Below are 57,671 nucleotides of genomic sequence, written 5' to 3'. Positions count from 1 at the left end.
TTCTTGCACAGTTAATGTTTCTGGAATATCACCAGCTAAAACTTCTGATTGCTTATTCGTGCCCGTACCATCTAAGTTGAAGCGGTTTTTCCCAACAATACCTTTTAATTCAGGATATACATTGTTTAATGCTTCCAAAATAATGGCTTTATAACGGTAAATACCTTCAGAATACCATTGAATCAAGGCATAACCTGCATACCAATCAATTGTGAAACCACCGATACCATCCCCTTCACCATTAAAAATACGGAAGGCAGTTGTCATATCATCGATTAACAAAGTTTGACGCTGATTTTTAGCTGCTTGTAATTTTTCTTGTACAAAATCAAGATCAGCTAATAATCCTGTATCCGCATTTTGATCTCTTGTTAAAATCCAACCGATACCTTTATGTTGTTTGGCTAAGTAGCCATATCCTAAGAATGCATGGTCGATACCAATGATTTCAACCAATTCACCTTCAGTAAATGGTGGTGGGTTTACGAAATCTTTTTCAGTTAAAAGGATTTGTCCTTTTTCCACTTGGGTTGTTGCCCACTTACGTAATGTCTTTTTTGGTAATTGTGCGTTCTTTTTAACCATTTATTTTTCTCCCTTTAATGTATCTGTTGCTTAATTTCAAAATATCATATATGAGATAGCCAATGATGACCCCTGCGCCATTAAAAATGACATCATCTATATGACTAACCCCTGTTTCTAAATAAAATTGCATGGTTTCAATTGATACGCTAAATAATAATCCCCAAAATAAAGTGATGAAGAAAGCCCCTTTCATCCGAAAAATATAAGGGAACATCATACCAAAGGGAAAAAACCAAACAACATTTCCAAAGAAGTTATACCAATATGAAAATGTAGACCCATTTCTTAACTTAATAGTATCCACAAGTGGTACCCAATTTAATTCACTCAGGGACCGTTCAAAATTAAAAGTCGCCTGCCACCATTGCCAATCATAACGTAATACTGTTAAATGTACCAACAATATCATGTAGGTTGCAAAGGTGAATTTAATGACTTCTCTAAGCCAGTCAATCGAATAATCTGCGTTCTTCATCCGTTTATAGAAAATGATTCCTGCCTGGATAACCAATAAAGCAATCATATACAAAAGCGTTTTATCCAAGCTAAATAGTGATAGCGCTACTAAATGAAAATTTAAGATTCTACCTGCAGAAACCTCTTCTAACCATGTGAGTAACGGCCCTAAAAAATACATCTTTCTTCAATCCTTTTATTACCAGTCGATGCTTTAAAACTATTCGACCTGATTTCTTTCTGCTAATTTTTCACGGTTGAAAAATACCAACGTAAAGATTGTCCCAACACCAGCTTCACTTTCCACATGTATAGTCGCTTGATGCAGTTCAACCAGTTGCTTGACAATGGATAAACCTAAGCCAGATTCTCCGAACTCATTATTCTTTCGAGAAATATCTGCCTTATAAAATCGCTCCCAGATATTTTCAACCTGTTCTTCCGTCATCCCCATGCCTGAATCCTTTATTTTAATATAAGTTTCGCCATCTTGAAAGGTGCAAGACATAAATATTTCGCCATAATCAGTAAATTGTACCGCATTTTGAGTGATATTAAAGATAATTTGGTGGAACCGGTCATAATCAGCGTAGATGGGCACTTCATCTGCCATATCAATCTCAAATTTAGTATGTTTTGCTTTAGCTGTTTCAGATAATTGTAGTGAAATATCCCTTAACACTTCTGCAGCATTAAAGGTTGATTTATTCAATACAATTTCATTAGCCCTAATTTTTTCAATATCCAAGTTTTCGTTCACCAAACGATTTAACCGGTTAGCTTCCTTATACATCAAGTCCACACTACGATCAATCTTATCTTCTGGTATTACTTTCTGCCGAAGTCCTTCTAGCAAACCAATCATCGTCGTTAAAGGTGTTCGAATTTCATGTGCAACATCCATCATCAATTGGCGACGAATTTTTTCTTGGCGGTCAATTTCCACTTCCGATTCACCAAGCGCAACTGCCATTTGGTTGAAGTCAGTAGCCAAGTCATCAAATTCATCAATATTACTTACAGCCAAACGCACTGAATAATCTCCTTGTGCAATTTGTTGCGTAGCCTCTTGGATACGGCGAATCCGTTTATTTTGATAACCGGCAATAATGACTGAAAAGATAACGGCAATAATGAGCGCGATCATTATCCCTTTGACCACATTTTGAATCAAATTGTCAATCACCGCATCTGATTGACTAGATGGCACCCCAATCGCTAAATAACCCGCATAAGATTGATCCTCTGAATTCGTTAGTGGCATGAAGATGGCTAGCGCATCCCCATTCTTGTCTGTAATCCCCATTTCAAAGGTTTGCAAACCAAGATTATGACCATTTTCCAAAGCTGTCATTTCTTCTTTTGATAGTTGGTCATTTGGTACAACGGCTGCTTTGTTATGTGGGTATACCAGTTCATTATCCGCATTGAAGTAAAATAACTTCATATTGGAAGACTCGAGTAAAGGTTCCATCGTCGCTAAAAATTCACTTGAAATGGTCTGACCGGAAATAAAATGCGCGATATCATTCAATTGTTGTTCTTGACGAAGGAGCACCTGGTCCTTTGAAAAAGAAAACAATGTTACCCCCATAGCAGCGATTGTCATACCAATCACTACCAGAAAGCTCAGTATCTGTTGGTAAAAAAAGTTCAATTTCATGATCAAACACCAGTTTCATCAAATTTATAGCCTACTCCCCAGACCGTTTGAATCAATTGTGGACCGTACGCTTCCATTTTTTGACGAAGCTTTTTAATATGGGCATCTACAGTACGCTCATCACCATAAAAAGGATCTTCCCATAAAGTGGTTAACAAATGCTCACGAGTAAAGACTTGTTTTGGTCGACCAGCTAATAATTGCAGAATTTCAAATTCTTTAGGCGTTAAATGTTGAATTAATTGATCCTTATAAAAGGCTTCTCGGTTTTGGCTATTGATGCGGATATATTCTGTTTGAATATCAAATTCATCACTGGCATCCTGCCCTTCACTCGTTTCAGTTGTTGATTCCGTTAGTTGGCTACGGCGATATAAAGCACGCATCCGGGCCATGAAGGTGATTGGATCAAATGGTTTGGTCACATAATCATCTGCACCTAGACCTAGGCCAAGCACCTGCTCACTCTCTGCATCACGAGCAGTCAACATAATAATCGGTACTTGCTGATTTTGTTGACGAATATCACGACAAATTTGAATACCATCTTTACTTGGTAAATTTAAATCTAAAATGACCATGTCAATTGTTTCTTCATTTGCTAAATAGTGTTGCCACCCCTCTTCACCATCTTGGATAAAGGTTGCTTCCCATCCTTGTTGTTGTTCAAAAAACATACTCATCATTTCTGCAACACTTTCGTTATCTTCAATCATCAAGATGTTCATGTTTTCTTCCTCCTTATAAAATATGTTTATGTTTACTTTAATTTAGGCTTCGCGATGTATTTTTAGTAGATTAAGACAAATTGCGCTATTCCCCTATATTGTACCCTAAAATACGAATTCACCGATGAACTTTACCGATCTTTTGACCTAATTTTACAAAATATCAAAATTTTATAAAGTTTTTAGGTGGATTTGGCGAATGAATACGTATGTAATAGATTAGAGGGCTAACCTCTAGTTGAATCAGATACCTTAGGAGGATGAAAAATGAATCAAGTGCAATTAATCGGACGTTTAGCAAGAGATGTGAATTTGACTGAAATTTCTAACAATCGCCAAGTTGTCAATAATGCCGTTGCGATTAACCGCAAAGGTAAAGATGGTAGCGACCATGTCGACTTTATTCCTATCACAGCATGGAATGGCACAGCAAAATTGATTGCTAGCTATATGAAAAAAGGAGATGAATTAGCAGTTGTTGGCCAATTACGTATGCGTCAATTTGAAAATAAACAAGGTCAACATATCTCAACTATAGAAGTTCAAGTTTCTGAAGTCACATTCCTCCGCAAAAAGATTGGTGTTGACCAACCACAGAACCCTGACGAGCAATTAATGGCCAATATCGAGACCCTAATTTTAGACTAAAAACCTATTCTTCCCCTAAACCCCGCTTTCTAGCATAAGCATGCCTGTATTAGGCAAATAAGCTAGAAACGTTGGTCAAAAAATAGTCTAAGATATCCATAAGCGTGTTGAAAATGACCAATTCTTAGGGCATATTTTTTGCACCGATATTCCTCTTCATCGCTTTGATAAACTGACTCGTCCTAATCTTTCTTATCATCAGCTGATCACCTGCAAATTGATTCAGCTATATAAAAAGTCTTGCCACTGGAGTTTAATCGACTCCAGTAGCAAGACCTTTTATTTTTTTATTTTGTGATCGCCGTGCTTCTTAGTTGCTCAGCATATTGATTAATCTTACGGAGTCTATGATTGACACCTGATTTAGAAATAGGTTCACCTTCAACCAATTCCCCTAATTCTTTAATAGATGCTTCGGGGTTTTCCAACCTTAATAAAGCAATCTCTTGCAATTTTTCTGGTAATTCTCCAATACCCACTGTTGCTTGAATCAATTCAATATTTTCAACCTGTTTGGAAGCTGCTGTCACAGTCTTATTTAAGTTAGCATTCTCACAGTTAACAATTCGGTTAACTGAATTTCGCATATCACGCACAATCCGAATATCTTCAAACTTTAACATTGAGGCTGTTGCCCCAATTAAGGCTAAGAAATCTGCAATCTGTTCTGAACCTTTTAAATAAGCAATATAACCAGATCGACGTTCAATTGATCGAGCGTTTAAATTGAATTGGTTCATCATCATTACTAAGTCTTCGCAATGCTCTTGATATACTGAATATATTTCTAAATGATATGACGATTTTTCAGGATTATTTACTGATCCACCTGCTAAGAATGCACCACGCAAGTATGAACGACTCCGCTGTTCATTCTCCATCATTTCCGCTGAAATATTTGGATTAATCACCAGGCTATCTAGAATATCTAAATCTTTTAGAATTTCTTCAACATGGTCTTTCACCCTTACAATATAGATATTATTTTTCTTTAATTTCATTTTCTTACGCACAACCAACTCACCGAGGGTATGATAAAATTCCTTTAACAGTGAGTAGATTCGTCGTGCAATTGCGGCATTTTCTGTCTGTACATTTAGAATCAAATTGCCACCCGTCAGAGAAATTGTGCCGTTCATACGTAAAATAGCTGCTAGCTCTGAACGTGCGTGCTCATAGTCCACAGTTAGCTGAGTGAGTTCTTTCTTTACATCTCCTGCAAATGAAGCCACCAGCTCACCTCTTTCTTATTCACTTTATTTTATGCGATCGTTCATGACATCCATAATGGCGTCGACTAACTTATCCTGATTGTGATATACACCACTTTTCTCAAGATTTAAAAAGTCACAGCGAACTACCTGACATTCTTGTTCAGCCAATCCCAGACGGTCTTGAATGATTTGGACTAAGTAGTCTTTTTCACTCGCCCCTTCAAGGTATTCATAAGGTACCGGTGTTTTATTCAACAATACCGTATCAATGGCTTTTGAACCCAAATGTTCATTTACTACACGTACATGGTCTGCGTCAGAGAAATGCTCAGTCTCACCGAGTTGTGTCATGATATTACAAATATAGACAACTTTAGCGGGCGTGTCAACAATTGCGCTTCTAATCTCTTCAATTGCTACATTCGGTAAAATTGACGTATACAAGGATCCTGGTCCTAAAATGACCATATCAGCTTGCATAATTTCAGAGACAACCTCTCGTCCAGCACGGAGTCCAGCGTTCGCCTTATTTTGACCAGCAGCTAATGTATCTTGTTCACTTGCTAGGCGAACAGTCACTTTTTGGATCTGATCTGGATGAGCAACAATCGCCGTCTCCCCCTCTATCATCGTGCCATCTGCAAAATGTCCTTGTAGCACTAAGGCTTCTTCACAAGCTGGCAATACCTTACCATCTATATTCATCATATAAGAAAGTAGGCGCAAAGCTGCAAAAGTATCGCCTCTCATTTCGGCAATAGCAGCAATAATCAAATTACCAATGGCATGGCCTGAAAATTCTTTATCCTCTTCACTAAATCGATATTGGAACACATCTTTATATATTTTCTTCATATCCGATAATGCGACTAGACAGTTGCGAATATCTCCAGGAGGAATCGTACTAACTGCGTTACGTAATGAACCACTTGACCCACCATCATCAGAAACTGTGACGATAGCTGTGACATTACAACCAGCATTCTTTAGTCCTTCCAATAGAATGGGTAGACCCGTTCCGCCTCCGATAACTGCAACCTTTGGCCGTCTATCCGGACGTGAATGTTTGTTTATCACGATCTATTCACCGACTCTTTTCTTTTTGTGCGATCACGATGGATGATGTTGACCTTGTAACCTAGGTCTTGAATATGGTGGGCAATACGCTCAGTCAATGCTATTGATCGATGTTGTCCACCTGTACAACCAATTGTAATCGTCAGACTGGATTTTCCTTCTTTTTCGTATAAAGGTAATTCAAAATCTAATAAATCAATAAATTTACGATAGAAAGTTTCTGTTTCTGGTTGCGACATCACATAGTCATAAACAGGTGCATCAAGTCCTGTCATGGGACGTAATTCATCAATATAATGCGGGTTTGGTAAGAAGCGTACATCCATAACGATATCTGAATCGATTGGTAAACCGTACTTGAAACCAAAAGACATCACATTGACTGTGAAATGGCCTTCCTCTTCTGTTTGAAATTCTGTTAGTAACAACTCACGGAATTTACGTGGCGTTAAGTTCGTTGTATCAATCACTGTAGATTCGATACGAATATCATGTAGTAAAGCTTTTTCTTTTTGAATCGCTTCTAAAACGGATACGCCTTCTTTTTCAAGTGGATGGACACGACGCGTTTCTTTATAACGTGCAACCAAAGTTTGATCATCTGCTTCTAAGAATAATACAGAGATTTCAATCGTGTTGGTGTTATCCATTCCATTGATTTCCGTTAACAATTCATCAAAGAATGAACGTGAACGTAGATCAATCACTAAGCAGATTTTACTAATCTTACCTGTCTCTTTGATTAGATCCCAGAATTTAGGCAATAGTGATGGTGGCATATTATCTACACAGTAGTAACCCATGTCTTCGAAGCTTTGTAGTGCGACTGTTTTACCCGCACCACTCATACCTGTAATAATGACTAATTTTAACTGATCATTCATTTTATTTTTTCCTCCTTGAAATGGAGATGAAAGATTAATCGATCGATACCAGAAAGCACCCACTTAAGCAGTTAGTTCGTTTAGGGCTGCCTCATAAGCCTGAATTTTTGCTTGCGTCGCTTCTAGTGAATCAGCTACAACACCAATATAGAATTTAATTTTTGGCTCTGTACCTGATGGTCTAACCGCAATCCATGTTTCATCTGCTAAATAATATTTTAATACGTTTGATTTTTCCATGCCTAATGACTCAGAACGGCCATCAGCAAACTGACGTGTATCTTGTAAGTAGTCTTCTGTTTCAACCACTTTTTGGCCAGCAATTTCACTTAAGCCTTCTCCACGTAAGTTTGTTAGAATAGCTTCAATTTTTGCTGCACCTTCTTGCCCAGGTAAGGTCACTGAGATGGTTTTTTCTTGGAATGTACCATATTCAGCAAATAGGTCTTGTAACCCGTCGTAAGCAGTCTTCCCTTGTTTTTTATAGAAAGCAGCAACTTCAGCTAATAATAAAGTTGCTTGTACTGCATCTTTATCACGCACAAAAGCTTTCACTAAGTAGCCATAACTTTCTTCAAAGCCGAATAAGAAATGCTTACTTCCGTCAGCTTCATAGTTTTTAATTTTTTCTGCGATAAATTTGAAACCAGTCAATACATTCACTGTTTCAACATCAAATGCCTTAGCGATTGTTGTTGGCATTTCACTGGATACGATAGATTTTAAAATCACACCATTATCTGGTAAAGTACCGGTATTTTTCTTAGCTGTTAAAATATAATGGGTCATTAATGCCGCAATTTGATTGCCGGTAATCACTTGGTAATCACCATTCGGTAATTTCACAGCAGCCCCCATCCGGTCAGCATCAGGGTCGGTTGCAATCAGGATATCTGCGTCATTGGCCTTACCATAGCGCTCAGCAACTTCAAAGGCGCCTGCTTCTTCTGGGTTTGGTGACTGAACTGTTGAGAAATCAGCATCTGGTTCTTTTTGTTCAGTTACATAAGTAACATTAGTGAAACCTGCATCCGCTAGCGTACGTTCCACCAACATTTGTCCTGTACCATGTAATGGTGTATAAACGATAGATACTTGATCAGCCATTTCATCAATTACAGCCTGATCAACAACAACTGATCTCATGTTGTCTAAGTATTTTTGATCAATTTCTTCGCCAATAATCGTAATTGTACCATCAGCTATCAAAGCTGCCTCATCCCCCACCTCAACTGTTAAGGGATTCTCTACTGCACGCACATTCGCTGTGACTGCATCAGCGTCTACTGGTGGCATTTGACCACCATCTTCACCGTATACCTTGTAGCCATTATAGTCGGCAGGGTTATGGCTAGCTGTAATCATAATCCCTGCAAAGGCATTTAATTCACGGACTGCAAAGGATAGTTCAGGGGTTGGACGAAGAGACTCGAATACATATGACTTAATACCGTGAGCACCTAAAGTCTTCGCTGACTCCATTGCAAACTCTGGTGACATATGACGTGAATCATAAGCAATTGCCACTCCTCGATCTTTAGCATCTTGACCATAATCTTCAAACAATTTAGCTAATCCTTCAGTTGCTTGACGAATGGTATAAATATTCATCCGGTTAATACCGGCACCTAAAATACCGCGCATACCGGCCGTACCAAAACTCAAAGGTTGATAAAAAGCATCTTCAAGCAATTTATCATCAGCTTCTATAGACGCTAAATCCTCCTTCAAAGTACTATCTAAGTCTTCAAAATCACGCCATTGTTTATAAGTTTCTTTCCAGTTCATAGTGTAGCCTCCATCATTTTTAAAGCGATAACATCTTATTCATATTGTATCAAATTTTATGTAAAAAGATATATCAAAGCCATGTTCACCTTACAATTTCATATGAAAGGCCAGCTTAAAGCGCCTTTTTAATCTCTTCAATGAAAAGAGGCTGGGACAAAAATGTCTCAGCCTCTCTTTACTATATAAGAACATTTATAATTGGGTTCCAAAAGTCAGCATTGTCCGATACTGCCTAAATGTCTCCAATAACCTTTCATTATTGTTTGCCTTTTAGTCCAGTACGTCAATTCTAAACGACTTTTGTCTCACCTTCACTTTTCGTATCCTCACAAATATGTGTGAGCGATGTTATGAAACTTTGAAATTAGCCATTTAGTGTTTCAATGTAATTGAAGGCTTCTTGACCAGCTATTGCACCATCACCAACAGCTGTTGAAATTTGGCGCAGTTTCTTTTGGCGAACGTCACCAATCGCAAAGATACCAGGAATTGTCGTTTGCATATCATCGTTGGTAATAACCCAACCCTCTTCATCTGTGATATTTAATTCAGCAAATGCTTCAGTATTTGGTATCAAGCCAACATAGATAAAGATACCGTCAGCCTCCACATCAGTGATTTCACCTGTTTTCACATTTTCAACTGCTAGTCCAGTGACTTTCATATCGTCACCTTTGATTTCTTTAACAACTGTATCCCATGTGAAATCTATTTTATCATTCGCCATCGCACGGTCTTGTAAGATTTTTTGCGCCCGTAATTCATCACGGCGGTGAACGATATTCACACTTTTACCAAATTGCGTCAGATAAGTTCCTTCTTCAACTGCTGAGTCACCCCCTCCAATCACACGAAGGTCTTTATCGCGGAAGAAAGCACCATCACAAACAGCACAATATGAAACACCACGGCCTGCGTACTTATCTTCTCCAGGTACACCTAATTTACGGTGAACAGAACCTGTAGCAATAACCACAGCCTTCGCTTGATAAGTTTTCCCCATATCTGTTTCTAGTAAATGCGCGCCTTCATTTGGGGTAACTTTTGTCACTGTACCAAATTCATGGACGACACCAAATTGCATAGTGCCTTCATACATTTCGTTAGCCAAATCTGGCCCTTGAATATGCTTAAACCCAGGATAGTTTTCTACATCCGCTGTGTTAACTAATTCACCCCCAGGAACGCCTCGTTCTATTAATGCTACGGACAAATTAGCCCGTGATGCGTATAAGGCAGCTGTCATACCGGCTGGCCCTGCACCAACTACAACGACATCAAATTTTTGAATTTCTTCTGCCAAATTGTACACATCCTTTCTTTTATTTTTCATTGTGTGATTAAATTGCTTTTATTAACGTCGCTTACCATTCTAACATGCTTAAAGGGAAAAAGATTGCAACTAGCTCAAGCTAATGACAATCTTTTACATCAAGACATTTATTAAAGTTCATCTTCAATTGAAAGCAAGTAATCTTTCAAGCCATCTTTGATTTCCTCTTGTTCAAGACCATATTCAATACTTGTTTGCATATAGCCTAACTTATTTCCAACATCATAACGACGGCCAGTAAATTCATAAGCGAATACCCGTTGTGTCTTGTTTAAACGGTCAATTGCATCTGTTAACTGGATCTCATTTCCAGCACCTTCGCCTTGTGTTTCTAACAAGTCAAAGATTTCCGGTGTTAATAAATAGCGTCCAATAATCGCCAAGTTTGATGGCGCATCTTCTGCTTTTGGTTTCTCAACGAATTGTTTTACATTGTAGATTTTTTCAGAGAATTGCGCTTCTGGATCAATGACCCCATATTTATCTGTATCTTCATGCGGCACCGGCATTACCGCAATATTCGATGCCTTCGTCACATCATACGCATCAATCAATTGCTTGGTTAACGGTACTTCATCTACCATTAAATCGTCTCCAAGCATTACCACAAACGGCTCATCACCCACAAAGGCTTTAGCTTGTAAAACAGCATCCCCTAAACCTTTTGGATAAGATTGACGTTTAAAGAATAAGTTTAATCCGACAGTTTCTCCAATGATTTCTAATAAATCATCACGACCTTTGTCAGCTAAATTTGATTCTAACTCAACGTTTGAATCAAAATGGTCTTCAATAGGTCGTTTACTTTTTCCTGTAACAATTAGAATGTCTTCAATTCCAGAGGCTAATGCTTCCTCTACGATAAATTGAATCGTTGGTTTATTCACAATTGGTAACATCTCTTTGGCCATTGCCTTTGTTGCAGGTAAGAACCGTGTCCCTAACCCTGCTGCCGGAATAACTGCTTTTCTTACTTTCGCCATGAATGAATCCTCCATTTATTTACTTTAGTCTCTGACAACATTATAAATCAAATACACTTTAAAAAATATCCTTCAAATTATCTTCAAATTGAATTTCACCTTTACGCTCACGAGCCATTAAGGCCTTAATCACATCTTGAATACTATTTTCACCTTGAATAACTTGATAAATAGCTTGCGTAATCGGCATTTCAACGCCAGCTTCTTTTGCAAGTTCATAGGCTGAAATAGCTGTAGCAAATCCTTCAACGACCATGCCCATCTGATCTTCAACATCTTTTATAGCCTGACCTTGACCAACTTGTTTACCAGCCCGCCAGTTTCTTGAATGGATACTGGTTGCTGTAACAATCAAATCACCTACTGCCGATAAGCCCATAAAAGTTAATGGATCAGCACCCATCGCTACTCCTAAACGTGTAATTTCAGCCAAACCACGGGTTATTAAGGCCGCTTTGGCATTATCACCATAACCAGCCCCCACTAAAGCACCAGCCCCCAATGCAATGATATTCTTTAAGGAACCTGCTAATTCAACGCCGATGATGTCTGGATTGGTATAGACCCTGAAATAATCATTCATGAATACCTCTTGAACTAAATGGCAAGCCCAATCATCTGCTGAAGCAGCGGTAATGGCTGTAATATCGTGTTTTACAACTTCTTCTGCATGGCTAGGTCCAGATAATACCACTACTTTCGCTTGACCAATTGGTTGGAAGACTTCTATTAAAATTTCAGAGATTCGTAAATGGGTCTCCTGCTCCAATCCCTTAGTAGCATGCATAATGACTGGCAACTGTTGGATACCTATCTTTTGTAAAGTAGCCACTACCTGGCTTGCAACTTGTCGTATCGCCTTAGTAGGTACTACGAAGTTGATTAAATCCGCCTTAACCAAGGCTTCGGTCATATCATTTGTTGCAACAATATTATTTGGCAATATCACATTAGGCAAATAACGGTCGTTTCGCCTAGTGGTTTGGATTTCACGTGCCTGGTCTGGGTTATGTGTCCACAGTGTCACATCATGCCCATTTTCAGCCAACACCATAGCGAGCGCTGTTCCCCATGAACCTGCGCCAAGTACAGCAATCTTTTTGGTCGTCAAGTTATCACTTCTCCAATCTATTGGTAAACCTTACTTCTGCATTGCTTTATAAGCAGGTCCGTTATGTTCCGAATAATATGGATAATATTTATCATTTATCCGTCGAGCGACGAACATCAATAAAGCCGCTATAAACAGCACTGCTGCTAATAATTGGCTGATACGGAATGGCCCTAGCCACAAGCTATCTGTCCGCAAGCCCTCGATAAAGAACCGGCCGAATGAATACCAAATCAAATATAATAAGGTTGTATCGCCAATCCTAAGGGTCTTATTGCGTGAACGAGTCAACAATAAGATTACAACGCCAACCACATTCCAAATAGATTCATATAAGAAGGTTGGGTGATAATATGCACCATTAATATTCATGCCATCAATAATAAATTGCGGTAAGTGCAAAGTATCTTTTAGAAAGGCTAAACTCACTTCTCCGCCATGCGCTTCTTGGTTAACAAAATTGCCCCAACGACCAATAGCTTGCGCTAATAGTAGATAAGGCGCTACTGTATCCGTTACAAATAGTGGGTCCATTTTCTTCATTTTGGAATAGTAGTAAAGCGTAAGGCCTCCAGCAATCACGCCACCATAAATGGCAATCCCACCATTCCAAATTTGTAAAATTTCTCCTGGATTTTGTAAGTAATAATCTAATTCGAATAAAACGTAATATGCCCGTGCACCGATAAATCCAATCAGGATGGACCATACAGCTGCATCTAAAATAAATTCTTCATCCCAACCCTTACGGCGAAAATCTCTTGAAGCCAATGTAAGGGCTAATAAAATAGCAGCCCCGATAAAAATCCCATACCAACGAATTGGCCAGCCGAATATATCAAAAGCGACTGGATCTATTGCAGCTATATTCATCATTTTGTGCTTTCTCTCCTAAACTTTGTTGTGATCAATAAGACTTGTCAAACGGTCATTAAACATCTGTGCAGCATCAAACCCCATTGACTTGGCCCTAAAGTTAATGGCTGCTACCTCGATGATGCTTGAAATATTCCGTCCAGTTTGTACGGGAAGGGTAATTTTAGGTATCGCTACCCCTAAAATTTGTTCACGCTCTTCTGCAGTACCTAAGCGGTCAAAATTAGCGCCCTTCTTCAATTCTTTCAAGTCAATAATCAAATTTAATTGTTGCTCTTTACGGACAGCACCTGCCCCATAAAGCGTCATAACGTCAATAATTCCAAGTCCACGGACTTCCATCACATTGCGTAAAATTTCAGGTGCTTCACCCATAATTGTCGTATCATCACGTTGATAAAAATCTACCCGGTCATCAGCTACTAAACGGTGACCACCTTTTACAAGCTCTAAGGCGGTTTCTGATTTACCTACACCAGAATGGCCCGTAATCATAATACCGAGCCCATATATATCCACAAATACCCCATGTTTTGAAATCCGCTCTGCTAAGTGCGCATGCAGCATTTCCGCTAAGTTACTAGATAGACGAGTCGTAGTTGTTGTTGAACTTAGTACAGGAATGTGGTTTTCTTCAGCAGCTTGAATCACTTCATATTCCGGTTGTAATCCTCTAGAGAAAATAAAGAATGGGGTATCTTCTCTTGAGAGACGGCGCATAATTAATAAACGCTCATCCGAAGTCATTCTAGACAAATATGTATGCTCTGCACGTCCAAACAATTGCACGCGCTCAGAAGGATAATAGTTAAAATAGCCAGTAATTTCCAAACCAGGTCTTGAAATATCACTCGTAATAATTTCACGATCTAAAAAATCTTCGCCACAAATAACTTCAAAATCAAATTTGTCGACTAAATCTTTCACGGTTACCTTTGTCATATATGGTTTCCTTTCTTAGCAAGTCACTTTGCACCTATTCTACCACACTAGCCCCATATGGACAGTTAGATAAACTAATAATTTGTGAAAAATAAAAACCCCCTAGCCCATCTGCTTTACAGACCAACTAGGGGATTCGGATTTAAAATAGATGCGACTACGTGGCTCTTGCACCCTTAAAGTCAAACTCAAAATATCAGACTCGTGCCACTTCAGATATAGAGTGTACGATGTATCATCAATATACCTATATCTTCCACCGTTACAAGTCTAAGGACATTTCTCTTCTTTTATTATTTCCCGGCTTCAATGAATTTCTCAAAGAACCAGTGGTACATTGAAAATAGGAAAGCCGCAACAATAGCGTAGAAGAAACTTGTGAATACAAAGGAAGTTGGGAAGAACAAGCCTACAATCACAAACATAAAGCCATTGACTACCAATCTAAACAAGCCAAAAGTTAAGATATTTAATGGTAAGGCCAATAAATTTACGATTGGACGAATAATTGAATTCACAATACTTAATACGATAGCTACTAAGATTGCTGACCAAAAGTCTGCCACGTATACATTTGGATCAAGTATCCATGAAATAGCCATCAAACCCAATGCATCAATAAGGGTTGCTAATAAAAAACGTCTCATTATTAAAAATCACGCCAACTTTCTTCCTCATCAGGATTATCTTTTGAATCTGTTTCATTCTCATATTCATTATATCCATCCTGACCATTCGCATCAAATGATGTTGTTTCACGGTAGGCATCTCGGTCGTTTCTATCAACAGGCGTATGCCCTTCATCTCTTGGTATAATAAGCGCTAATAGTAGATAAATTAATAATCCTGCGCCCCCAGAAAGTGTAACGAATACAAACAGTACACGGATAATTGTTGGGTCAATCTCAAAATACTCAGCAATCCCGGCACATACACCGTCCAGCTTCACATCAGTACGTGATTTTGTTAATTTCTTAGCCATATTATCCACTCCTTCTCCTTTAATCTTCACTGTTTGGCATTACAAAAATTAAAATGATGTAGATTAACCAAACTGGAAATTGTGCCAAACTCAATAAAACTGCAATGATACGAACTAAATTACCAGAAATACCAAAGTATTCTCCTATACCACCACATACCCCAAATACGTAACGATCTTTTTTGACTTCATTAATTTCCCAGACATATCCAATCTCTCCCTTATGCTCTACTTAAATCTGCGTCATCTTTCACACGAATGGTACCACGCACTGTCTTCAAATTCACTCGATAAGCCTTTTCTTCAGCAACATCATAGTAAAATGCTTTTTGTTTATTAAATTGGTCGTTTACTTGTGTCTGACTCTTTATAAAATCTGAACGGAACATGATTTCACCTTGATTAGTATGGGCTAACCCATCTACAGCCGTTTCTTTAGGGATATTCAATTTGATATCACCATTTTTAGTTTCTACTTGAGCACGAACTAACGGTTTAGCTTCCATAGTGATGACAATATCACCATTTAAAGTTTCCATTAGCACATTTTCCACATGGCCCTTCAAACGTTGGCTTCCATTTAAAGATTTGACAACTAAATCTAAAGCTTCTACATCAGTTAAAAGGAGTTGCCCATTTTTGGTATCCACTTCAATCATAGAAGCTGTAAAGTCATCAATATTAATCGCACCATCAACAGTTTGAATATAGATATCATTTGTATCCATATGCGCTATAGTTACTGGCCCAGAAATGGTTCTGGCTTTAATAAAGTCTAAACGGTCCTTTGGCACTTGTATTAAGATATCGGTTTTGATAAAACGAGAAATCATATTCAAGGTCAAAGCCCCCTCAACAAACTCAAGGCTGGCTCTTTTTTCAAAGGCAGATTGCGCGTTTTCTTCATCAAAGTCACCATATAATTTACCAACTACAGTCAATTTGGTGGTCGGCTCATCCCATGATACTAATTCAATTTGACCAGTAGCAATTTGTATATCAACCATCGATAATGGTTCTGAATATTCATAAGTTGCCTCAAAATCATGTGTAATTAATTTGGGTATTGGCACTGCCCCTCTACCTTTTTCAAATTTCACAGTTTTATTTACTTTATCTTGTACTTGATCGAATACTGAGCGTGTTTTTGTGAAGAAATCATGGACAATATTTTTGTAATCATAGTCACTTAAAGTTGTTTCTTCTTCAAATGATTCACTTTCTTCAGTAGTAGAACGCAGGTATTCATCATTTTTTTCTGGTCTTGGATTTTCCACATCGATTTGATGAATGTCTTCTTTTAATTGGTGGATTTGTTCTGTCAACTGATTAATTTCTTCAGTTAAACGGTCAATTTCAATATGCGTTACTTCCGATTTTTCTTTTGCATTGACGAGATTTTGTCGCTCAGCTAACTTGCCAGCTAAAGATGCTTCTAAATCTTTTTGAATGGCAACCTTTTGGGTACGTCCAGTAATATCATCTTGGTCTACTGTCTGGTTATTTTCCCAGTCTGCATAAAAATCATCTAAGATATCTTTTTCATCTTCAACTTGTGTTTGCGTGTTCGTATTTGTTTTTTCTTGTTTTGCTCTATTTTCTAATAAGATAATCGCTTCTTCATTGGTTAAAATGCCTTCTTTAACTAAGTTTAAAATACGTTCTTTATGATTAGACATTATGACAACCTCCTAGTTGTTTAGCTTTCCTTTGTTATCTATATTTTGCCAACTTAGGCGGTAAATGTCATAGGTCTATGGACCTAATTTCACGAATGTTTACTTTAAGTCCTACTGAACCCCTGTAAAAAAGGCCTTAGAACCATCGTTGCTAGTAGAAACTTGTAAATGTACAGGAATTTGTTGTTTTAATTCCGCTACATGCGAAATAATACCTACAATACGGCCACTAGCTTGTTGCAAGTCAGTTAAGGTTTCAATCGCTTGTTGTAAGGATTCCTGGTCTAAGGTACCAAAACCTTCATCAATAAAAAGGGTACCAATTTCAATTCCACCCGCATCGTTTTGAATTACATCAGAAAGACCAAGCGCTAAAGCTAACGATGCCTTAAAGCCTTCACCACCAGATAAAGACTGTACTGACCGTTCCCCACCTGCTTGATAATCAAATACTGCTAGGTCAAGTCCTTTGGCACCTGCACCAGATTGTCCTTCAATTATTCGTCTAAATTCGTACCGCATTTGCGTCATGGCCATCAAACGTTCGTTAGCATAATGCAAGATTTCATCAAAATATAAACCTAAAATATAGCGTTCAAAAGAAATATAACCATAAGCTTTCTCTTTTCCATTCGCAACCTTATTCAATAGTGATAATTCACCAACGTGACGCCCTTTTTCTTGATAAGCAGTAAAGCTATCTTTAAATAAGTAAAAGGCATGGTCTAATTGGGCTTTGATAGAAATTATTTGATCTTTAGTTGCTTTAATTTTCGCTAACTGGTCAAGTTCTTGGTCCATATCAGCTTGGTAAGCATCTGCCTCTTTATCCAAACCAGCTGCTTCAATTTGTTCCTGATTCGCTACTTTATTTTCCTTAAAGGCATAGACTTCCTTATCAAATTGCTGAATCCTGTTTTCAATTGCTGTCCAATTTTCTTGGCCTTCATGAATTTTTTGGATATCCTCTGGACGCTCATCACGACCTGCTAAAGCTAGCGCTAGCGATGCTTGATCAGCATGCAACTCGGTTTCGCCTTGCTGGATCTGGTCTTTATAGCCAGTAATTTGGGTAGCCAATTGTGTTGCTTCCTGTTGATACTTATCTAAACGTGCCTTCAATTCCTGGTCTTTTGCAGTAATTTCAGCTAATTGCGCACTTTTTGCTTGGTATTCGGCTGTGACAACTGCTTTAGATTCGCCCACTAGTTGGTCTCTTAATTGTGCAATTTCTACTCGTAGCTGTTCAACTGCTGTTTGATTTGCTTCACTCTGTCCTTTAAGCGTCGACATATCTATTTGCATTTGTGTTAAAGCATCCTTGGCCGCATTCAACTGGTCAGTCGACTCAAGTATTTGCCGGTCCAAGTCTTGCTTACTTTCTTTTAACTTATCCAAGTCAGTTTGAAGACTTTGAATATCTCCATCCTCTTTATCTAGCTGGTCTTGCCACATTTTAAGCTTATCATCGTTATTTGTAAGTTCTGCAGTTAACCCTTCAATCTCTTGGCTATCTAGCGTTTGATTAAAATTATCCTGAATTGCAGCCAATCGTTCCGCCTTCGACGAATAGGTTTGAAAAGCTACTTGTACGGCATCCATTGCGGCATCTACCATATCTTTTGTTATTTCATCATGTTGTCTTATCGCAGGCGCAGGATGATGAATACTTCCACAAACTAGACAAGCCTCTCCCTCAACTAATTGGCTAGCTAATTCGCCCGCAAGGTTTTGACTATAAGCTAGTTCTAGCTTATTTCGCTTATCCAACTGGTCTTGATATGCTTGCTTATCTGTTTCAACCTGAACTGAAAGTACTGAAATTTGCTGGTTTATATCTACCATTTCTTGGTAACGCTTGCTAACTAAGTTATATTGATAAATCTTATTATCCACTAAACTTTGCTTTTGGCTGATATCCCCTATTTGACTCAATTCTTTTTCTAGATTTTTAAGCGTATTTTCACCAACTTTAACAGCCTGGTCTTGTTCTTGAATCTGACGAATTAAGGTTGCCAGTTGATTAGCTAAATCTTGACCATAAGTAACCTTTTTGTTCAGGTTCTTCTCTTGTGTTAGATAGCTATCCCATTTGTTTTCTTGAATGGCTAAACTTTGCAAATCTTCCCGTAAGCTATCCACTTGCTGGATTCGTTCTTGCCAGTCAGCTTGTTCATGCTTCACTGATGCTAATTGGTCATTTACTTCTTCAAAAGATTGGGCTTTTTCGCTTACTAATGCCTGTAATTTAACTTGTTTCTCCTTCAACTTTTGAATTTGCTGGATTAATTGATAGGCTGCTTGTGTTTCTTGATATTGCTTTAAGGATTGGCGCTCACCTATAATTTTTGTTTCACGTTCTTTAATAGAAGCTTCTTGCTTAGCTAAATCCTCCTTTTTAGCCAGTAGTTGCATATAAGATTGTAGCCTTTGGATAGTCGTTTCAGCTGCAGTAATTTGTTGACTTAAACCCGTATTTTTCTGGTCTAATTGACTCAATTTCATATTCGCCCATTCAGATAATGCTTCATACTCTTCTCGGTCTACCCAGTTTTGGACTTGGTCTTTTTCAGATAAGCGCATTGCAGCTGCCGTATTTTCACCTAACACCGGTTGACTGCCTTCTATTACTTCAGTATCCGCAAAGTTTACGAATGATTGACTGTGTTGGTCTACTTGTTTTTTTAAGCTGCCAACTTCTTGATTGGTCTGCTTAAATCGTTCAGCAATAGCTTGTTGGAACTGGTCTAAGTAATCGGTATGGAAGATGGTGCGTAGAATAGCTTCTTTTTCGCCCGAGCTAGCTTCCAATAGTTTCTTAAACTCACCTTGGGGCAACATCACAATCTGTCTAAATTGATCTGCCGATAAGCCAAGAATGTCAACTAATTTACTATCTACTTCTTGGGTTTTACTAAGGGTAAAGTCCTCACCCTCCAAGGTGACTTCCGCATTTTGTTCACGAATCAACCCCCGCTTAGTTGGGCGTTTTTGTTTAGGTATTCGCTCTACCGTATAAGTTTGCCCATGGATCATAAAGGTTAACCGGACATAAGCCACGCGCTCATCTTCAGCTAATTGTGATTTCAACTCATTTATATCACGAGAAGATCCAGAGGTTTTACCATACAAGGCATACACAATCGCATCAAAGATGGTTGTTTTTCCTGCACCAGTAGCGCCTGAAATTAAGAATAAATTTTGGTCACCTAATTTTGTAAAGTCCAAGGTCGTTTTTTCTTTATAGGGTCCAAAAGCCTGTATTTCAAGTTGAATAGGTCTCACTATGCATGGTCCTCCTTTAGATTAGACTGGAAAATATCCCGAACGGTTTCAGCCTGAAATGCAGATAATTCTTGACCCGTATTATTTTGATAGAACTGGGCAAACTGATCCCAAACAGGCGTTGCTTGTACTTCTTGGCGCTTTTCATTCAAATTTTGCTGATGTTTATTTTCCAGAGCTACATATTCCAAACTCATAGCATTTGGATACCGCTTCTTCAACCGGTTCATAGCTTCATGTTGAGCATAAGCATCCGTTAATTCAAAGAAAATGTAGTCATCAGACTGTCCTTGTAGTAAAGTTTCAAATTGTCCGCGAATTACCCGCATATCCTTGCTTGGTATTAAGGCATGTTTTTTAACCTCAATTGTGTCTTGCTCTTTATTCAAATCAATCTCTAAAAAGCCTTTATGGTGGTTGACTTCTGATTTAGAAAACTTCAAAGGTGAGCCTGAGTAACGTATTCTAGTACTCCCTACTTGCTGCGCACCATGTAGGTGTCCTAATGCAACATAATCAAAGCCATCAAAAACACTATTGGGTACATATTCACTCGTACCAATTGATAATGGACGCTCTGAATCAGACTTTTCCAAATCATCCCCCGCATTTTCAACTGCACCTGCTGTGACATAGCCATGGTAGAGGATAATGTTCAATCGACTAGTATCCCAGTTCTCTTTAATACGTGCTACTTGAACCTTCGTAGCATCCTCAATACTACGGATCGTTTCTTCAGGGTAAAGACGTTTAATTGTCAAATGATCGCTAAAAGGTAGCATATATACATCTGCTTCATCCAGTGCCACTTTTTGAATTTCTGAACTAGCAACTCCTGTCATATATAAGTCTTGTCCAGATAATAAATCTGCTGCATATCCCACTCGTTCACCAGCATCATGATTTCCAGCAATTATACAGATGGGACATGCTAGTTGTTTTGACATTTTAGTCAGCAATGCATTAACCAACTGTACTGTTTCACTACTAGGCAAGGTTCGATCATATAAATCACCAGCCATCACCACTAAATCTGGTTTTAAGGCAGCGGTTTGTTTTAACCAATCATCTAATATTGCAGCTTGGTCCTCGATTAGTGAGTGATTGTTCACTATCTTCCCAATATGCCAATCTGCTGTATGTACAATTTTCAATTATCGTCCCACTTCCTTCTCTATTATAGAAAAAACACTATGAAGGTAGATGAATATGAATTAATCGTCAACATAGTGTTTAGTCTTTAGTATTTATGCTATTTTTTCAACAATGGTTTTAAGTATTTACCTGTATAAGAACCTTTCACTTTTGCAACCTCTTCAGGTGTACCAAAAGCCACAATCTGACCACCTTGTGCCCCACCTTCAGGGCCAATATCAACAATATAATCTGCTGTCTTAATCACATCTAAATTGTGTTCTATCACGACTATAGTGTTACCCGCATCAACCAATCGCTGTAAGACAGCGATTAAGCGTTTAATATCCTCTGTATGTAGACCTGTTGTCGGCTCATCTAAAACATATAAGGTATTGCCCGTCGCAACACGTTGAAGTTCACTTGCTAACTTCATCCGTTGTGCTTCCCCACCAGATAATGTTGGTGCAGGTTGGCCTAATGTAACATAACCAAGACCTACATCTACAATTGCTTGTAATTTACGACGAATTTTTGGCACTGCGGCAAAGAATTCTAAAGCTTCTTCAATACGCATGTCTAAAACTTCTGCAATATTTTTTCCTTTATATTTTACTTGTAAGGTTTCTGAATTATAACGAGTGCCATGACACACTTCACACGGCACATATACATCAGGTAGAAAATGCATTTCTACCTTTAAGATGCCATCCCCTTTACATGCTTCACAACGGCCACCTTTAACATTAAATGAGAAACGTCCTTTTCCATAACCACGTAGTTTAGCCTCATTGGTTTGTGCAAAAAGTTCACGAATATCATCAAACACAGACGTGTATGTTGCTGGGTTAGAACGTGGCGTACGACCGATTGGACTTTGGTCAATATCAATCACCTTATCTAATGATTCATAGCCAGATATTTCATCTACTTTCCCATGCGGCGTTTTCGTTCTATTTAGTTCACGTACCAGATATTTTTTCATTACTTCATTAATCAAAGAAGATTTGCCTGATCCAGAAACACCTGATATGACATTTAGACGACCAATAGGAATATCAACATCCACATTTTTTAAGTTGTTTTCAGCGGCCCCCTTAATATGAATAGCCCCTCTATCTTTCTTACGTCTTTTTTCTGGTAGGTCAATTTTTCGATCACCTTTTAAATATTGACCGGTGATGGAATCTTTATTATTCGCCACTTCATCCGGTGTACCAGCAGCAACGACTTCACCACCATACTCACCAGCACCTGGTCCCATATCGATTAAGTAATCTGCTTCTCGCATCGTTTCTTCGTCATGCTCAACCACAATTAATGTATTCCCTAAATCACGCATACGTTTTAAAGATTTTATTAACCGATCATTGTCACGTTGATGTAAACCAATTGATGGCTCATCTAAAACGTACATGACCCCTGAAAGATTTGACCCGATTTGTGTTGCTAAACGGATACGTTGTGCTTCACCACCAGATAAGGTTCCTGCAGAACGGTCTAGCGTTAGGTAATCCAATCCGACCTCTTCTAAGAAATTCAATCGTGAAGAAATTTCACGCATAATTGGTTGTGCAATCGCTGTATTTTGTTCAGATAAATCTAAATGATTAAAAAATTCAATTGTATCAATGATTGCCTTATGCGTAACTTCAGCGATATCTTGACCAGCAATTTTAACTGATAATGCTTGACGATTTAATCGTTTACCATGACATACTGGACACTCTAATTCGGTCATATACTGCCCCATAGCTTCTCGCATCGTCTTAGATTGACTAGACTGATGACGGCGACGTACGTTAGGGATAACCCCTTCAAATACTCGCATTTTATCTTGGACAGAACCAAATTCATTTTGGTAATGGAAATGAAACTCTTCTTCTCCCGAACCATATAAAATAAGGTCTTGTTGTTCTTGGCTTAAATCCTTAAACGGCACATCCATTGGCACACCAAAGGCTGTTGCCGCTTGTTCTAACATTGTTGGATAAAATGCAGAACTTTTTGAATCCCAAGGAACAACCGCGCCTTCTTTCAAACTTTTATTTTTATCTGGCACAATTAAATTAGGATCGGCTTCTATTTTTGACCCTAGGCCAGTACATTCCTCACAAGCACCATAAGGCGCATTAAAAGAGAATAGACGAGGTTCTAATTCGCCTACAGTAAAACCACAGTGTGGGCATGAATAATGCTCTGAGAAGAGGATCTCGTCTCCATCAATCAAATCACAGATTGCATAGCCATCAGCCAATCTAAGCGCCGCTTCTAAAGAATCAGCTAAACGCCCTTTAATACCTTCTTTAATCACTAAACGGTCGATCACAATATCAATTTGATGTTTTTTGTTCTTAGCTAATTCGGGTACATCATCAATATCATAGATTTCACCATCTATACGAACACGCACGTACCCTTGTTTACGAATCCCTTCAATAATTTTTTTATGTTGTCCTTTTTTACCGTAAACAACTGGTGATAAAATCTGCACCTTTGTTCGTTCTGGTAGACTTAAAATCCGGTCTAACATTTGATCTAGGGATTCACTCGTGATTTCGGTACCATCATTTGGACAGATTGGTTGGCCAACCCGAGCATATAATAAACGAAGATAATCGTTCACCTCAGTAATCGTTCCTACTGTTGAACGTGGATTTCTTGAGGTAGTCTTTTGGTCGATTGAGATAGCTGGACTTAACCCTTCAATAGCGTCTACATCTGGTTTCTCTGTATTACCCAAGAATTGACGTGCAAAAGCAGATAAGCTTTCTACATACCGCCTTTGCCCTTCTGCATATAAGGTATCGAAGGCTAAAGTACTTTTTCCAGATCCTGACAAACCAGTTACTACGACCATTTGATCGCGAGGAATATCAATATCTATATTTTTTAGATTATGGGAACGAGCGCCCCTTACTTTAATTAAATCTCTCAAACGTGCCACTCCTTATTGCTATACCTTAGCTGTTACTGCTTATATTAATCACTTATCTATTATGACACAATTCGCATTTACTGCGAATGATTTGTCTTGAATACTCCTTTATTTTAACACAAACGTATGTTCGTTGTACAATATTCATCCTAGCATCTTGTTAAAAATCTGCTTAATTTAAGGTATCAAAAAACCACCGACAAATGCCGGTGGTTTGAAAAAGTGATTGGTTTTTGGTATATGGATTAACCAAAACGTCCAGCAACATAATCTGCTGTTTGTGTATTTGTTGGGTTATTAAAGATTTGGTCTGTTTCCCCAAATTCAATAATGTGAGATCTACCTGGACCAGTTTCTGGGTCTGCGTAGAAGAATCCTGTGTAGTCAGATACACGCGCAGCTTGTTGCATATTGTGGGTAACAATTGCGATTGTGTAGTCGTCACGTAATTGCTGTACTAACTCTTCAACTTTTAACGTTGAAATTGGGTCTAAGGCTGAAGTTGGCTCATCCATTAACAATACATCAGGTTTAACTGCTAAGGCACGTGCAATACAAACCCGTTGCTGTTGTCCACCAGAAATAGCCATACCATTTTTGTTTAAGTCATCTTTCACTTCATCCCAGATTGCAGCACCACGTAATGAAGTTTCAACAATTTCATCTAATTCATTCTTGTCACGGATACCATGAGTACGTGGTCCATAAGCAACGTTGTCATAAATTGACATTGGGAAAGGATTTGGTTGTTGGAAAACCATACCAACATTTTTACGTAGCATATTTAAGTTTATGTCACGATCAAAGATACTTTTACCATCTAATGTAACTTTACCTTCAATACGACAACCTTCAACAAGGTCATTCATACGGTTTAATGTTTTTAAGAAAGTAGATTTACCTGATCCAGAAGGACCGATTAATGCTGTTACTTGTTTTTCGTAGATCGGCATGTTGATTCCTTCTAAGGCTTTAAAGTTACCATAGTAAAGGTCCATATTTTCTGCCTGCATTTTTATTTTAAGATTGTTGTTTTCAACCATGATTAATTTTGTCCTCCTTTTGTAAATCGTTGTGATAACCATGTAGATAAGCCGTTGATCACTAATACAACTAATAATAGCACTACACCTGTAGCATTTGCTTGGTCACGGTGTAACCCTTCACTTGATAATACATACATATGTAGTGACAATGTACGACCAGAAGAGAAGATTGAGTTAGGTAGTGATGTTGATGTACCTAGTGTATACATCAAGGCTGCTGTTTCACCAACGATACGTCCAACAGCAAGAATAATCCCTGATAGGATACCAGGCATTGCGATTGGTAGAACAATTCTAAAAATTGTACGTAATTTACCAGCCCCTAAACCGAAACTTGCTTGACGTAAATTGTCTTTAACTGACATTAATGCTTCTTCAGTATTACGGATGATTAATGGTAATACCATAATTGCTGAAGTAAGAATACCTGAAATTAATGAATATTGGAATCCTGCTGCGGATACAAAGGCTAGCATACCAAATAAACCAAATACAATAGATGGTACACCGGTTAATGTATCTGTTGCAATACGGATAGCCTCCACCCATTTGTTATTTTTTCCAGCATATTCAACTAGGTAAAAACCAGCGAATACACCTAATGGAATAGCTAATAATAACGATCCACCGATAACATAAAGGGTTGTAATAATAGACGGCAACATTGAAACGTTACTTGTCGTGTACTTCCATGCGAAAAGATCAGCACTTAAATGTGGTACACCTGATACTAATACGTAACCAACAATCCAAATAAGAGAAGCAAAAGTAACTGCTGCAAAGAAATAGGTAAACCCACGTAATACTTTAGACATTAACCATTTACCCCCGTTCTCTTAACATATGCGAAGATACCATTGATAATCAAGATAATCACAAATAATACTGCACCTGTTGCAATTAAGGCATTTTGGTGGCTACCAGTTGCATAAGCCATCTCTAAGATGATATTTGCAGTCATTGTACGCGCACCTCTAAATAAACCTTGTGGAAAAATTGCTTGGTTCCCTGCCACCATGATCACAGCCATTGTTTCACCTACAGCACGGCCTATACCTAAAATGATAGAAGAGAAAATCCCCGATCTAGCGGCCGGCATCATGATCACATAAGATGTTCTATCATGGTCAGCGCCTAAACCAACTGATGCATTATAGTAAGTTTTTGGTACTGCACGCAGAGATGATTCAGACATGGTAATAATAGTAGGTAAAATCATAATTGCTAAAACAATACCAGCTGTCATGATACTCATACCATTTGAGGCAATGCCTATAGATCTTGCAAAGTTTCGAAGTCCTGGAACCAATACTTGTAAACCGAAGTAACCAAATACAATAGAAGGAATACCAGACATCAAGTTCATTGCTGGTTTCAACACTTTATGTAATTTGGGTGGACAATAAAATGCCATAAACATTGCCGTAAATACACCTGTTGGTACACCAAGTACAAATGCTATCAGGGTCACATATAGTGAACCCACTAACATTGGTGCTAACCCAAAAATTTCTTGAGATGGTTGCCATTTGTCTCCAAACAAGAATTGTCCAAAGCCATAATCAGCCATAAAAGGAATTCCTCTTGCAAAGATAAAGTAACAAATTGCTAACAAGGCAAGAATTGAAGTGAAAGCAGCCAACATGAAGATATACTTCATGACTGTTTCCAACATATTATTTTGTTTCATATGTTCTCCTTATTAAATTCAAATTCACGATAAAAATGTGTCCAAGGGAAATTATAACTTATCTGGACGGTTTTAAAAACCCCATAAATTCACAATTGGTTATTCTACCTCTGAATAATTCAAAGTAGCTTCTAAACATAAAAGGAGCTGCTACTATATAGGAGTAGCAACTCTAATAAGATAAACCTTTAGTTGTTACTTAACTAGTCGGAATTATTGAGCAGTACCTTCCCAGTCAGTCGTTTCGCCAGTAAAGATACCAGCAATTGTATCTAAGCTTAAATCAGTAATGCCATTTTCAGGGTTAACGATTACCGCAACACCGTCAGTAGCAATTGCTTCAGCTGTTACATCTGTTTCATCATCAGCTAATGCACGAGAGGCCATACCTAAATCAGCAGTACCGTCAGCAGCAGCTTTAACACCTGCAGATGAACCGTTAGAAGTAACATTCACTTGAACACCAGAGTTTACATCTTGGTAAGCTTCAGCTAATTTTTCCATTACTGGAGAAACTGAAGTAGAACCAACAACGGTGATAGAACCTGATTGATCGCCATCGCCTGCATATGGTTCAGCATCAGCTTTAGCTTGTACATAACCTTCCTCTAAAACAATTGCTTGACCTTCTTCAGAGAAGATAAAGTCGTGGAAGTCTGCTACTACGCCTTCTAGTTCGCCTTGATATACGATGTTAAATGGACGAGAAATTGCGTAGTCACCTGATGCAACATTTTCTTCTGTAGGTTCAACACCATCAACAGACACAGCAGTTACTGTATCGTTTAATGAACCTAAAGAAATATACCCAATTGCATTTGGATCATCAGCAACAGCAGTCATTACTTGGTCAGTACCATTCATGATTGTAGCTGCAGCAGTAGTGTGATCAACATCATCAGCCATAACGCCTGTAGCTTCTACGAAGGCATCGCGCGTACCAGAACCTTCTTCACGAGAAATTACTGAAATAGGGCCAGTGATTGCAGTTGCTTCTGTTGTTGAATTTGAATCTGTTGACTCATCAGTAGATCCACCATTTCCACAAGCAGCTAAAGCAGCTGTAGCACCTAACGCTAAAACCAATTTTGAAAGCTTACTAAAAGTCATTTGTACTTTCCACCTTTTCTTTTTCTTAATCCATATAACCATATTCCAAACGATTACAAGCTTATTATATAGGATGATTGTAAATATCTAAGTGGATAAAATGTAAATTACTGGCAGTTGTGTAAATATATTGTAAATATTGTGTAAATTTCATTGGAAGTTTCTCATTTTATAAGCTTTACCAGCTCACTTTACAGTGTATTTAATATTCTACCACTTCATCTTCTTCATCTTCTTCATCTAATTCCAAAAGGTCTAGCTTAGGTATATTCACCGTAAAACTTGTCCCTTTACCAAATATACTATCTACTTCAATCGAACCGCCCATTTGTTCTAGTATATTGCGAACGATAGATAAGCCTAAACCTGTACCACCAGATGCGGTTGATCGGTCTTTACTTACCCGGTAGAATCGTTCAAATATTCGTGGAAGGTCCTCTTGCGGTATACCAATACCATTATCTGAAATTTTAAACTGTATCATATTTTCCTGTTCAGCGATGGATACCTTAACAAAACCGTAGGGATTATTATAAATAATGGCATTATGAATGAGATTAGTAAGCACCTGTAAAATCCTGCCTCGATCGCCTTTAAAAGAAACATCTGGTTGAGCGCTAATATCTTTAACTAATTCAATATGTTTATCTTGTGCCCGTCCACTTAGGTGTTGGAATACGTCTTCTACAAGCTCGTCAGCCGTTAACCATTCACTAGTTTGTTGTACTTGATCTTGTTCAATTTTAGCCAGGTCTAAAATATCCTTAATTAAAGAACCGAGTCGATTACTTTCTTTTTGCATAATTTTTACAAAATCTACCGCTGTATCATGATCTTCAATAGCGCCATCTAATAAAGCTTCAGTGAACCCTTGTAAGGCAGTGACTGGTGTTTTTAGCTCATGAGATGCGTTAGAAATAAAATCGCTACGAACTTTTTCTAAGTGACGGATACCAGTAATATCATAGATTAAAAGAATGATTTGCTCCGAATCATTTGGTTTCGTTAAAGCTTCATTCGATTCATCATCGAAATACGCATCCATTTCTTCATAACTTAAATGAATAATATTTACATCTAAAATTACTTCTCTTGGATAATATAAATAAATTTCTTCATTAATCTTCTCTTTTGTTTTAGAAGCTTGGTTTAACATTTGAATCAGACGATAACTTTGTAGCACTTCTTCAAATCGACGCCCCTCTATTTGCTCATCTAGGGCCAGAATTTCATAGATAGCTGGGTTAGCTAAACGTACGATATGATCTTTATCGACCATTACAACGCCTAACATCATGGCATCCACTAGTTTATTCATTCGCTGTGTTTGATTTGTAATTTGAAATTCTTGTAGTGCTAGTTCATTGGATAAATCATTAATATTTTCACCAATTTCATCAAATTCTTCAATATCTACTGGGGTATATTGAATCGTATAATCATTATTTGCGATATGGTTTAATTGCTTGTTAATAGCCAAAATAGGCAGGTGCATGCGACGGTTAAAGTGTACAAAGAAAGCTACAAGTATGCTAACCGCTCCAAGTCCCATCACCACAGCGATGAGGATAATATTTTCTTTCACTGGACGATTTAGAGGGAAGTTTCTTAACACTTGAATATAGCCAAGTACATCCCCTTTAGAGTTAGAAATCCGTTCAGAGTATGAATAGATGATCGTATTTTTTTCTGTCTCTTCCTGCTGAAATTGATTATCCATATTATCTTCATAATCTCTAAATGCTAAATCATTTGATAGTTGCTCATTACCAACTGTGTATACCCGATTGCCCTTTGCATCATAAATGAGAATGCGATCATTCAAATTTACCATCGGTTGAATAGTTCGTTTAACAGATCTAAATTCAAGCGTATTATCTGTGATGTCGATTGGGTCTAGAGATCTAAAACTTGGACGGATTGTGGATACTACATTGATTAAAGTATTTTGTATTTCATCATTCACAGTATCAGATACAAACCGATTTACAGTAAAGGCAAATATTACACTATATAAAATAAACAACAGCGCAAACACTGTTGTTATACTTTGAATCAATTTTTGCATTAGTTAGGCACCTCAAATTTATATCCAAAGCCACGAACTGTGATAATATACTCGGGATTTTTGGTATCTAATTCAATTTTTTCACGTAAGTGACTTACATGTACATCAACTATACGTGTTTCACCCGCATAATCAAACCGCCATAACTTCTGTAATAATTGTTCACGTGATAGTGTACGATTTACACGGCGAGCCATATAAGTCAATAGTTCAAACTCTTTAGGCGTCATTTCAATAGATTCACCACGCACATAAACAACATAATCATTTACATGGATTTCAATATCACCGGCTTTAATGATTTCAACATCTTCATCTTTAAAATTCCCTACCGAATCTTTCGTTAAGGTAATTTTGTGCTTCGCTTCAATCCCGTCTCCTTCATTAACTGCTGCTATAGGTGTTGCATACGATGCGCGACGTAAGATTGCTTTCATTCGTGCTAATACTTCACGTGGGCTAAATGGTTTGGTCATATAATCATCTGCACCTAATTCTAATCCAATGATTTTTTCTAATTCATCATCTTTTGCAGTTAACATTAAAATCGGTGTGTTGATCTTATTTTGACGTAAGTTTTTACAAACGTCCATCCCATCCATTTTGGGTAGCATTAAGTCAAGAATAATAAAATCTAATTGATGATTCATGGCTAATGCTAATCCAGCTTGGCCATCTTCTGCTTGAATAACTTCATAGCCTTCTTTTTCTAAACTATATTTTAGTAATGTTAATATCGATTGCTCATCATCCACTATCAATACTTTTTTCATATATTTCCTCCACATACAACTTTAGAAAGTGATTACACCCAAAAATAACCAACTACCCTTAGTATCAGATACAAGCTATTTTTCATTTATTATGATATAGGACTTAACTTGTCATTTAAATCTGCTTATACACCATCGCTCAACGTTGTGCACTATGCTTCTTCATCACTCAATTGTGCTTTTAAATATGCATCTATAAACCCATCTAAATCACCATCCATCACCGCTTGCACATTAGCAGTTTCGTGGTCAGTTCGGTGATCTTTGACCATATTATACGGATGGAAAACATAAGAACGAATTTGAGAACCCCAAGCAATTTCTGATTTTTCCCCACGAATTTCATCTAATTCTTTGGCATGTTTTTCAGCTAATAAATGCGCTAATTTCGCTTGCAACATCTTCATAGCCGTGTCCCTATTTTGGAATTGAGACCTTTGACTTTGTGAAGCCACAACAATACCTGTTGGCACATGGGTTAACCGGACTGCTGAAGATGTTTTATTGATATGCTGTCCCCCAGCACCTGATGCGCGGAATACGTCCATTTCAATATCTGATTCATCAATTTCAATTTCCGTATTTTGGTCTAATACTGGCATAATCTCCACTGAAGCAAACGATGTATGCCGTCGCTTATTAGAGTCAAATGGTGAAATACGCACCAAACGATGGATACCATCTTCTGATTTTAAAAATCCATAAGCATTCAAGCCTTTAATTTCTAATGTCACTGATTTAATCCCAGCTTCATCGCCATTTTGAAAATCTAAGGTAGTTACTTGATAATCATGTTGGTCTGCCCACCGTTGGTACATTCTAAGTAGCATAGAAGCCCAGTCTTGGGACTCAGTACCACCAGCACCTGGATGAATCTCTAATAAGGCATCGTTATGGTCATACTCACCACTCAGTAAAATATTGCGCTCATAGGCCCTAATTTTCGCTTGAAAAGCTTGTATTCGATTGACCAATTCCTTAGATAAATCGGGATCTGGTTCTTCTTTAACCATTTCATTCAAAAGTGACAATTCTTCATATTCGTCCCCTAGATGATTAAATTCGTCATAGACTTTTTTCAAGGCATTATTTGCATCAATAACCGCTTGGGCTTTTTCTGAATCATCCCAGAAATCTGGTTGAACCATATCAGCCTCATACTCAGCTAGGTCTGCTTCCATTTTCTCTAAGTCAAAGAGACCCCCTGAAGCTATCAATTTGGTTTTTGTTCTGTTCTAATAGATGGTTAATTTCAAATTGTTCCATTTTCTATCGCTCCTAATAAAAATACGGGACCAACATGCATGATGATGTTACTCGGTCAATGCCTTGTTCGTCCCGATGTTCAAAATATGCGTTTATTTGGCTTGTTTACGTTCTAAGTTTTGACGGATTTCTGATTGCATAAACATACGTGTTGCATCATATTCAATACCCGCAATCATTTCATTAAAACGATCAAATCCTTCAGACTGGTACTCTACCAATGGATTATTTTGTGCATAAGCACGTAAGCCAACCCCTTGGCGCAATTGGTCCATAGCATCGATGTGATCAGTCCAACGAGAATCAACTGCACGCAAGATAACGACTTTTTCAAATTCTAAAGCCAGCTCTTTATTGTTGATTGAATCAATTTTTTGGTTAAATCGATCAGCTGCTTTATCTGTTATAAAGTCAATAATTTCTTTTTGGTTTTTACCTTCTAAATTATCGATATCAACTTGTGTGTTACGGTATAAAGCCGTTTCAGCGAAGTCAGCTAAGGCTTCTAAATTCCAATCAGCACGGTCACCAGCAGTATACAACTCTACTTGACGTTTGATGGTACGCTCGATCATTGGCCACATCACATCATCCAATGAATCTTCCGCTGAAATCACTTCAAATCGCTGTGAATAAATGACATCACGTTGCTGACGCATGACTTCATCATATTCTAGGACGTTCTTACGAGTATCATAGTTATTACCTTCAACACGAATTTGCGCACCTTCAACTTGTTTCGTAATCATACGTGATTCTATGACCATATCTGGATCATCTTGGTCTATATTTAAACTTTCCCATAATTGTTGGATACGCTCTGAACCAAAACGACGCATAACATCATCTTCAAGAGACAAGTAGAAACGTGAATAACCTGGATCCCCTTGACGTCCAGCACGTCCACGTAATTGGTTGTCAATACGGCGTGATTCATGACGTTCAGTACCAATTACAGCTAAACCACCGAGTTCTTTTACTTCGGTGCTCAATTTAATATCTGTACCACGTCCCGCCATGTTCGTCGCAATTGTTACGGCACCCTTTTGACCTGCATCAGCAACAATTTGCGCTTCACGTTCATGGTTTTTAGCATTCAACACATTATGGCGAATGCCTAATTTCGTTAATGCATCAGATAACATTTCAGAAGTCTCCACCGCTACAGTACCTACTAAAACAGGTTGTCCAGTTTGGTGACGCGAAGCGATATCCTTTACAACTGCATTAAATTTAGATTTTAAATTAGGATATAGTATATCTGACTTATCTTCACGAATAACTGGTTTATTGGTTGGAATTTGAATAACGTTCATATTGTAAATTTCACGGAATTCTTCCTCTTCAGTTTTAGCTGTACCCGTCATACCAGATAATTTTTCATACATTCTAAAGTAGTTTTGGAAGGTAATTGTCGCCATTGTTTTAGATTCATTTTGGATTTCAACGTTTTCTTTGGCTTCAATCCCTTGATGTAAACCATCAGAGAAACGACGCCCTTCCATGATACGACCGGTAAACCCATCAACAATTTTAACTTCCCCATCAACGACAACGTAGTCAATATTTAAAAGCATGATATAGTTCGCACGCAAGGCTGTATCAATGTGGTGAATTAAACGGCCATTATCAATGTCGTATAAGTTTTTTACATGGAAGACATCTTCAGCTTTTTCAATACCTGTTTCAGTAAGGGCGATTGTTTTAGAAGAAACATCAATGACATAGTCTTCTTCTTCTTTTAAACTTTTAACAAAATAATCAGCACGTTGGTAAAGTGCTGTTGATTGCTCTGCTTGGTTGGAAATAATCAACGGCGTACGCGCTTCATCGATTAATATTGAGTCCACCTCATCCACTACAGCAAAGTATAACGGTCGTTGTACCATTTGGCGTTTATAGACAACCATATTATCACGTAAGTAGTCGAAACCAAGCTCATTATTGGTTGAATAAGTGATGTCTGCTGCATAAGCTGCTCGTTTATCATCGTTATTCATGCCTGCTTTGTTTAAACCTACTGTTAAACCTAAGAAAGTATATAGCTCACCCATTTGCGCTGAGTCACGACTTGCCAAGTAGTCATTGACTGTCACAACATGAACCCCTTTTCCAGCTAAGGCATTCAGGTACACTGGCATCGTTGCTGTTAAAGTTTTACCTTCACCAGTTTTCATCTCTGCAATATTTCCGTAATGTAAAGCTAAACCACCCATAATTTGTACGTGGTAAGGGAATAATCCAAGCACACGGCGTGCACCTTCTCTGACTGTAGCAAAAGCTTCAACTAAAATATCTTCCAAGTCTTCACCTAATTGTATACGGTCTTGGAATGACTTAGTCATATCTTTTAATTGGTCATCTGTGTAATTTGCAAAGCGATCTTCTAATGCTTCAATTTGTTTTGCAATTTTATCAAATTTTTTCAAATCTTTTCTTTGGTTATCAAAAACCTTTTTTAAAACATTTGCCATGGTATTCTCCTTTGGTTCAGAAACTTGTATAAATCTTGGGCGAAAGTGTTAAGCGGTACCGCGGTTCCCACTATCCCCAATATATTTATCATCCATTATATGATAGCATTAAAAATTTATCTTTAAAACAAGAAACGGCTAGCCTTAGCAGAAATTACGATATTTTTTACAAAATATATGGGAAAAATAGTTAAACACATGAAAAAGCTCCGGCATACACCGAAGCTTTTAATTTTATAAGTATTTTTTATTTGGTTATGCTTATGCCAAGTCATCTTCAATAGAAATTAAACCATAAGACCCTTTACGACGAGCATAGACTAATGCACCTTTACCAGTCTCAGCGTCTTCGAAGATAAAGAAGCTGTGTCCTAGCATTTCCATTTGTAATACTGCTTCTTCTGGAGACATTGGCTTTACAGATAATGATTTACGACGGACAATCTTGATTGGTTCGTGTCCATCTTCCTCAGTCTCTTGCTCAACGCGGTCAGCTTGCACTTGTGTTTCTGCAGCGCCAGATAAGCCAGTACTTACACGAGGTTTACGATTCATTTTTGTTTTGTATTTACGTACTTGACGTTCTAATTTATCCACCACAAGGTCAATAGAACCATACAAATCTTGAGATGTTTCTTCAGCACGTAAAGTCAAACCACCTGATAAAGGAATAGTAACCTCTGCCTTAGCATCCTTATTAGGATAAACTTTCGCATTTACATATGCAGTTGCATCTGGTGAATCAGTGAAATATCGCTCAATCTTAGCGATTTTCTTTTCAGCATACTCTCTGATTGCTGGAGTGATTTCAATATTCTCACCGCGGACGTTGTATGTAAACATAATATTTCATCCTTTCTACCAGTAATCAATTACTGGTGAAGCTCCTATAGCTTCTTTATTACTATCTTTATTATAATAGAAAACGCTTACCAATACAAATAATCTACTCTTAAAAATGTATATTATCTTGCAAGCGTTAAACCACTTATTTGACTGAAACCAGCTAATTCAAGTGCCCTATAGGCTGAAAACATTGTGGTGCCTGTAGTATAAACATCGTCAAATAGTACAATGGGCTTTCGATGATCTAATGGTCCTATTGCTTGATTCATGCTCATTTTATTCAGATTCAGTAACCGGTGCTGCCGATTTTTATAAGCTTGTTTTTCCTTATTGCCCTCGCTTATTAGTAAATTTTTATAAGGAATACGTGCAGCTTCTAATAGTAAGGCTGTTTGATTGAAACCGCGATTCGCTACCTTCTCACTGGAGGAAGGCATAGGGACCCAAATCGCATTTGGATCTTTTCGGTAAGCAGCCATTAATTCATCCGCAAAAAGAAAACGTCCCCGTATATCTCCCTGTCCTTTTAAAACGACTAACCAATCTTTAAATATCTTATTATATTGATATAATGCTTGATTTTTAAAATACCAATCATGATAACTATGCCATCTTTGACAATCGCTACAAAACCCATCTGCATTCACTTCAACTGGCATTTCAGCCATAACTGGCCGCCCACATTGATGACAGGTATTTTTTAAATGAATCTTTTCTAATCCACTTAAACACTCCTCACAAAAAAGAGCTGGTTGAATGGGGCCTAAAGATAAGATATTCGATAAGGTTAAGTGACTGTCTAAGGTATTTTGACAGATTAAGCAAGTTGATGCTGTAACAGTCGCTGACCTTTCATCATGCATCAAAGCTTTAAATAGATTAGTCATCAATTAAACCTCGTTTTCTTGCTTGATTATTCATGGATTTAATTTGCTGAATTGCTGCGTTTGATGCTTTCGTTTTCCCGTAGTGGAGAAAGTAGACTGCTCCAGAAGGCCATTTAGGTTTTCGACCTACTCGACCTGATATTTGCACAAGCGCAGCTGTTGTAAAAGTTTGGTCTTCGCTCCCTAATACAATGACGTCAATATTTGCAAAAGTGACCCCACGTTCTAAAATGGTTGTTGAAAACAGAAAATCATAGTGCCCATCACGCATCTGTTGTACTTTACTAATCCGGTCAGGGTCTTTAGAAGAAACAGATTCAAATCGGTAGTCAGAAAACACTGGTTGACAGAGCTTAACAAAAGTCAGCATCAAGTCGATATTTGGCATAAAAATTAAGACTCGACGTCCCTTTTTCAATAGTTGATTTAATAAGCGTTTAAAGACAATTGGCACTTTCCCTGCTTGAATGAGACTTTGCCAATCCCCTACCCATCGGTAAACCGGAACTGGTAGCCGGTGTCGATGGTAACGTGCCGGTAGTATAGATACGGGCATCTTCCCCTCTTTGATTAGTTTCTCATGGTTAGGGTTGGGTGTTGCGGTCAGTAAAACCTGCGCACCAGTCTCTTTTACTGCGCGATCAGAAGCGAAATATAACATTGGGTCACCGTCATAAGGAAAAGCATCAATTTCATCAATAATCAGCAAATCAAAAGCAGCTTTAAAACGAATTAATTGGTGGGTAGACCCAATTGTTAAAGCCGCATCACTGTATGATTCTTCAGATTGGCCATGAAGTAATTGAATAGTAATCTCAGGAAAAGCTGCTTTAAATCTAGGTGCCAATTCGTTGGCAACATCAATCCGTGGTGTCGCAAGAGCAACCTTACCCCCAGCCATCAGCGCTTGATTCACCGCTTCAAAGACCATTTCTGTTTTGCCTGCACCAGTAACTGCCCAAACTAAACGTTGACCGCCAGCTTGATAACTTTGACAAATCTCTTCAGAAGCTTGAGCCTGTTGTTCAGATAAGGTCCCCGTCCATGCTAAATAGGATTGATTTCTTTTCCAGGAATGTGCTTTGGCAGTTTCTTCTAAGTGATAGAGCTTATCGCAGGTGCGCAATTTACCAAAGTTCAGACACTGCAAACAATAAAAGCATGCTACTGAGTCACATTGACAGATATTTTGATGAAAGTTTGTACGGTTACCGCAACGAAGACAAGTTAGGCGTGATCCACCCTTTTCTATGGCGGGAAAAGTCTGTAGTCCAGGAATTTTTAGTGCCGCTATGGACGCATCAGTCTGGTCAATTTCCTTAGCTGTAACGAGTCGACCGCTTAATAAATTGATGATTTCTTCCATGACTCTCCCCCTCATCCAGTTTATACGTGAAATTTGAGGGTTTACGCCAAAAAAAGACCAGGAAACTTCCTGATCTCCTAAAATATAAAAATTAGTGCATATAAACTTTGACTTAGCCTAGTCTATGTCAGTGTTTTGCCACCAAACCAAGGCATAGGCCGCTGGTCCAAGGTGCGTCCCAATAACCGGTCCTATTGGTGTTCGTTGCATATCTAAATCTGGGTGGTTTTCAGCCATATAAGCTACTAAACTTTGTACTTGTGCGGTGTCATCTGCCCCTACAATAGCAATCCTTAATCGTGGTTCTGATTGATAAGCTTGTTCAAATAAATCAAGCATACGTTTCACTGTCTTTTTATGGGTGCGCACTTTTTCAAAAACTTCAATTTTCCCCTGTTCAAAATGTAAGATGGGTTTCACTTGTAATAGGTTACCAATACCAGCTGCACTAGGAGAGATTCGACCACCTTTAGCTAAGTGCCCCAAATCTTCTACTGAAAAATAAGCATCAAAAGTTAATTTTAAAGCATCTAATTTTGGTAAGATTTCGTCTAAACTTAGCCCTTGTGCCCGCAACTTAACAGCTTCTTGAACGAATAGCCCTTGACCAATCAAGGAAATATCGGAATTATAAACCGCAATCCGAACATTTTTTTCTTCAGCAACTTCGTTTGCAATCATACTAAAGGTTTGGTAGGTACCAGAAATACCTTTAGATAAAGTCACAGCCAAAATTTCATCATGGCTATCAGCTAGCCGTTCAAATACTTCTGTTACAAGACCCGGTGCTGGTTGTGAACTTGTTGGGATCTCATCTAAGGCTGCCATCTTGGCATAAAATTCATCAATCGTGATGTCGATATTGTCACGGTAAGATCCGTCTGAAAATGTAATTGTTAATGGGAGTACTGTGATATCGTGACGAGTTGTAAACTCGTCTGAAAGATAGGCAGTACTATCCGTTACAATGGCAAGTGACATAAATTTTTTCTCCTCTAATCCCTGTACTTTACAGATTGTCCCTTGAAAAATATTCAACTGACAATAACGTCAGTGCCATTTTATCAAATATCTGGATAAAATTCGACATGTTTATCTAATAAAGCGCTTCAACTTTGTGAAATATACACGAAAAACAGGCAAATGGCTAAAAATAACGAAATATGATACGCTCAAAGGACAAAAATTAATCACAAGGAGGCAAGTCAAATGATTGAATACCGGACTGTCATTGAAAGCGGGGGTAGCCACGAAATTGAAGTGAAAGGCTCCAGATTTATTTGTCATGCAAAACGCGTCTTCAATGAAGAAGAAGCCAATACATTTATTCAAAAAATTCGCAAAGACCACTACAAAGCTACCCACAATTGTGTCGCCTTCCAAATCGGTGAGAAAAATGAGATTCAACGAGCGCTAGATGATGGCGAGCCATCTGGAACAGCGGGCGTCCCTATGCTAGAAGTTTTAAAACAACGAAATTTACAAAATATTATCGTAATTGTCACACGTTATTTTGGTGGAACTAAATTAGGTGCTGGTGGGCTTGTACGTGCATACTCCTCAGCAGTTTCTGAAGGGTTAGATGCCATCGGTCAAGTAGAACGTAAGCTACAAACCCAATTAGACATTAAAGTTGCTTATCCATTAACTGGTCAATTAGAGCATTGGATTGCTGAATCACCATATAGCTTATTAGACACGACTTATCTTGCTGACGTGACTTATCATTTAGGCGTCCCATCTGATTTAGTCGACCAAATTCAAGCTGAATTAGTTAATCTAACCAGTGACCAAGCCGAGTTCGCTATCGGTCAAGAAGTCTACGTAGACCAACCAATTACTTACTAAGCTATTCATCACATTCAACTCCAATCAATAAATCATCTTGCATTTTTAAGATGATTGGAGGACAATATAAATGTAAACCCTTACAAATGGAGGCACTAATATGGAAATTAAAAAACAAATTGCAGATAAGTACTTGAAAACATACATGGTTGAAAAAGATCCGGGATCAGCAGCTTTAATTGCTTTCCCCACTTCCACTGATGAGGTGGTCGCATTTATTAAAGATGCCAATGCAAGAAAGCAACCCACGATTACGATCGGTAGTCAAACTGGTTTAACGAGCGCAACTTATCCTATCAACAATGCTTGGTTACTCAGTTTAGAGAAAATGAATAAGATAATTTCATTAGATGAACAAACATTAACCTTAACTGTTCAAGCAGGTGTAACCTTATTTCAAATCCGCGATTATCTAGCGAATACACCTTATTTCTATGCCCCTGACCCTGGTAATAAAAATGCTTCAGTAGGTGGGAATGCCTCTACAAATGCCGGTGGTATGCGCGCAATCAAGTATGGTGTAACCCGTGACAATATTCGTGGTTATGATGTGGTATTAGCTAATGGAGACTTAATTCATGTTGGCTCTTTAAATAAAAAAGATGCCACAGCTTATGATTTAAAAGATCTTTTTATAGGCGCTGAAGGTACACTTGGTGTTATCACAGAGTTGCAATTGAAATTAACGCCACGTCCAGCTTTCGAAAAGTCTGTTATTCTTGGTTTTAATTCATTAGATGGTGTGTCAGACGCTATTTTTGAAGTTGTGAAATCACCTGTTCAACCCGTCGCTTTAGAACTTTTAGAAGAATCAGGTATTCACTATTCTGAACAATTTATTCAAAAGAAAATGCCTGAAGTTCATGGTGAAGCTTTCTTATTGGCAACTGTAGCAGACAACGCAGCCGACGGATTAGCCTTCCAACTTGAAGCCATTCAAGCCCTTGGAAAAAAAGCTGGCGCAATTGAAGCGCGCGAACTTTCTGAAGATGAAGCCAGCGAAATGTGGGCCATCCGCGATAATATCTTGAACGGTATCGTTTCTAGAGGTGACTGGAAGATGTATGACCCAGTCGTCCCTAACCACTTGTTCACTGACCTAGTGAAGGAAGCTAAACGCTTAGGAGACAAATATCATGTCCAAACAGGCTTCTTTGGACACGCAGGAGATGGCAATATTCATATTTGTATCTTACGCAGTGATCAAGATGATGAAACTTGGGAACAAATTAAACACGACTATGAAAATGATTTATTCCCATATGTTGCCAAACAAGGCGGCTTATTATCCGCAGAACACGGAATTGGTTTAGAGAAAAAAGCATACCTACCCTACTTCAAAGACGACGCCTATATGGCAGTATTAAAATCCATCAAACAAGCCATGGACCCAAATAACATCCTAAACCCAGGAAAAATGTTTAACTAAACAGGATGTGAGCACCGACGCTCAGAAAGAAAACGTTGGAAGTTTAGTGCAGTAGATGACACAGTTAGCTACAAACTAAGCTGAAACGCAGTTCTTTCTAGAGGTGCGAACTCAACTCCAGGGTGAGAGCGAGACCGCTCAGCTCAATAACGATGGAAGACTATAGCCGTATCACACACAGTGTGATGCAATATAGTCTGAAGCGGAAACCTGTCTATCCTGCAGAACTCAACTTGCAGTGAGACCGCCCTTAGAAAAGTTTTTCTAAGGGCTTTTCTGATGACTCCTTCTGTAAGGAGATCCCCTGACAGAAGGATGTGGAGCATACACGAGCATATCCACATTTCATCATAATAACTTCTTTTCGATTTGCACTTATGAACATAAGTTATGAAACTACCTGAAACGTTGATATAACAGTAAATTAAAATCGTATTCATAAGTTATACCTTTTAAATGCAAATACTATAAAATATATATTATAATAAAAGTAATATATAACATAAAAATTGAAAGACCGGAGGGGAAACAAATGAATGAAGCATTAAAAATAGAAAATATAAATAAATTTTTTGATGAGATTGGAAAACCGGTGTCTACAAACTTTGTATATGGATATGAGGATCCTAAAAATTCTTCATTTTTGCTTTTAGGAAGTCTTTCTGTTATTGACCAAAAGTATTATATAGCAGCCTTTTTCGAAAATGAGATTGTTCTTGCACCACTGACTAGAACTGGTAAATTTCAGGGTAACTATATAAGTATACCTCAAAATCAAATTAAAGATATTAGAGTGAAGAAAGGTTTAATACAATACAAGGTAATAATAGATATTGATAATCAAAAATATATCTTAAAGTGTAATAAATTCATCTTCAATATACCATGGCAAAAAGAAAATATTCAGCATCTAGAAAATAATGCATGGTACATTAAATAGCTAAAGTCTATCATAATTACTAAACGTAAAGGCCCCCTAAAGTTAGTTTTTTCTCTAACTTTAGGGGGCCTCTATATATCTTAGTATTTTTATACCAAACTAAATATCACCTTTCTTTAGGGTAGTTATTTCGGCTATGCCCTTCTCATCAACTTTGATATCCACTCTCATATTTTGATTCTTTAGCATAACCTTTTATTAATGATTTTCTTGTTCTAAAGCATAATCCTCATACACTTGATTAGCGTCGTAATCTAATTGCCATACTGGTGTATAAATAGGGTTAATAGTCACCGCATATTCATCTGTTTTGGGATCATTATAATAACTTAATACGGTTTGAATATCAGGATTATTTAAATCTTTTTCTCGAACCGCAATAGTTAAAAAGTATTCAGGTGGGGTCTGTTTAGGATCCTCCATAGCTAAAGCATCATCCACAGCGTATCCTGCATCCTCAAAATAAGAAACGGCTGTTACTGCTAAATCTAAATCCTGTAATGCTCGAGGTAGTTGTGCTGCCGGCATATAAGTAAAGGAAATATTTTTAGTATTTTCTATAATATCGTCTTCTGTAGGAAAAGCGCCTACATCATCAGCCAAAGTGATTAGTCCAATACTATCTAAAAAATGGAAAATATAGCCAATACTTACATCGTCTTCATTCATCCCAATAACAGCATTATTGGGAATATCTTCTAAGCTCTTCACATTCTTGTCACTAGCATATAATCCTAACCTAGCAACTAACGAGAAGCCAATCGGACGAATTTCATTATTAGCCTCTTGATTATAAGTATACATAAAAGGGATATATTGAAAATTACTTATATCAATTTCACCTTCAGATAATGCATTATTGGCAGCTGTAAAGTCACTAAATAATACAGGTTCTAAATGAATATTCTCACCTGCTTCTTCTAAACGATCTGCTACATTTTGCCACATATCTTCTGTAATTGAGGAGACGACACCCACTTTTAAGTTGACTAACTCTTTATTCGTTGTTTCATCTTGACTTTGTTCAGTTTGATTAATATTTGTACCACTATCAGTAATTTCATTATGACCACATGCCATCATTACAGGTATTAAAAGTAGCACCCACCATAATTTTTTCATATAACTTCTCCTAACCTTAACTTATAGTGTATTAAGTAGTTTTTAAATAAAAATAAAAGTAACGAAAACTAATTAAATCATCATTTTATTTTTTATGCTTGAAAACTCATTTAAATATAAACATATGCCCAGTAAGTTTCATGCTATTTAACTTAGTTGACTAAAGACATTTTCAATAGTGTCTTCAAATACTAAGGTGTCGTGATATGGGATTTGAAGTGGTGATTTGTTTACAACGGTTAGGTATTGTCCTCGGAAGTAGTTTAAGAATCCAGCTGCTGGATATACGACTAAACTTGTTCCCAAGATCACTAATAAATCTGCTTGGCGAATTTTATCCACCGCCCCGTTCACTACTTCTTGGTCTAATTGTTCTTGGTATAAGACAATATTAGGTCTTACAATGCCTTTATCAATTGGACAGCGTGGAATACCATCCTGGTCTAATTGAAGTTCTTCTAATTTATAATGATGACCACATGAGACACAGTAGTTATCTAAAGTGCTACCGTGTAATTCATAAACCGCTGTTGAACCAGCTTTTTGATGCAAACCGTCAATATTTTGTGTAACTACTGAAACATCTTTACCAGATCCTTCCAAGCTGGCAATAAATTCGTGCCCTATATTCGGCTTGGCATCTGGATAGACCAATTTATCAAAGTGATAGGCAAAGTATTCCTTTGGGTATTGTGTAAAGAACTGATGCGAAACGATTTCTTCTGGGCTATAAGTCCCTCCTAAATCTTCCATGAAAAGGCCATTCGCGGACCGGAAATCAGGAATACCAGAGGCTGTAGACATCCCCGCTCCTGTAAAAAAGACAATACGTTGACTATCCTGAATTTGTTGTTTAAATTGTTGAATTTTATCGTCCATCCTAATCCTCCTTTAAGTTAATGCTCTACTTATTCTAACATTACCAAATTTATCATGCGAAATATCAAACTATTAAAACTTGAGCAAACCAAATGCTTATAAAAATAATAGAAAAATAGCCTTTGTGAATAGTAAAATCACAGAGGCTATCTCTACTTACATAATACTTTAATGATTTTTAGGTTTTATAAATATCGAATTCAGCATTGAGCTTATCGTCGCAATTACCAGTAAAGTAAATCCATTATTTTCAAGATTTAGTATATCCAACACAAAGAAATAACTACATATTAAAAGGATGCCTATAATCAATTGTTTGAACCACTCTGGCGTTTTATAATAAAGAACATTCTGAATTCTATTATCCTGCCTTATTTTTAAAGCCAGAAATAAATATAATGCTAAAAATATCAATCCTACAAAGAAGGTTATCAGCATACAAATCGCCTCTTTCTATAAAACCCCAAGACTATTCACTTATAAGTTATCAAAATAGGGTACGGACTTCAAATAATTTTACCTATAAAATAAATAGCACTTACAAGATTGACTTCGCTTTAGATCTTTAATCAAAAGAAGAGAGCCAGAAATATCCGACCCTCTTAAGTGTGCACCGAAGTAACACATCTCTATTCACTAAGCATATAATTTTTATTACCCATTTAACGCAATCACTATTTGTCTAATTGGTTTAACGGTAGAATTTCTTCTTCAATGATTTCTTGATATTGTTTTTTTATTTTCTTCCAATAATTTAATCGGGTAAATCCTTTACTTCGATATTGATTTAAAAATTTCTCGGTATCCATATTATCCTTTAGGTTTTGTTCACCAATTTGTCGGCCTTCTTTTTCAGGGATATAAGAATCCACTAAATATCTAAAGTCTTCTTTATTAAAATAATAGTCTAAAGCAATATCTGTTTCTATTTTATCTTTTCTGGCTTGAACTTTTTCTCTAATTTTTTTAGAAACACTAAATTCATCTGTAGCATTCGTGCCCATAAATAGTGCTTCTCGCCAAACTTCATCTACTAACTCTCCTAATTTAGGGTTACTTTCTTTAAATTTAGCAAGGTGTACTTCTACATCTTTTAATCGTTTATCCGTATTTTTAGCTGTAGGTTCATTTACAATAGACTGCATTAAGAGCATTAAGTATTCATAATCAATTTGTTGCTTGCCAACTTCAGACAATTGATAATCAAAATCAATTGTTATCTCGTCTGGATTATCTTCATCGTTTTTACGAATGATCTCTAACGCATTTTCATACTTTCCATGATAATCTTCGATTTTATCGGGATTCAAACCAAATTTTTGTGAAAACGCCTCTTCGTTATATTCCATATAAACTTGAATGGCTCCGTAAGTTTTATCAAATTGTTGATAAGCATTCACAAATAGTTTTAAGCGGTCCAAATCATCATTCATATCAATACTTTCGGGATTAGGTGCAACTTCATTTAATTTATGAAACGCCTCAATAAATCGTTCATAACTTTCTTCCCAGTTTGGTGCTTGTATTTCATTCTCACCACCATTTGAATACAAGTAGAAAGCTTCTTCCACTGCTGATTGGAATCGATTTGGATATTCAAATACTAAAACTTGCCCATATCTTTTATCGCGGTCATAAATCCGGTTGGTTCTAGAGAAGGCTTGTATAATCCCTTGTGGTGTCATTGGTGGTCTATCGATTAATAATAAGGCTGTAGATGGTGAATCAAATCCGGTTAATAACCGATCTACAACAATCACAATATCAATTTGTTCGCTACGAGATTGGTAGATATCTCTTTTTCGAGCTAAACGATTATTGACATCATGGTTAAATGTTCCTATTTGTCCTAAATCAAAATTGGTATTGAACATTGCATTATAATCTTGCATCACTTTTTTAAACTGTTCTTGGCGTTCAAACGATGTTTCTTCGGTTTCTTGCAGTGAGTATGTTACCGTTACTTTAGGGAAGTCAGCAACATGTCGTTTAGTTTTTTCTGAAATCTTAACTGAACTTTCCCCTCGGATTACTTGTTGAAACAATTCGTAATAGCGTTGTGCATCCGGTATTGATTTGGTTGTTAATATAGCACTATATGTCTTACCGGGACCTCTATTTAATTTAAATTTATGCCTTGAATTATTGATGATTTTGTCAATGACTTGAAGTTTATGTTCATCACTTTCGTAGGCTTCTTTAGGTAAATATTTCTCTATTTCTTGATCAGTTAAATCCGCTACATCAATGCCTTGTTGGATAACGTAATCAAGCATAGAGTCTTTGTCTACTGTATCGACATACTCTACTTGAAAACCCAAAACAGCATTATCATGGATAGCTTCCTTTACAGTATATTCATGCAATCTAGGCCCATATTGCTCCTCAGTTGTCCGTGCTAGGTTCCCCTTCTCGTCTCTCGCATTCTCCGCAAATATCGGTGTGCCAGTAAAGCCGTACCAAAGTGATTTAGGGAAGAATTTAATGATTTCTTGCTGCTTTTCTGGGGATACAGCTCGGTGGCATTCATCTACTACAAAACCAAGGTTTAAGTTACGAAGTCGTCTTGCGTTTCGATTATCTTCTTTATTCGCATATCTTTTCATGACATGGTTTAACTTTTGAATAGTCGTTACGATAAGATTGCGCTCACTAGAAAGTAATTTTGTTACTAAGTCTCTGACACTATCCGTTTGGTCAACCGAGACGACATCATTTTCAGCATAAGATTGGAATGCAGTACCAGTTTGTTGGTCTAAATCCTTTCGGTCCACAATAAAAATGGTTTTATCTAAAGATGAACCCTTTCTTAATAAATTACGCGCTACTTTGTACGACGTAAGCGTCTTACCTGACCCTGTCGTATGCCATACATAACCAGATCGTCTCATAGCTACTGCACCCTCAACTGCTTGAATCGCATGAATTTGATAAGGGCGCAACAGGATAACTGCTTTCTTATCTCGATCTAATACTGAAAACTCAGTAACCATTTTATGAGCTTGCGGTATAGATAACACTTCTCTAGCAAACTCTAAATATTTATTGACACGTTTATTTTCCTTATCAACCCAAGAAGTAAGAAATTCTCTATTTAAATGCTGTGCATCGGCGGCTGCTATATACTTCGTATCCACACCATTAGTTACGACAAACATTTGAAGCGTTGAAAAGATGCCTCTATATTTACCTTCTTCAGAATACTTTCTAATCTGTTCAAAAGCAGACATATAGCCGACAGTCTTTTTCTTTAATTCAATTTGAATCATTGGCAAACCATTAATCAATAAAGTAACATCAAAACGGCGATCTCGATCCATTTCAGCTTCTCGGTCTACACGATATTGATGAATTACTTCATAAACAGAAATTCCTCCTGAAACGTTATCACTTCTAAAGACTTCTAACTGAACCATACCTAAAGATGCATCTTCTCTTTGTACATCAACCTTCGCAATCCCATTTTCTCCTCTTAACCAAACTGCAGCTTGATAAGGTGAAGAAAAATTTAACTGAGATTTGATTTGTTCAAATTCCAAATCTGTTAAAGGATTATCAACCAAATATTTTTTATTATTCATAAACAAAATATCTTTAAAATTTTCCCATAACTGTGCTTCAGTTTTAATATCATCTCTGGGCTGCCATTGTGATTCTCCGTTAACTAATTGATCAATTAAACATTCTTCCATCTCCAACTCAGAAAGCCCCATATTCTCACTCCTACACTGGTTTATCATTACTGATAATATAACATATTTATATACCCAAAAAACTATTCACGATTGGGAACAGTGTAAGTTAGGCTCAATTTATGACTTTAGTAAAGGCAAGGGATTACCATTAAATAGTTTTACTTATTCTAAGGATGATCCTGCTATTGCTTATGGACATTTATATACAAAATATTCAGAAGTAATTAGTGAAGTGTATCTAAGTTCTAATGATCAGGGTGTATTATCAAAAGATAATGATTTACTGTTTCCGGGATCTTCTACAGTTCCTAATGGTACGGCTCAAGCAAATGCAATTACGTTAAATAATATTAAACTTGGTGGGGATATAATAATTGGCAGACCCAAACAAAATGTTCTTGTTTCATCTATTTTTATGAGTTATCAAATTAATTCACAAAGACAAAAGTTATTTCCTATCACTGTTGGTACAACCATCACTCATATGTATGGGAAAGATCTTTCTAAGATTAAATTTTCTATAACAAGCTATTCAGAACAAGAAAAAATAAGTGAGTTTTTCAAACAATTAGATAACATGATCACTCTTCATCAAGAAAAATTAGAGCATTTGAACTTAATTAAACAATCATTATTACAAAATATGTTCACCTAAAAAGGCTGCAACCCCTAAAAATTCATGAGACTGGTTACAGCCGTTGCGCTCATTATACTAAGGAAGACAAGTGTCTCATAATCTTATCGTTATCTTGATTTTCAAGTTCATGAATAATATGTAAGTATGTTTCTTGAGTTGTTGACATGCTAGAATGTCCTAATCTTCTTGCTACAGTCGCTATTGAAACTCCTGCAAATAATAGTAATGATGCATGTGTATGTCGTAGACCATGGATAGAAATTTTAGGTATATTAGCACTTTGGCATAAGGCTTGAAGTCTATTATTAACAGTTGAATTATATACTCGCTTCTTCACAAAGATTAAAGTTTCGTCATCCATATTTCTAGTCAATTGTGAAAATTGCATAGCAGTTTGCCAATCTAATTGAATTTTTCTTTTAGAAGACGTATTTTTAGTTTCTTGGAAAGATCCCTTAGGTGATTTATAGTCCCATGTTTTACTTATAGTTAATTTTTGTGTAGTAAAATCGAAATCTTTAGGGGTTAAAGCAAGAGCTTCAGAAAAACGAAGACCAGTTTTGATAATTAGTAAAATAAACCAGTCCCAATTAATATCTTCTGATAAATCCATTTGCCTAATTAATGCTTGAACTTCAAATTGATTGAGATATCTTGGCCTTTTATTTCGAGGTTTAATGCCTTTAATTACTACCTTTCTCGTTGGATTGATTGTGAGTATTCCCTCGTCCATTGCATCAAAAATAGCACTTTTAATTTGGTGATGAAAATCCATAGTTGTTTGCTTTTCATGGGTTAATGCGAAATCATTAAGTAAGGATTGATATGATTTTCTAGTTAAATCAGCAATTTTTAAATTTGGTGCAAGATGTTCCAAATGTTTTTGACTATTATAATACTTACTTAACGTTATTGGACGAATAGCTCCAACTTTGTAGAGCTCAATCCACTCAAGAAAGTACTCAGATAATAATAAATTTTTTCTATTTGTTTTCATAATAAAACCTCCATAAAGTAGTGATGATTTACCATCGTTATATATTATGGAGGTTTTAATGTCCTTAAATAAACATTTGTTGTAGTAATTCTTTTTTTAATAATTTTAATTGATCTAATTTATGATGATGAACAGTGATAAGGTTGTCCAGTTCTTTGAAAAATACACCAATTTTTTCTTGTTCGTTTTTATTGGGAATAAAAACTTTTACACTGTTAATATCGGAGCTATTATACGAAGGTAAGGCTCCTACTTGTGCATACCTAGGTAGATAAATAGTTTCAAATAATATTTTACCAAAATCTGAATTCCAAGAATCATCAAATATATACGCCATAGTATTGTTATCAAGTAAAAATGGCATTCTAACAATACGCTTTCTGTTTAACATAATTGCTGCACCAACTTTTGCAAAGATCACAGCTGGAACATTCATTATTGGTTTCCAATTTCTTTTTTTAAGTTGTTCTGTATCAACATAATTATTTGAATTTTTCATTTCATGTTCATTTCCAATATTATTCATATCAGAAACTTTAAAAAATGGAATCCCTTTTTTACCACCTTGTTCCTCATCTGGAAAACCAATTCCAGATTTTGATTCACCTAATTCCCCCAGCTTACGCTGTTTCCAATCTTCATTAAAGTTAGCAAACCTTAATTTAGGTACAGTTTCGTCCTTTTTTGGAAACATTTGCTGTAATAATGCTTGTTTGAGCTTTTCTAATTGCGCTAACTTACGCTGATGAAGAGTAATAGTATTATCAATTAGTTTTATAAAATTTCCAATCTTGGTTTGTTCAGATAATATCGGGAAAGCAAAAATTAGTTTTTTAAAATCAACTGTTGTAAAACTTGATTGATTAACTGCAGGTTTCGTAATCATTTTAATGCTATTTTTATATTGTAGCGTTTGAGTTAAGGTAAACCAAAAATAAGAGTTAAAGTCATTATTTGTTTGAGCTTTAAGTATATTAGTAGTATAGATTGTATTTCTAGAAATAGCTTCCCTAACTATAGCTGCGGTTCCCATTTTACTTTCGCTATTAATAAAATTAATTAGAATGTTTTCTTTTTCAACCAAATAATTTTCAATATTAGCACCCTGGGGATCATCAGAATACCAATATTTAATATCTGCTTTTAAATCTAGCATGCCATTTTTAATATTATTAGCTCTAATCACCGGTACCCCTATATCTTTATTGGATAGCATCCTAGAAAGCCCACTCTTAAGTTCAACAAGAGTATCACCTAATTTACGCTGTTCCCAATCATCAGTAAAGCCTTTAAATCGCAGTTTTGGAACTCTTTTTTCATTTTCTTTAGCCATTATTTCAACACCTCTTTCAAGGCATCGATAATGTCTTTTGTTTCTTCCGTTACCTGTAACTCATCCACCATTGATAATAATTCTTTAGATACTGCTGCAATTTCCTGATCTGTTTGTTTGATGTCATTTCTTAGAGCTACTACATCGATTGGTTCAGGGTCTTCAAATGTATCCACATATCGTGGGATATTTAAATTAAAATCATTTTCAACAATTTCATCATAGGTAGCTACATAAGCATATTTCTCAACTTCTTCACGTTTTAAATACGTCTCATAAATCTTATCTATATGTTGCTCTTCTAATAAATTTTGATTTTTAGCTTTAGTGAATTCTTGGGAAGCATCAATGAATAGTACATCGCGTGTTTCACGATGTTTCTTTAAAATAATCACTGTAGTTGGAATACTAGTGTTATAGAAAATGTTGGATGGTAACCCAATAATAGTTTCTATAGCACCATTCTCAAGTAAGGCTTTACGAATTTTTCCTTCTGCAGCGCCCCTAAACAAAACACCATGGGGTAAAACAATTGCCATTACACCATCATTCTTTAGGTGATAATAGCCATGTAATAAGAAAGCAAAGTCTGCTTTAGACTTTGGAGCTAATACACCGTATGGTGAAAATCTTGGATCGTCTAAGAAACCCTTTGCCGCTGACCATTTCGCAGAATAAGGCGGGTTCATTAGTACACCATCAAAATTGGTGGGTTCATCTTGTGGCCAGTCTTCATCAAGTGTATCCCCATTGCGTAACAACTGATTCTCTGGCGACACTTCATGTAAGAACATATTCATACGGGCTAAGTTAAATGTTGAGGTATTCATTTCCTGACCAAAATATCGAATAGTGTTAGGTTCATTAGAATATTTAGATGCATTTAATAATAGTGATCCAGAGCCCAAAGTCGGGTCATATACAGTAAATCCTTTTTTATTTTCTCGGCCTGCCATGACTATTCTAGTCATTAAGGTAGCTACTGGTTGAGGGGTGTAGAATTCTCCTGCCTTCTTACCCGAATCCTCCGCAAATTGACCAATTAGGTATTCATAAGCATCGCCCAATACATCACCTGTATAATTATTAAAATTTAGATCAGCTAGCGCCTTCATCACAGCAGCAATTGTTTCATTTTGTTTTTGCGGTGTCCCACCTAATTTCTTCGAATTTAAATCAATATCTTCAAATAAGTCTTCAAAAATTTTATCTGACTGCTCAATATCCCGCAAACCTTGTTGTAAGTGTTCCCGTTGAAAAGTATGTTCATCAATTTCATCCACTAAAGCAGAGAAAGTTAGCTCTGGTTTAATTTCGTAAGCCATATCATCCTTTAGTGCGTATTTTAAATCTGCTTGTATATCCTCATCTAGGTATGCTTCTGTATAAATCTTTTGGGCTTCACCCAAATCATTTGATTCATGTTCTAATAATTCTGTAGAGTGTACTAACATAGTATCAGATAAGTATTTATAAAAAATGAGTCCCAATAAATATGATTTATATTCATTCGCATCCATTTTTGATCTTAAAATATCTGCCGAGTTCCATAACGCTTGATATAGTTGTTGTACCGTTTCGTTCGCCATTTATAGTTTTCCTCCATACTTGAAATCACGCTATAAGACAGCGTTAGCATTATTATAGCACCTTTAATTGTTTAATAAACTATCCAAAAATTATTTATATAAAAAGAGCCAGATCAATCTGACTCTACAAGATATACATATAAATCAAAATACACTGTTTCACCGATAAGTTTGCGATTTATATTATTTCCAAGCTTTATTAAACAAGTCTGAGGGCTAGAACTAACCTAGCATACCTTTACAGTGAAACAGGATGACTGACCCATATCAGAGAGTTGCCATTTATGCCTTACTCTCTGAATCGTCAGGCAAGAAATTAGACCTTGGCTAATTTCGGTCCCACTGCACCTAAGGTAATGATAGGTGAGAGTGAAAGCCGAAGGTTACCTCATAGCATATTACATTTGCTTTGAAGGTAAGTCCGGTGCTCACACCTTATCCAGTCGGGCTCGTTCGACCAGGTCAAGTCCTGTGAAGCTGAGTTCGCACCTCCAGAAAGAACTGCGTTTCAGATTAGTTTGTAGCTGACTGTGTCATCTACTTGCACTAATCTTCCAACGTTTTCTTTCTGAGCGTCGGTGCTCACATCCTATGAAGTTGAGTTCGTCAGGGCAGATAGGTGTCCACTTCAGAATAGTTTGCGTCACACTTTGTGTGCCACGGCACTATTCTTCCATTGTCTCCTATCTGGACGCCCTGCCTCACATCCTATCCAGTCGGGTTCGTTCGACCAGCTCAAGTCCGCTTCAGACTATATTGCATCACACTCGTGTGATACGGCTATAGTCTTCCAGCGTTATTGAGCTTAACGGTCTCACTCACACCCTATTTCCACCATTCGTCATAAACGGTGATTGGTAATTCTCGTTTGTGTTGGGTTTTTAGGTACCAGTTTTCGATTTTTTCAGCGGCTTCTTGGGCTACTTCTTTGCCTTCTAAGTAGTCGTCTATGTCTTGGTAAGTAACACCTAGGGCTACTTCATCAGCTAAGCCAGGACGGTCTTCTTCTAAGTCAGCTGTTGGTACTTTGACATATAAGTGTTCTGGTGCTTGTAAATATTCTAGGATAGCACGTCCTTGGCGTTTATTTAACCGCCAGATAGGTAGGATATCTGCTGCGCCATCACCGAACTTGGTATAGAAGCCTGTGACTGATTCTGCAGCATGGTCTGTTCCAACAACAACGCCTGCATTTTCACCTGCGATGGCATATTGTACTAACATCCGTTGGCGAGCTTTGATGTTACCTTTATTGAAGTCAGAAATGTCTAGGCCACCCTTTTCCAATTGTTCAACGGTCGCATCAACGGCTGGCTTGATGTTAACACGTACCGTTTGATCAGCTGCCATGAAATCTATAGCGTCCATAGCATCCGCTTCATCGGCTTGGTTACCATAAGGAAGACGGACTGCGATGAATTGGTATTTATCATCACCAGTTTCTTCGCGTATTTCAGTTATGGCCATTTGGCATAGTTTACCAGCTAGGGTTGAATCTTGCCCACCAGAAATGCCTAATACTAAGCTTTTTAGAAATGGATACTTATGAAAGTAGGCCTTGATGAAATCGATGGTACGTCTGATTTCTGCTTCTGGATTAATACTAGGTGCTACTTTTAAGGCATTTATAATTGCTTCTTGTAATGGACGCATGGTATTCTCCCCTTCTATTTCTTTATTCATCAACTGAGTCTTCGTTGATGCGTTCACGAATTTCAGCGATTGAATTCATTTTTAAATCGTATAATTCTTGCGATAAATCAACTGGGTATGGTTCTGGATTCAACATACGGCGATACTCTGACCATAAGGCTTCCAAGTGCTCACGAGAGAAATTGCGCACTGTTTCTAGTGTTGGGATATCGTAAACTAATTCACCCTTATCAATAATGGTAGTTAATAATGGTCGCGCATTGAAATGACGAACCGTCTTATTGATATATGTATAAGTTGGATGGAACATGAAGATAGACTCAGCGTCATTAGGATCTTCATTCATGGTTGTAATATAGTCCCCTTCAGATTTACCATCTTTCTTACGGGTAATACGCCAAATTTGTTTCTCTCCTGGTGTTGTAATCTTCTCTGGAGATGAAGAAATTTTCATTGTTGGGACCATATCGCCATTTTCATCTTCGATAGCACATAGTTTGTAAACAGCCCCTAAAGCTGGCTGGTCGAAGGCAGTAATTAGCTGAGTACCTACACCCCAAGCATCAATTTTAGCGCCTTGCATTTTCAAGTTTAAGATTGTTTTTTCATCTAAATCATTTGAAGCAGAAATGATTGCATCAGGATAACCTGCTTCATCCAACATCTTGCGGATACTTGATGATAAGTAAGAAATATCACCTGAGTCGATACGAACGCCGACAAAACGTGATTTATCTTCCATTTCGTTGGCTACTTTAATTGCATTTGGTACGCCTGAACGAAGGGTATCATAAGTATCTACCAGGAATGTACATTTTTCATGGGCATTTGCATAAGCTTTAAACGCTTCATAATCATTTTGATAAGCTTGTACCATAGCATGCGCATGGGTTCCTGAAATTGGAATATTGAATAATTTACCTGCGCGTACATTTGAAGTAGAGTCGAATCCACCAATGTAAGCCGCACGAGCACCCCAAATAGCCGCATCCATTTCTTGGGCACGTCTTGAACCGAACTCAGCTAATGCATCATCCCCAGCGACATTACGGATACGTGATGCTTTGGTTGCAATTAATGTTTGATAGTTGATAATATTTAATACTGCTGTTTCGATTAACGTACAATCAGCTAATGACCCTTTAATTTGCATCAAGGGTTCATTTGAAAAGGCAATTTCCCCTTCTTCCATGGAACGAATTGTGGCATCGAAATGATAGTTTTTTAAATAGTCTAAAAAAGCTTCAGGATAATTTTGTGTTTCCCGTAAGTATGCGATGTCATCATCGGTAAATTTTAAATTTTGTACATATTGAATGACACGTTCTAGGCCTGCGAAAATGGCATAGCCACTTTCAAACGGATTTTTACGGAAGTATACTTCAAAAACCGCTTGTTGGTCAGCTTTTCCAGCATCCCAATAAGTCTTCATCATATTGATTTCATATAAATCTGTATGAAGTGCCAGGCTATCGTTGGTCGTTGTCTTCATTTTCTTATTCCCTCCAAGAATTGCAATTTGACTTTCCTTATTATACCACTATTCCTCAACTAGTTGTCACCTCTAGGTACTTATATCCTTGTTTTAGTAAGCAAAAAAAGCGTTAGCAAACAGTATATATGACTGTCGCTAACGCTTAATTGACTTTTCGTTTATAACAATTTGAATGAAGAACTGATCTGTTTAGAAATCAGCGGTCTCACATCCTGTTTAATCGAGCTCGCCAGGGCAGACAGGTGTCCACTTCAGAATAGTTTGCATCACACTTTGTGTGATACGGCACTATTCTTCCAGTGTCTCCTGTCTAAACGCCCTGTCTCACATCCTATGGAGTTGAGCTCCAAATGTCAGACTCGTGCCACTTCAGGATTCGGCTACATGATTTTTAATCACTCCGTCTAATCCTTCCATTGTTACGAGTCTAAACGACATTTGTCACATCCTTTTTTAGTCGGGTTCGCGTCTCCAGAAAGGACTGCGTTTCAGATGAACTTGTAGCTGACTTCGCCATCTACTGCCTTCATCTTCCAACGGTTCCTTTCTTGGCGTCGACGCTCACACCCTATCCTATGACATCGATATTCATTTCTTCTGCTTCTTCTCTTGTTACTGTTGGTTTTTCGTCTTCGTCTATTCCTGATGAGGATACTTTGTCGAAGAGGATTTTAATAGTTTGTAATAAGATCTTGAAGTCTAGGAACATTGAATATTGTTTGATGTAAATTAAATCAAAGTTCAATTTAGAGTTAAAGTCTGTGGCGTATTTACCGTAGACTTGTGCGTAACCTGTGATACCTGCTTGTACGTTATGACGTAGGTAGTAATGCGGGTTTTCTTCTTGGAATTGGTTCACGAAGAATGGTCGCTCAGGACGTGGTCCAATCATGGACATATCGCCGCGTAACACATTCAATAACTGTGGCAATTCATCGATACGCAAGGCACGAATATATTTACCAACTGTTGTAACACGTGCGTCATTTTTCGTTGCAATCATTGGACCAGATTTTACTTCAGCATCCGTTGTCATAGACCGGAATTTCAAGATATCAAACTCTTCGCCACCTTTAGTAATACGTACTTGGCGGTAAAATACTGGACCTTTAGAAGTTAATTTAATAATAATCGCTGTAACCAACATGATTGGTGAGGCTAAGATTAAACCAACTGAAGCCATCATAATATCTAACCCTCGTTTGATCAACGCTTGGTCCGCTGGAATTGCGAAGTCTGAGGTTTCAATAATCGATTCATCTTCAAAATTCATAATATTTGGATTAACCATTACCAGGTTTTCAAATTTAGAATTTAAGAATAGTTTTTTATTGGCACGCATCAGCAAGTCATAAATTTTTAATTTTTCACTTTCATCAATTTGCGATGCCAGATATACAATATCATACTCATCTAAACGGCTCTTCACATTGCGGTAGTAATCTTCTAATACCACATGTGTGACGATATGACGTGTACTTTTTGAATTTTTGAAATTATATATTGCCGGGAAAACCGCTTCTTCAGATCCAACAATCATTACCCGTTTTGTAGATGCATAGCGTCGATAAATATCGAAAACTAAGGCTCTAAAAATGTAAAGCATGACTACGCTAACCGCAAAATCAATCAAGACGACTGAACGCGGAAAGGCTAACCATCTACCAGCAAAACTTAAGACCATAGCAACAACCGCTAAGATACCCTGACTGATGATGGTAATGAAGAAGAGATCACCTTTGGTTTTATCGTAAAGGATATAAACCCCAAATAAAATATTAATAATTACAAAGATGATTAATATCCAACCAATTGCCCCTTGGAAAGCTTCATAGTTTTTCAAAGGTACATATCGACCATACCGCAAAAAGAATGAAACAAGATAAGAAAGGAACAAGATTAACGCTTCTGTTGCCACGATAACTACGCGGTACCAGTTCGTCCATTCTCCGTTTTTTTGCATTTTTTCACCCATTTCATTATATATATACTATAAGTAAGCACCTATAATCCCTAATATTCTACCATAACCCGACTGAATTATAAGCCTATTCTAGTTAAAAAACTTTTAAATTATAGTAGAAAATTAAAAAAGCAGCTAGCTTTTACACTAACTGCTTCAAAGAACTGGCTCTACAATATATAGGACTGATGACTAAAAAAGTCATTGGTCCAATTTTTTTCGCAAAAAAACGAGGATTCCATTATCATTAAGT

The 57,671-nt window shown here is 37.3% G+C and carries 46 protein-coding genes (1 of these 46 running past the window's edge); 5 read left to right on the top strand and 41 right to left on the bottom strand.

What is annotated here, in order from left to right; genetic code table 11:
- The 4 genes in view from CJ191_RS04060 to CJ191_RS04045 are tightly spaced (at most 39 nt apart) and all read right to left on the bottom strand, a layout consistent with a single transcriptional unit that may run on beyond the window.
- Positions 1-585, bottom strand: the 5' end (the start) of a protein-coding gene (locus CJ191_RS04060; RefSeq protein ID WP_102199060.1) for a class I SAM-dependent rRNA methyltransferase. Its footprint begins 636 nt before the window's first position; the window shows 585 of its 1,221 coding nt (coding positions 1-585); the start codon lies at positions 583-585; the stop codon falls past the left edge of the window.
- Entirely contained in the window at positions 578-1,225 is a 648-nt protein-coding gene (locus tag CJ191_RS04055; RefSeq protein ID WP_070469092.1) for a VanZ family protein, read from the bottom strand. Before CJ191_RS04055 ends, CJ191_RS04060 begins: the two co-directional genes overlap by 8 nt.
- A 39-nt stretch (positions 1,226-1,264) precedes the next feature.
- Positions 1,265-2,707 (bottom strand): sensor histidine kinase, encoded by a 1,443-nt coding sequence (locus tag CJ191_RS04050; RefSeq protein WP_102199059.1) that lies wholly within the window; start codon positions 2,705-2,707, stop codon positions 1,265-1,267.
- Positions 2,708-2,709: 2 nt separating this feature from the next.
- Complete coding sequence (locus CJ191_RS04045; protein WP_070469096.1) at positions 2,710-3,435, bottom strand: response regulator transcription factor; 726 nt, start codon at positions 3,433-3,435, stop codon at positions 2,710-2,712.
- 267 nt (positions 3,436-3,702) lie between these two features.
- Between CJ191_RS04045 and CJ191_RS04040 the strand changes: the two genes are divergently transcribed.
- Complete coding sequence (locus tag CJ191_RS04040) at positions 3,703-4,083, top strand: single-stranded DNA-binding protein (protein ID WP_102199058.1); 381 nt, start codon at positions 3,703-3,705, stop codon at positions 4,081-4,083.
- 287 nt (positions 4,084-4,370) lie between these two features.
- Here CJ191_RS04040 and whiA read toward each other — a convergent pair whose 3' ends face one another.
- The 28 genes from whiA to CJ191_RS03900 all read right to left on the bottom strand — a co-directional run bounded on the left by whiA (position 4,371) and on the right by CJ191_RS03900 (position 38,819).
- Complete coding sequence (whiA, locus tag CJ191_RS04035) at positions 4,371-5,315, bottom strand: DNA-binding protein WhiA (protein WP_070469099.1); 945 nt, start codon at positions 5,313-5,315, stop codon at positions 4,371-4,373.
- A 24-nt stretch (positions 5,316-5,339) separates the two neighbouring features.
- On the bottom strand, positions 5,340-6,374 hold the full coding sequence (locus CJ191_RS04030) for a gluconeogenesis factor YvcK family protein (RefSeq protein ID WP_102199057.1): 1,035 nt from the start codon (positions 6,372-6,374) through the stop codon (positions 5,340-5,342).
- Positions 6,371-7,258 (bottom strand): RNase adapter RapZ, encoded by an 888-nt coding sequence (gene rapZ, locus CJ191_RS04025; RefSeq protein WP_102199056.1) that lies wholly within the window; start codon positions 7,256-7,258, stop codon positions 6,371-6,373. The genes CJ191_RS04030 and rapZ overlap by 4 nt, the downstream gene beginning before the upstream one ends.
- A gap of 63 nt (positions 7,259-7,321) precedes the next feature.
- The gene (locus tag CJ191_RS04020) at positions 7,322-9,046 is read right to left on the bottom strand and encodes a phospho-sugar mutase (protein ID WP_102199055.1); all 1,725 of its coding nucleotides are present in this window, start codon (positions 9,044-9,046) and stop codon (positions 7,322-7,324) included.
- A 367-nt stretch (positions 9,047-9,413) separates the two neighbouring features.
- A complete protein-coding gene (gene trxB / locus CJ191_RS04015) occupies positions 9,414-10,382 on the bottom strand; it encodes a thioredoxin-disulfide reductase (RefSeq protein ID WP_102199054.1) in 969 nt (322 codons plus the stop codon).
- Positions 10,383-10,492: 110 nt separating this feature from the next.
- Complete coding sequence (gene galU, locus CJ191_RS04010) at positions 10,493-11,365, bottom strand: UTP--glucose-1-phosphate uridylyltransferase GalU (RefSeq protein ID WP_070469107.1); 873 nt, start codon at positions 11,363-11,365, stop codon at positions 10,493-10,495.
- 58 nt (positions 11,366-11,423) lie between these two features.
- Positions 11,424-12,476, bottom strand: coding sequence for an NAD(P)H-dependent glycerol-3-phosphate dehydrogenase (locus tag CJ191_RS04005; RefSeq protein ID WP_102199053.1), 1,053 nt, complete (start codon positions 12,474-12,476; stop codon positions 11,424-11,426).
- Positions 12,477-12,506: 30 nt separating this feature from the next.
- Positions 12,507-13,352, bottom strand: a complete 846-nt coding sequence (lgt, locus tag CJ191_RS04000) for a prolipoprotein diacylglyceryl transferase (protein ID WP_102199052.1) — start codon at positions 13,350-13,352, stop codon at positions 12,507-12,509.
- A 15-nt stretch (positions 13,353-13,367) separates the two neighbouring features.
- Complete coding sequence (gene hprK / locus CJ191_RS03995; RefSeq protein ID WP_102199051.1) at positions 13,368-14,294, bottom strand: HPr(Ser) kinase/phosphatase; 927 nt, start codon at positions 14,292-14,294, stop codon at positions 13,368-13,370.
- Between the two features lie 293 nt (positions 14,295-14,587).
- Positions 14,588-14,941, bottom strand: coding sequence for a phage holin family protein (locus tag CJ191_RS03990; protein ID WP_102199050.1), 354 nt, complete (start codon positions 14,939-14,941; stop codon positions 14,588-14,590).
- 2 nt (positions 14,942-14,943) lie between these two features.
- On the bottom strand, positions 14,944-15,276 hold the full coding sequence (locus CJ191_RS03985) for a PspC domain-containing protein (RefSeq protein ID WP_102199049.1): 333 nt from the start codon (positions 15,274-15,276) through the stop codon (positions 14,944-14,946).
- A gap of 19 nt (positions 15,277-15,295) precedes the next feature.
- Positions 15,296-15,406 (bottom strand): PspC domain-containing protein, encoded by a 111-nt coding sequence (locus tag CJ191_RS09250; RefSeq protein WP_257994122.1) that lies wholly within the window; start codon positions 15,404-15,406, stop codon positions 15,296-15,298.
- Between the two features lie 91 nt (positions 15,407-15,497).
- The gene (locus CJ191_RS03975) at positions 15,498-16,955 is read right to left on the bottom strand and encodes a DUF4097 family beta strand repeat-containing protein (protein ID WP_102199048.1); all 1,458 of its coding nucleotides are present in this window, start codon (positions 16,953-16,955) and stop codon (positions 15,498-15,500) included.
- Between the two features lie 111 nt (positions 16,956-17,066).
- Positions 17,067-20,240, bottom strand: coding sequence for an AAA family ATPase (locus tag CJ191_RS03970; protein ID WP_102199047.1), 3,174 nt, complete (start codon positions 20,238-20,240; stop codon positions 17,067-17,069).
- Complete coding sequence (locus tag CJ191_RS03965) at positions 20,240-21,394, bottom strand: exonuclease SbcCD subunit D (protein WP_102199046.1); 1,155 nt, start codon at positions 21,392-21,394, stop codon at positions 20,240-20,242. The genes CJ191_RS03970 and CJ191_RS03965 overlap by 1 nt, the downstream gene beginning before the upstream one ends.
- Positions 21,395-21,492: 98 nt before the next feature.
- Positions 21,493-24,312 carry an excinuclease ABC subunit UvrA gene (gene uvrA, locus CJ191_RS03960; protein WP_102199045.1) on the bottom strand — a complete coding sequence of 940 codons (2,820 nt, stop codon included), beginning with the start codon at positions 24,310-24,312 and terminating at the stop codon, positions 21,493-21,495.
- A 245-nt stretch (positions 24,313-24,557) separates the two neighbouring features.
- Positions 24,558-25,325, bottom strand: coding sequence for a phosphate ABC transporter ATP-binding protein PstB (pstB, locus tag CJ191_RS03955; protein ID WP_070469188.1), 768 nt, complete (start codon positions 25,323-25,325; stop codon positions 24,558-24,560).
- Between the two features lie 32 nt (positions 25,326-25,357).
- A complete protein-coding gene (gene pstA, locus CJ191_RS03950) occupies positions 25,358-26,173 on the bottom strand; it encodes a phosphate ABC transporter permease PstA (protein WP_070469183.1) in 816 nt (271 codons plus the stop codon).
- Complete coding sequence (pstC, locus tag CJ191_RS03945) at positions 26,173-27,048, bottom strand: phosphate ABC transporter permease subunit PstC (RefSeq protein WP_070469182.1); 876 nt, start codon at positions 27,046-27,048, stop codon at positions 26,173-26,175. The genes pstA and pstC overlap by 1 nt, the downstream gene beginning before the upstream one ends.
- 213 nt (positions 27,049-27,261) lie before the next feature.
- Positions 27,262-28,158 carry a substrate-binding domain-containing protein gene (locus tag CJ191_RS03940; RefSeq protein WP_102199043.1) on the bottom strand — a complete coding sequence of 299 codons (897 nt, stop codon included), beginning with the start codon at positions 28,156-28,158 and terminating at the stop codon, positions 27,262-27,264.
- Positions 28,159-28,360: 202 nt separating this feature from the next.
- Positions 28,361-30,226: a sensor histidine kinase gene (locus CJ191_RS03935; protein ID WP_102199042.1), complete on the bottom strand. Its 1,866-nt coding sequence runs from the start codon at positions 30,224-30,226 to the stop codon at positions 28,361-28,363.
- The gene (locus CJ191_RS03930) at positions 30,226-30,999 is read right to left on the bottom strand and encodes a response regulator transcription factor (protein ID WP_070469179.1); all 774 of its coding nucleotides are present in this window, start codon (positions 30,997-30,999) and stop codon (positions 30,226-30,228) included. The genes CJ191_RS03935 and CJ191_RS03930 overlap by 1 nt, the downstream gene beginning before the upstream one ends.
- 152 nt (positions 31,000-31,151) lie before the next feature.
- Positions 31,152-32,265 (bottom strand): peptide chain release factor 2 gene (gene prfB / locus CJ191_RS03925; protein WP_102199041.1). Its coding sequence is split into 2 segments (ribosomal slippage): positions 31,152-32,192 and positions 32,194-32,265, totalling 1,113 coding nucleotides; the frame shifts between segments, so codons are not numbered across the junction.
- A 92-nt stretch (positions 32,266-32,357) separates the two neighbouring features.
- Positions 32,358-34,739: a preprotein translocase subunit SecA gene (gene secA / locus CJ191_RS03920; protein WP_102199040.1), complete on the bottom strand. Its 2,382-nt coding sequence runs from the start codon at positions 34,737-34,739 to the stop codon at positions 32,358-32,360.
- Between the two features lie 261 nt (positions 34,740-35,000).
- Positions 35,001-35,582 (bottom strand): ribosome hibernation-promoting factor, HPF/YfiA family, encoded by a 582-nt coding sequence (hpf, locus tag CJ191_RS03915; protein ID WP_070469177.1) that lies wholly within the window; start codon positions 35,580-35,582, stop codon positions 35,001-35,003.
- Positions 35,583-35,704: 122 nt separating this feature from the next.
- Positions 35,705-36,472, bottom strand: coding sequence for a ComF family protein (locus CJ191_RS03910; RefSeq protein WP_102199039.1), 768 nt, complete (start codon positions 36,470-36,472; stop codon positions 35,705-35,707).
- Complete coding sequence (locus tag CJ191_RS03905) at positions 36,465-37,838, bottom strand: DEAD/DEAH box helicase (protein WP_102199038.1); 1,374 nt, start codon at positions 37,836-37,838, stop codon at positions 36,465-36,467. The genes CJ191_RS03910 and CJ191_RS03905 overlap by 8 nt, the downstream gene beginning before the upstream one ends.
- A 117-nt stretch (positions 37,839-37,955) precedes the next feature.
- Positions 37,956-38,819 carry a DegV family protein gene (locus tag CJ191_RS03900; RefSeq protein WP_102199037.1) on the bottom strand — a complete coding sequence of 288 codons (864 nt, stop codon included), beginning with the start codon at positions 38,817-38,819 and terminating at the stop codon, positions 37,956-37,958.
- 228 nt (positions 38,820-39,047) lie between these two features.
- On the opposite strand from CJ191_RS03900, the gene CJ191_RS03895 reads away from it, so the two are divergent.
- The 3 genes from CJ191_RS03895 to CJ191_RS03885 all read left to right on the top strand — a co-directional run bounded on the left by CJ191_RS03895 (position 39,048) and on the right by CJ191_RS03885 (position 42,055).
- Positions 39,048-39,686, top strand: coding sequence for a YigZ family protein (locus CJ191_RS03895; RefSeq protein WP_102199036.1), 639 nt, complete (start codon positions 39,048-39,050; stop codon positions 39,684-39,686).
- A 100-nt stretch (positions 39,687-39,786) separates the two neighbouring features.
- A complete protein-coding gene (locus tag CJ191_RS03890; protein ID WP_102199035.1) occupies positions 39,787-41,115 on the top strand; it encodes an FAD-binding oxidoreductase in 1,329 nt (442 codons plus the stop codon).
- A 532-nt stretch (positions 41,116-41,647) separates the two neighbouring features.
- On the top strand, positions 41,648-42,055 hold the full coding sequence (locus tag CJ191_RS03885; protein WP_102199034.1) for a hypothetical protein: 408 nt from the start codon (positions 41,648-41,650) through the stop codon (positions 42,053-42,055).
- Between the two features lie 198 nt (positions 42,056-42,253).
- On the opposite strand, the gene CJ191_RS03880 is transcribed toward CJ191_RS03885, so the two are convergent.
- The 3 genes from CJ191_RS03880 to CJ191_RS03865 form a co-directional block, all read right to left on the bottom strand.
- On the bottom strand, positions 42,254-43,177 hold the full coding sequence (locus CJ191_RS03880) for a MetQ/NlpA family ABC transporter substrate-binding protein (protein ID WP_102199033.1): 924 nt from the start codon (positions 43,175-43,177) through the stop codon (positions 42,254-42,256).
- Between the two features lie 147 nt (positions 43,178-43,324).
- Entirely contained in the window at positions 43,325-44,056 is a 732-nt protein-coding gene (locus CJ191_RS03875; protein WP_102199032.1) for an NAD-dependent protein deacylase, read from the bottom strand.
- Positions 44,057-44,730: 674 nt separating this feature from the next.
- Complete coding sequence (locus CJ191_RS03865; protein ID WP_102199030.1) at positions 44,731-47,769, bottom strand: type I restriction endonuclease subunit R, EcoR124 family; 3,039 nt, start codon at positions 47,767-47,769, stop codon at positions 44,731-44,733.
- Here CJ191_RS03865 and CJ191_RS03860 point away from each other — a divergent pair.
- Positions 47,732-48,406 (top strand): restriction endonuclease subunit S, encoded by a 675-nt coding sequence (locus CJ191_RS03860; RefSeq protein WP_102199029.1) that lies wholly within the window; start codon positions 47,732-47,734, stop codon positions 48,404-48,406. The genes CJ191_RS03865 and CJ191_RS03860 overlap by 38 nt on opposite strands.
- A gap of 52 nt (positions 48,407-48,458) precedes the next feature.
- Here the strand turns inward: CJ191_RS03860 and CJ191_RS03855 are convergent, their stop codons facing one another.
- The 6 genes from CJ191_RS03855 to CJ191_RS03830 form a co-directional block, all read right to left on the bottom strand.
- Complete coding sequence (locus CJ191_RS03855) at positions 48,459-49,385, bottom strand: site-specific integrase (protein WP_102199028.1); 927 nt, start codon at positions 49,383-49,385, stop codon at positions 48,459-48,461.
- Between the two features lie 64 nt (positions 49,386-49,449).
- The gene (locus CJ191_RS03850; RefSeq protein WP_102199027.1) at positions 49,450-50,718 is read right to left on the bottom strand and encodes a restriction endonuclease subunit S; all 1,269 of its coding nucleotides are present in this window, start codon (positions 50,716-50,718) and stop codon (positions 49,450-49,452) included.
- Entirely contained in the window at positions 50,718-52,307 is a 1,590-nt protein-coding gene (locus CJ191_RS03845; RefSeq protein WP_102199026.1) for a type I restriction-modification system subunit M, read from the bottom strand. The genes CJ191_RS03850 and CJ191_RS03845 overlap by 1 nt, the downstream gene beginning before the upstream one ends.
- A gap of 825 nt (positions 52,308-53,132) precedes the next feature.
- Positions 53,133-53,960: an ammonia-dependent NAD(+) synthetase gene (gene nadE / locus CJ191_RS03840; RefSeq protein WP_070467818.1), complete on the bottom strand. Its 828-nt coding sequence runs from the start codon at positions 53,958-53,960 to the stop codon at positions 53,133-53,135.
- A gap of 22 nt (positions 53,961-53,982) precedes the next feature.
- Positions 53,983-55,452: a nicotinate phosphoribosyltransferase gene (locus tag CJ191_RS03835; RefSeq protein ID WP_102199025.1), complete on the bottom strand. Its 1,470-nt coding sequence runs from the start codon at positions 55,450-55,452 to the stop codon at positions 53,983-53,985.
- A gap of 571 nt (positions 55,453-56,023) precedes the next feature.
- Positions 56,024-57,418 (bottom strand): sugar transferase, encoded by a 1,395-nt coding sequence (locus CJ191_RS03830; RefSeq protein ID WP_180960930.1) that lies wholly within the window; start codon positions 57,416-57,418, stop codon positions 56,024-56,026.
- Positions 57,419-57,671: the final 253 nt, after the last annotated feature.

This window comes from Aerococcus viridans (genome assembly GCF_002871935.1).
Lineage (GTDB): Bacteria > Bacillota > Bacilli > Lactobacillales > Aerococcaceae > Aerococcus > Aerococcus viridans_B.
Note: the sequence above shows the minus strand (reverse complement) of the source record. Positions and strands in the feature narration are given on the sequence as shown.

Excerpts from the sequence above, each read along its gene's own strand:
- CJ191_RS04020 (WP_102199055.1), bottom strand. The coding sequence starts at position 9,046 with ATGAACTGGAAAGAAACTTATAAACAATGGCGTGATTTTGAAGACTTA.
- CJ191_RS04055 (WP_070469092.1), bottom strand. The coding sequence starts at position 1,225 with ATGTATTTTTTAGGGCCGTTACTCACATGGTTAGAAGAGGTTTCTGCA.
- lgt (WP_102199052.1), bottom strand. The coding sequence starts at position 13,352 with ATGATGAATATAGCTGCAATAGATCCAGTCGCTTTTGATATATTCGGC.
- CJ191_RS04045 (WP_070469096.1), bottom strand. The coding sequence starts at position 3,435 with ATGAACATCTTGATGATTGAAGATAACGAAAGTGTTGCAGAAATGATG.
- CJ191_RS03910 (WP_102199039.1), bottom strand. The coding sequence starts at position 36,472 with ATGACTAATCTATTTAAAGCTTTGATGCATGATGAAAGGTCAGCGACT.
- CJ191_RS03845 (WP_102199026.1), bottom strand. The coding sequence starts at position 52,307 with ATGGCGAACGAAACGGTACAACAACTATATCAAGCGTTATGGAACTCG.
- CJ191_RS03830 (WP_180960930.1), bottom strand. The coding sequence starts at position 57,418 with ATGCAAAAAAACGGAGAATGGACGAACTGGTACCGCGTAGTTATCGTG.
- CJ191_RS03855 (WP_102199028.1), bottom strand. The coding sequence starts at position 49,385 with ATGAAAACAAATAGAAAAAATTTATTATTATCTGAGTACTTTCTTGAG.
- CJ191_RS03985 (WP_102199049.1), bottom strand. The coding sequence starts at position 15,276 with ATGGCTAAGAAATTAACAAAATCACGTACTGATGTGAAGCTGGACGGT.
- CJ191_RS03835 (WP_102199025.1), bottom strand. The coding sequence starts at position 55,452 with ATGAAGACAACGACCAACGATAGCCTGGCACTTCATACAGATTTATAT.
- rapZ (WP_102199056.1), bottom strand. The coding sequence starts at position 7,258 with ATGAATGATCAGTTAAAATTAGTCATTATTACAGGTATGAGTGGTGCG.
- pstA (WP_070469183.1), bottom strand. The coding sequence starts at position 26,173 with ATGTCTAAAGTATTACGTGGGTTTACCTATTTCTTTGCAGCAGTTACT.
- nadE (WP_070467818.1), bottom strand. The coding sequence starts at position 53,960 with ATGCGTCCATTACAAGAAGCAATTATAAATGCCTTAAAAGTAGCACCT.
- pstB (WP_070469188.1), bottom strand. The coding sequence starts at position 25,325 with ATGCAGGCAGAAAATATGGACCTTTACTATGGTAACTTTAAAGCCTTA.
- CJ191_RS04050 (WP_102199059.1), bottom strand. The coding sequence starts at position 2,707 with ATGAAATTGAACTTTTTTTACCAACAGATACTGAGCTTTCTGGTAGTG.
- CJ191_RS03905 (WP_102199038.1), bottom strand. The coding sequence starts at position 37,838 with ATGGAAGAAATCATCAATTTATTAAGCGGTCGACTCGTTACAGCTAAG.
- CJ191_RS03940 (WP_102199043.1), bottom strand. The coding sequence starts at position 28,158 with ATGACTTTTAGTAAGCTTTCAAAATTGGTTTTAGCGTTAGGTGCTACA.
- CJ191_RS03975 (WP_102199048.1), bottom strand. The coding sequence starts at position 16,955 with ATGTCTAATCATAAAGAACGTATTTTAAACTTAGTTAAAGAAGGCATT.
- galU (WP_070469107.1), bottom strand. The coding sequence starts at position 11,365 with ATGGCGAAAGTAAGAAAAGCAGTTATTCCGGCAGCAGGGTTAGGGACA.
- hprK (WP_102199051.1), bottom strand. The coding sequence starts at position 14,294 with ATGACAAAGGTAACCGTGAAAGATTTAGTCGACAAATTTGATTTTGAA.
- CJ191_RS04040 (WP_102199058.1), top strand. The coding sequence starts at position 3,703 with ATGAATCAAGTGCAATTAATCGGACGTTTAGCAAGAGATGTGAATTTG.
- CJ191_RS03865 (WP_102199030.1), bottom strand. The coding sequence starts at position 47,769 with ATGGGGCTTTCTGAGTTGGAGATGGAAGAATGTTTAATTGATCAATTA.
- CJ191_RS03990 (WP_102199050.1), bottom strand. The coding sequence starts at position 14,941 with ATGAGACGTTTTTTATTAGCAACCCTTATTGATGCATTGGGTTTGATG.
- CJ191_RS03850 (WP_102199027.1), bottom strand. The coding sequence starts at position 50,718 with ATGGCTAAAGAAAATGAAAAAAGAGTTCCAAAACTGCGATTTAAAGGC.
- secA (WP_102199040.1), bottom strand. The coding sequence starts at position 34,739 with ATGGCAAATGTTTTAAAAAAGGTTTTTGATAACCAAAGAAAAGATTTG.
- pstC (WP_070469182.1), bottom strand. The coding sequence starts at position 27,048 with ATGAAACAAAATAATATGTTGGAAACAGTCATGAAGTATATCTTCATG.
- CJ191_RS03895 (WP_102199036.1), top strand. The coding sequence starts at position 39,048 with ATGATTGAATACCGGACTGTCATTGAAAGCGGGGGTAGCCACGAAATT.
- CJ191_RS03935 (WP_102199042.1), bottom strand. The coding sequence starts at position 30,226 with ATGCAAAAATTGATTCAAAGTATAACAACAGTGTTTGCGCTGTTGTTT.
- trxB (WP_102199054.1), bottom strand. The coding sequence starts at position 10,382 with ATGAAAAATAAAAGAAAGGATGTGTACAATTTGGCAGAAGAAATTCAA.
- CJ191_RS03930 (WP_070469179.1), bottom strand. The coding sequence starts at position 30,999 with ATGAAAAAAGTATTGATAGTGGATGATGAGCAATCGATATTAACATTA.
- CJ191_RS03890 (WP_102199035.1), top strand. The coding sequence starts at position 39,787 with ATGGAAATTAAAAAACAAATTGCAGATAAGTACTTGAAAACATACATG.
- CJ191_RS03880 (WP_102199033.1), bottom strand. The coding sequence starts at position 43,177 with ATGAAAAAATTATGGTGGGTGCTACTTTTAATACCTGTAATGATGGCA.
- CJ191_RS03875 (WP_102199032.1), bottom strand. The coding sequence starts at position 44,056 with ATGGACGATAAAATTCAACAATTTAAACAACAAATTCAGGATAGTCAA.
- CJ191_RS03900 (WP_102199037.1), bottom strand. The coding sequence starts at position 38,819 with ATGTCACTTGCCATTGTAACGGATAGTACTGCCTATCTTTCAGACGAG.
- CJ191_RS03885 (WP_102199034.1), top strand. The coding sequence starts at position 41,648 with ATGAATGAAGCATTAAAAATAGAAAATATAAATAAATTTTTTGATGAG.
- hpf (WP_070469177.1), bottom strand. The coding sequence starts at position 35,582 with ATGTTTACATACAACGTCCGCGGTGAGAATATTGAAATCACTCCAGCA.